The following is a 57,671-nucleotide window of genomic DNA, read 5'->3' as shown; positions in this document are numbered from 1 at the left end:
TCATCGTGTGTGGTCACCGGGGATGTATCGGCTCCAGGTTCCGCCGGCCTCGGTGACCAGGCGGGTGGCGGTCGTGTCGTGGTAGCCGAGTGATGAAGGCCGACGCCGGCCCTTGCATGGCCCGCCTCGCGAGCGAGAGCTGCAACATCACCAGCCACGCCCCCCCCCTGCCCCTCGGCGGCGGGTCCCTCAGCGCACCGGCCGCGCCTGTCGTCACGCACGGGCGTCGGGGACGACGTCCAGGTGGCCGGTGTTCGCGTCGAACCTGCCCACCCGGACGCGCCCGGCGAGGTCGGGCGCGGCCGAGGCTCCCGCTGGGCGATTGCGGAGCAGGGCGCCATCGCACCGACCGGCGGGCGGCGATCATCACCCGCCCTCCGCCCCGGGAGGGTCCGAGTCGGGCCGCACCGAGGACGATTCTGCGTAGGCGGCGGGGTGCTCGCCGATGTGACAATCAGGCGCAACCTCTGGGTTGCACCTGAAAGGCTGACGTGCAACCCTGGAGTTGCATCATTGGATCGCGGATGAAGGAGTTCCGTCATGAGCGAAGACCGGATCGAACGCGAAACCCTGATCGACGCACCCGTGGACCGGGTCTGGCCACTGGTGGCGGAGCCCGGCTTCTGGGTCGCCGACCCGGCGAGCGCGTCCGGGACCCTGGCGCGGGAGGGAGAGTCCCTCGTGGCGCGGAACGCCGAGTACGGCGACTTCCCGGTGCGCGTGGAGAAGGTCGAGCCCCAGACCTACCTGGCGTACCGCTGGGCCAGCGCGTTCCCGGGAGAGGAACTGCGCGAGGACAACAGCACCCTCGTGGAGTTCACGCTGACCGCGGAAGGCGACAAGACGAGGCTCCGCGTCATCGAGAGCGGATTCGCGGCCCTGGCCGGGCCCGAGGACCTGCGCGCCAAGGCCGTGAAGGACAACACCGGAGGCTGGCCCCAGGTGCTCGACGCCCTCAAGAAGCGCACCGAGCAGTCCTCCGCGTGACGGACGAAGACCGCGGCGAGGCGGAGGCCGTCGACGGCGTCCTCGCCGCCCTGGCCGATCCCACGCGACGGCGACTGCTCGATCTGCTCGCGACGCAGGGCGAGGCCTCCGCGACGGCGCTCGCGGACCGGCTCCCCGTCTCGCGCCAAGCCGTGGTCAAGCACCTCGCCGTGCTGGACGCCGCCGGCCTGGTGTCGGGCAGCCGGGTCGGACGCGAGGTGCGGTACGCGGTACGCCCCGCGGCGCTGGACGCGACGGCCCGCTGGATGGCCGCGCTCGCCACCGACTGGGACAGGCGCCTTGCCCGCATCAAGCGCATCGCCGAGTCGACGGACGGCCCCTGAGGCCTGCGTGTCGGGGCGGCCGGGCCGGCAGTCGCCGGGACGGCGCCTCCGTGCGGGCGTCGATGTGTCCGGGCTCGTGAACGCCCGGCCGCGCGATGGAAGACGCCCCCGCACCATTTCGCCGAGGACCGGCCAGAAGCATCACCATCCGTACGACACCTGCTGACCCACCTCACAAAGCGCTCGCCGCCGGGGGCCGGTTTTGGCGCGGAACAGCGACCACGATGCCTCAGGCCGCCCTGGCCCTCACCGAAGACCGCCGCCGCAGCACCGGCGAGTCCCACCAAGCCCTGCACGCGCTTCTCAGCGACGACGACCGGGCGCTCGCCATTCCCGCAGCACGCCACCCGGAACAGGCACAACTGGAGGCTGCGGTCTTCCTCGCCTGCTGCAAGATCGGCGGACTCTCCGAACACCCCCTGGGCATCGTCCAGGTACATCCGGAGGAGGAGCAGCTCACCCTCAGGCTCCTCGACGAGCCGTACGTCGTCCACCACTGGGCCGAGTTCCTCCTCCCCCGCCTGACAGGCGAGGAGAGCAACCACCCCCAGGACTGCGTCGCGGGAGTGGCCGGCCTCCGCTGCCGCCGCGAGAGCGGCGGCATCAGTCTCCACCGCCCCGGCACGCCAGCCCGGATTCTGCTGACCGGCTTCAACCCGCGCTGGTGGGAGCGGATCGCAGAGCGGCTCAACACCAACTACGGCCTGCTCCAGAGCGAGCCGGACTGGACACCAACGGAACGGGCCGCGTACACCGCAGCCGTGAACTCCCCCTTCGAACCGCCGTCGCTCTTCTCTCCCCTGCTGCGACGCATCCGGGCGACAGCCGGCCCCGGCCCGTTCAACGGCACCGACGCCTGGCACTCGGTCGGCGGCTCCTTCCGGCTGGAGACCACCGACGGACCGTCGTGCCCCGAACTCACCCGCCTCCTCGGAGACGGCCCCACCGGGTTGGGCTGGAAAATCGATCACAAGAGCTGCACCTGCCTGTGCGACCACACCCACTCCGGCATGGGCTGCGCCATCGACATCCTCGAACCCACCACGGGTCAGTTCGTGTACTACTCCAACCTCAAATGGGGCCGCACCCACAGCGACCGCCACCGCCAGACCATCACCGAGCTGAACCGGCTGGCCTTCGCCTGACACGCCGGCACCTGGGACGACAACCACATCAGCCTGTAGGCCGTGGGTTCACGTGGCTGTTGGAGGCGGCCACTCGAGAGCCGCCTCCTGGTCTCTGCCCGGCCGGCCCACGTCGGTGCTGGGGAGACCGCTTCCGTGGGCGCTCTCCCAGCTGTGATTCACACGGCGAGGCGCTGCTTTGCGTCGGAGGCGGTGGCGGGCTCGGCGGCGACGCCGTGCTGCTCGTCGTCGGGTCGGCTCTTCTTGGGCAGCAGGAAGGTGACCGCGAGGAAGGCCACCAGCAGGCATGCCTGGACGATCAGCGCGCGGTGGAAACCGCCGGTGAAGTCACCGGTCTTGGCCTGGGCGAAGAACACCGAACCGAAGACCGCGACGCCGATGGAACCGCCGACCGCCTGAACCGCCGACAGGACACCGGAGGCGGAACCGATCTCGTCGTCGTCGACCGCGGCCAGGATGAAGCTGAACAGGGCGGCGATCACCATGCCGGCGCCGGCGCCCGCCACCGTCACCGTCACGCCGGGAACGATGTCCCAGATCGAGAACGAGGCGGCATCGAGGCCGTCGAGCTCGAACCACAGCACGGCCGCGCCGGCCAGCTGGACCAGCGGTCCGATCTGCAGCACCTTGCGGCCGATCCTGTCCGCGAGGAACGCGCCGCTGACCGCGCCGCCGAGCGCGGTTCCCACCGCGAGGGGCAGGTTGCCCAGTCCCGCCTCGCCGGCGGTGAAGTGCCGGCCGATCTGGAGGAACAGGGTCAGTACGAGCTGGGTGCCGATGAGGCCGCCGAAGAACAAGGCGATGCCGCCGAGCCCGACGGTGAAGGCCGGCTTGCGCAGCAGGCTTGGGGTCACCAGCGGCTCGCGGCCCGCGGCGGCCGTGCGGCGCTGCTGGAGGGCGAAGAGGGCGAAACCGATCACCGAGGCGGTCATGGACAGCCACGTCCACAGCGGCCAGCCCTCCTCCTGCCCCTGGTTCAGCGGCAGCACCAGCAGGGCGCAGGAGATCACGACCAGGGCGGCGCCGGTCATGTCGACCCGTACCGTGCGGTCGCCCGCCTTCTCGGGCACGAACTTCGCGGCGACGATCAGTGCCGCGATGCCGATCGGCAGGTTGATCAGGAATACCGACCGCCAGCCCAGGCCGAAGAAGTCCCCCTCGATGAGGAACCCGCCCAGGACCGGGCCGATGATGCCGCCCAGGCCGAGGACGGGTCCGAAGATCGCGAAGACCTTGGTGAGCTCGGGGCCGGAGAAGTTCTCCCGCAGCAGACCCAGGCCCTGGGGCAGCAGCATCGCTCCCGCGGTGCCCTGCAGCAGGCGGAAGGCGATCAGCGACTCGATGTTCGGCGCGACCGCGCACAGCAGCGAGGCCGCGGTGAAGGCCGCGAGTCCCACCAGGAACATCCGGCGCCGGCCGTAGCGGTCGCCGAGCCGGCCGCCGAGCACCAGACCGGCGCCCAGGGTGAGGGCGTATCCGCCGATCACCCACTGCAGTCCGACGGAACCGGCACCGAGGGACTTCTCCAGGTCCGGGCCGGCGACGTTGACGATCGATGCGTCCAGGAGATCCATGATCTCCGCGACGATCATCACCGCCAGGATCAGCCACCGCCACCGGTAGGGCTCATGGGGCTGATAGGGCTCGGTCGTCTCGTCAGGAGTGGGGAACAGGTCGCGCACGGCAGATACCTCCATGGTGAAGTAATTCCACGGTGAAGGTAAAGTGGTGAAGGTAGGTTGTCAAAGCGGGCCGCCCACCTGGAGGCCCTGCAGGAGAGAAGAGGTGGCAGGCTCGGTGGAGGAAGCGATGGGCGACGGTGTCGCGGCGCGGCGCGAGCGACTGATGGAAGGGCTGCGTATCTACGGCGGCCACTACGCCGAGCTCAGCCGGCGCTTCGCCGCCTGGCTGGGCCTGCACTCCACCGACGCGACCGCGGTGCTGGAGATCGCCGCCGCCGAAGAACGCGGGACCCCGCTGTCACCGGCCCGGCTGAGCGAGCGCATCTCCCTGTCCACGGGCGCCACCACCGCGCTCCTGAACCGCCTCGAAGCAGCCGGGCACATCACCCGCACCCGCGAGCACTCCGACCGGCGCATCGTCACCCTGCGCGGCGGCCCGCACATCCAGGAGCGGGCGGACGAGTTCTTCGGCCCGCTCGCCGCCCGCCTCGATGCCGCGATGTCCCCCTACCCGCCACAGCTCCTGGAACAGTTCGAGCGGTTCATGACCGATCTGAACGCCACCATGGACGCCCACCTCGCCGAGCGGAGCCCGGTGACACCACGTCCCCCCGACGCCCTCGGGGACCGCCGTCGCTAACGGTCGCCTCGGGTGGGGTGGTTCCGCGCAGGCGGCAGTCGCGGAAGATCTCCTCGGTTCCTCCCTCGTCGGCGCACTCCTGGAGGGCGATCTTGTCGAGTCGAGCAGAGAATGACCACGAGGGACATCCTCAGGCGATGCCGGGACGCGCGGATCGGCACTCCGAAGGTCGTGGGACATGGCACCCGTATCGCTGCGGAGCACAGAACGAACCGGGACAAGCCAAATCCTCCAAGGCGGCGGGGCGCGGGCCGCGGACGGACCGGCACCCACCCCTGACCCGACCCCCGAGGAACTCGGGGCCGTCCGGAACACGGTGGCGCGGATGCAGGCGGCCTACCCCCTGGTCGACGCGGCCGTCGTCGAGGCGACGGTCAGGGCCGCGTACGAGGACTTCCGGCAGGCCCGGGTCAGGACCTACATCCCGATCCTGGCGGAGCGCCGGTCCCGTAGGGCGCTCGGCGCCGCCTGCCGCACCGTATCCGGACCGGAGAGTGGGTGACGGGTGATGTCGGGCGAGAGAGCCGAACGCATCGCGGAGTTCATCGAGCCGCTACGGGTACGACCGGGTTCGAAGGTCCACCTGGAGCGGGACTTCGACCCCCGCTTCAAGGCCGGCATGAAGAAGCGGGACGGGGCCGAGCTGCTGCGGACGGGGGTGTCCTTGCTCGCCGAGTACCAGCAGCGGCTGGCGGCCCAGGACACGTACGGCGTGGTGCTCTGTCTCCAGGCGCTCGACGCCGGGGGCAAGGACGGGACGATCCGGCACGTGATGAGCGGCGTCAACCCCCAGGGCGTCCGGGTCAGCAGCTTCAAGGTGCCCTCCTCCGAGGAACTGGACCACGACTACCTGTGGCGTTACGCCCGGCGGCTGCCCGAGCGCGGCGAGATCGCGATCTTCAACCGCTCGCACTACGAGGAGGTCCTCGTCGTACGGGTCCACCCCGAGGTCCTGCTGCGCCAGAAGCTGCCGGACGGCGTGCTCGGGGAGGGCATCTGGGACCGCCGCTACCGGGAGATCAACCGTTGGGAGCACTACCTCACGGACAACGGGTTCAAGGTGGTGAAGATCTTCCTGAACCTGTCCAAGGAGGAGCAGCGCACCCGCTTCCTGAAGCGGATCGACCTGCCGGAGAAGAACTGGAAGTTCTCCGCCGCCGACATCCGGGAGCGGCGCCGGTGGGACGACTACCAGGACGCGTTCTCCGAGATGCTGTCCGCCACGAGCACGCGCTGGGCGCCCTGGTACGTCGTACCGGCGGACCGGAAGTGGTTCGCGCGGATCTGCGCGGCGGCGGTCCTCGCGCACACGCTGATGGAGATCGACCCGCAGTACCCCGAGATGGCGCAGGAGGCGCGCAAGGACCTCCTCGTCATGAAACGGAGGCTGGAGCGGGAGGCCCCTGCCGGAGCCCCGGCCGATCCCTACGCCGCCCGGCACGGGAAGAAGCCGGGCAGGAAGCGCGGCTAGACACGGCCTGGCACCCGCGAAGGGAGCGCGACCGGCCAGGCCAGGCCAGGCCCAGCCCTGCCCGGCGCGGACACGTCCGCAGCCACGGATCGGAGGCACAACCATGACGGTACGGTCGGATTCCGTGGCGGAGCAGCCCCGGGCTGCCGGGAACGGCTGGTACACGCGCTCTCCCGAGGAGGTCGTGGCGGCGTTCGGTGTCGATCCCACGGCCGGTCTGTCCGCGGCGCGGGCCGCGGAGCTGCTGTCCGCGCACGGCCCGAACGCGCTGCCCGAGGAGGAGCGGACGCCGGCGTGGCGCCGGTTCCTCGCGCAGTACCGCAGTTACATGCAGATCGTCCTCGTGGCCGCGGCGATCGTCTCGATGGTCATCCAGGAGTGGACCACCGCGATCCTGCTCGTCGTGCTGACGCTGCTGAACGCGGTCGTGGGCCTGCGCCAGGAGGGCAAGGCCGAGAGCGCCATGAACGCGCTGAAGTCGATGATGAAGGCGACGGCGCGGGTGCGCAGGGACGGTACGGAGGCCGAGATGCCGGCCGAGCAGCTCGTCGACGGCGATGTCGTGCTCATCTCCGCCGGCGACCAGGTGCCGGCGGACGGACGTCTCATCGAGGCCAGCGCCCTGCAGATCGACGAGTCGGCGCTCACCGGCGAGAGCGTTCCCGCCGCGAAGGACACCGGCCCGCTGGCGGGCGACCGGCTGTCGCCGGGCGACCAGACCAATACGGCGTTCATGAACACGCCGGTCACCCATGGCAGCGGGGTCATGATCGTCACCGCGACCGGCGCGGCCACCGAGCTCGGCAAGATCTCCGGAATGCTGTCGGCCACCAAGAAGGAGGCGCCGCCGCTCACCAAAGAGCTCGATCGGCTGACGCTGTGGATCACGGCTGCCGCGGGCCTCACCATGATCGTGATGTTCGCCCTGGGGCGCCAGCGGGACCAGGCATGGGACGTCCTGTTCGTCAGCGCCGTCTCGCTGGCCATCGCCGCCATTCCCGAAGCCCTGCCGACGGTGACGCAGGCGATCCTCTCCGTCGGGAGCATGAACCTGGCGAAGCGGCACGCCATCGTGAAGGAACTGCCCTCGGTCGAGACGCTGGCGTTCACGTCGGCCATCAACTCGGACAAGACCGGCACCCTGACGCTGAACCAGATGACCGCCGTCGAAGTGCTGAGCCCCACCGACAGGTACACCGTGTCGGGTACGGGCTACGGGCTGGAGGGGAAGGTCCACCACGCAGCGGGGGCCGCCGCGGGGATCGAGGACGCGATCCTGCCCTACGTGGTGGCCAGCGACGCCAAGCTGGTGGGCGGCCAGGTGGTGGGCGACCCCACCGAGGGCGCGCTGCTGGTGCTCGCGCACAAGGCCGGGCTGGACACCGACGCCACCCGCGACGCCCTCCCCCGGCTCGCCACCCTCCCGTTCGACCCCGAGTACAAGCTGATGGCCACCTTCCACTCGGCCACCGATGCCTCCGGGCGGCAGGTCGTACGCTGCTTCGTCAAAGGAGCGGCCCCTGCGGTGATGGCGCGGGCCGCCACCGCGCTCGCGGCGGGTGAAACGGTCCCGTGGGACGCCGATCTGCTGCGCCGTGCCGAGGCGGCGAGCGAGCGGATGGGTGGCGAGGGGCGCCGGGTGATGGCCGCGGCCGGCCGTGACCTGGACCCGGACGGCTTCGATCCGGACGGCGATCTGCTCGCGTACGTCACCGATCTGCGGGTGACGAGCCTCGTCGGCATGGTCGATCCACCGCGCGAGGAGGCCAAGGCGGCGGTGGCCGAGGCCCAGGCGGCGCACATCCGGGTGCGCCTGGTGACCGGGGACGACGTCACCACCGGCGCGGCGATCGCCCGGCAGATCGGCATTCCCGGCGAGGCCGTTCTCGGCTCCGAATTCGCCGCCATGAGCGAGGACGAGCAGCTCTCCCGCATCGAGGGCATCGGCGTGGTGGGGCGGGTCGCCCCGGAACACAAGGTGCTGCTCGCGAACACGCTCAAGAAGAAGGGCGAGGTCGTGGCGATGACCGGGGACGGCGTCAACGACGCGCCGGCCATCAAGGCCGCGGACATCGGCATCGCCATGGGCAGCGGCACGGACGTGGCGAAGAACGCCGGACGCATGATCCTGTCCGACGACAACTTCGCCACCATCGTCTACGCGGTGGAGCAAGGCCGGACGATCTACGACAACCTCACCAAGTACATCCGGTTCGTGCTGCTCCTGCTGGTCACGTTCGTGCTGACGTTCCTCGGGGCGACGGTCTTCAACATCGCCGCCGGTGAGCCGTTCACGCCGCCGCAAGTGCTGTGGATCCACTTCGTCGTGAACGCCTCGTTCGGCTTCGCCCTCGGCTTCGACAGGGAGAGCGCCGGCCTCATGCGGCGCAGGCCGCGTCCGCGCGGGGAGTCCGTGCTCACGCGGCCCGTGCTGGTCACGGTCGGACTGGGCGGGCTGGCGATCACCATCCTTCTGCTCGGACTGATCCAGCTCGGCCGGGCCCGCTACGACAGCGTCGCAACGGGCCAGTCGATCGCGTTCACGGCCTTCTCGCTCTGCCTGATCGTGGCCGCCTTCGAATGCCGCAGCGAGACGGAATCGGTGCTGACGGCCTCGACGTTCGACAGCAAGCAGATGAACTGGGTCGCCCTGGCCCAGTTCGTGCTGTCCGTGCTGGTGACCCAGATGGACGGCTTCCAGCGCATCCTCGGGACGACCGAGATCGACGCGCGGCAGTTCGGCTGGGCGCTGCTGGCCGCCCTCGCGCTCCTGCTGGTGTGGGAACTGGGCAAGTTCACGGCCCGCCGGGCGAAGGCCGCCTGAGGAAGGACCGTCCGTGACCACCCGGCACGACCGCCACGGGGCGCCCTCCCGCTTCCGGTCGGTCCCCGGGATCCGCGCGGCCACGTCCTACCGGCGCGAGTGGCTGGCCAAGGACCTGGTCGCGGGTGTCGTGCTGACCACCCTGCTCGTGCCGCAGGGCATGGCGTATGCCGAGCTGGCGGGGCTGCCGGCCATCACCGGCCTGTACACGTCGATCCTCTGCCTGCTCGGATACGCGGTGTTCGGCCCGTCCCGGATCCTGGTGCTGGGCCCGGATTCCTCGCTCGGGCCGATGATCGCCGCCACCGTACTTCCCCTGGTCGCCGCGGGCGGGGATCCCACCCGGGCCGTCGCGCTGGCGTCGATGCTCGCGGTCATGGTGGCGGCCATCATGATCCTCGCCTCGGTGGCGAAACTCGGCTTCATCGCCGACCTGATCTCCAAACCGACGATGATCGGCTACATGAACGGCCTGGCCCTGATCATCCTGATCGGTCAGCTGCCCAAGCTGCTCGGCTTCAAGGTCGAGGCGGACAGCTTGATCGGCGAGTGCGCCGGCCTCGTGCGGAAGATCGCCGAGGGGGCGACGGTGCCCGCCGCCGCCGCGGTGGGCCTCGGCGGGATCGCCCTGATCCTGCTCCTGCAGCGCTTCCTGCCGAAGGTCCCCGCGGTGCTCGTGATGGTGGTCCTGGCGATCGCCGCGGCCGCCGCCTTCGACCTGGGCGGGCACGGCGTCGGCCTGGTGGGGGTACTGCCCGAGGGTTTCCCGCCGTTCACGATCCCGGACGTGCGGCTCGCGGACCTCGCGCCGCTGCTCGGCGGTGCACTGGGCATCGCCCTGGTGTCCCTGGCCGACACGATCTCCAACGCGTCCGCCTTCGCGGCCCGCACCCGGCAGGAGGTACACGGCAACCAGGAGATGGCGGGTGTCGGCGCCGCCAACCTGGCCGCCGCCCTCTTCCAGGGCTTCCCCGTCAGCACGAGCGGGTCCCGCACCGCGGTGGCGGAGCGTGCGGGGGCCAAGAGCCAGCTCACCGGAGTCGTCGGGGCGGCGCTCATCGTCCTCATGCTCGTGCTGGCTCCCGGGCTGTTCCGCAACCTCCCGCAGCCGGCGCTGGCCGCCGTGGTCATCACCGCATCACTGTCGCTGGCCGACGTACCGGGAGCCGTACGGCTGTGGCGCCAGCGCCGGACGGAGTTCCTGCTGTGCTTCGCGGCCTTCGCCGGCGTGGCCCTGCTCGGTGTGCTGGCCGGGATCGCCATCGCCGTGGGCCTGTCCGTCCTGAACGTCTTCCGGCGCGCCTGGTGGCCGTACGACACGGTGCTCGGGCGGGTGCGGGGCCTCGATGGCTATCACGACATCCGCTCCTACCCGCAGGCCGAGCAGCTGCCGGGCCTGGTCATCTACCGTTTCGACGCCCCGCTCTTCTTCGCCAACGCCAGGGCGTTCCGGGACGAGGTCAGGCGCATGGCCGGCGCGCACCCGCGGCCGAGCTGGATCGTGGTCGCGGCGGAGCCGATGACGGACGTGGACACCACCGCCGCCGACATCCTGGAAGAGCTCGACGAGGCGCTCAACGCGGACGGCGTCCACCTCGTGTTCGCCGAGCTCAAGGACCCCGTGCGGCGCAAGATCGAGCGGTACGAACTCACCCGGACCATCGACCCCGAGCACTTCTTCCCCACCGTGGAGGCCGCCGTCGACGCCTTCCGGCGGCACACCGGAGCACGGTGGCCGTGACTCGGGGACAACAGGGCCCAGCCAGCGGCCGCCGCTCAGCCGCCCCCACGGCCCGTCACGGACAGCCCGGACAACCGGTCCCGGACACCGGGCTGTCAGTGCCCTTTGGCAGCATGAACCCATGAGCAAGGTAGTGAACTACAGCATGGCGAACCGCGGCGAGGTCGTGCGCTTCGTGCCCGCCCTGGACCTGAGCGCCGACGAGTCACGGCGCCTGGACAACATGCGCGTCAGGGCGAAGGCACGTCAGGACAGCCTCGACCACCAGAGCGTGGACTGGGGGCTGTCGGTCCCGGACGCCCTGGAGGAGCTGGTCTCCGGCCGGGCCGACTCCTTGGCCGATTACGCCGGTTGTGCCTACTACGCGGCCCTCCAGATCATCATCGACCACAACGCGAGCGACAGCTCGACCCTGGCGAGCTACCGGAGCCCCGTCACCTACTTCTCCGCCCTGGACGACGCCCTCAGCTCGGCGGGCGTCCCAGCCGAACTGCTGCCCTACCAGTACGTCTTCAGCGGCCCGCCCTCGGAGATCGGGTTCCGCATACCCCATCCCCTGGAGGGCTCACCGGAGATCGGCTGCTGGCCCCTCGCGAAGGCGGGCCCCGCGGTGGAGGCCTACCGCGCGGTGCTGGACCGCGTCGACGCCGATCTCCGTTACGACCTCGGGGAGCTCATCGAGGCCCTCGACAGCTGGGCCTCGGATTGGAACGAGGGCGAGGGCGCCTGGTGGTGGGCCGAGGACGGCTCGATCTTCTTCTCGATCACCGGCTGACCCACTGAGGAAGCGGCCGCTCCCTCCGGGTCAGATCCAGCCGAGTTCGGCGGAGGGGCGGCGGGCGGCGGGACTCGCAGGGCTGGAACACGACCGAGGCCGCAGCCGTGTGCAAGGAGCGCGATTCACCCTCCGGGCGCGGCATCCAACGCGATATCCAACAGCGTCCGGGCTGCCTGCCGGGCATCGGTGAACACCTGCGCGTCGTTGCAGGAGGCTGCCAGCGCGTTGGCGCCTTCGAAGAGCACCGCGAGTTGCCTGCCGAGGGCGTCCGGGTCGACCGCACCGGCTTCTGCGGCTGTGGCCACGAGGCGATCGCGAAAGTCCTGCTTGTGCCGCTAAGACAGAGCAGGACGCCGTCGAGGACTTCGCCACCGCCATGCTGCTCGACATCCCCGACCACGACCCGGTCGTCCACCTCATCAGCTGCGGTCACCCACCACCGCTCATCCTCCGCGGACACCGGGTCATCCCGCTCGTGGCCGAGGCGAGCCACCTTCCGATCGGATTCGGCGGGGCTTTCGGCACCGCCGACTACGACGTCCAGACATTCCCGTTCGAGGTCGGCGACCTGATGCTCCTCTACACCGATGGCGTCATCGAGGCACGCAACACCGACGGACGCTTCTACCCCTTCACCGAGCGCGTGCCACAGTGGGCCACGGACGACCCCGCCGAACTCCTGCGTCATCTCCAGGCCGACCTACTGACCCACGTCCACGCACACCTCGACGACGACGCGGCCGTCGTCGCAATCCGCCGCACCGCGTCCGCCCCTCCGCCACCCGACCCGGCCCCGTGAATGAGGCTGGCGCGTCATGTGATGGAGGCGGCGCGCGCGTGCCGGCGTCCTCCCGGGCCGCTTGCGTTGGGCTTCCGCGATCGTCACGTCAGAGGCGTAACCAGATCGGGTTGGTGAGGGCGGCCGGCGGCCCGGGGAGGGGCGGTGCCTGGGGCGGATGCCGGACTTCCGCGCGGACGTAGGCGGTGCGGGCGGGTGTCGTGCGCCATTCGAGGGCCGTCGCCGCGGGCACGGTGAGGGCCAGGCCCTGGTCCGTCACCAGCCGCAGCTCGCAGCCCTCCGCACCGGTCACCGACAGCCGTACGAGGACCTCCGCGTCCGGACCGGACACGGCCAGCCCCTCCCCGATGCCCGCGTGGGCCCCCCGCGGGGTGACCGCGGTGAAGTCCACGGAGACCGCCGAGGATTCGGCGGCGTAGGCCCGTCCGGCGCGCAGCCCCGCCAGTATCGACTCGCGGGACAGGTCGTCGGCCAGGACGACGGTCTGGGGTCCCCCGACGCGGTCCGGGTCGCGGTGGTAGTCGCTGTGCGCCAGAGCGGGCAGCCAGCGGGCACCGTTCGCCCCGCACAAGGTGGCGTCCCAGGAGGCCAGGGACACCTCGTCGTCAGCCGTCCAGGGACCGTTCCACACTTCCACGGCGTCGGCCTCCCCGAGGCCGAACTTCCAGGCGCAGCCGATGCAGGTGGCGTGCGGATGGGCGGGTACGACCAGGCCGCCCGCCTGCCGGACGGCGCGGGCGAATCGCGCGAAGCGGCCGTCACGGGCCCGGTAGCGCCAGTCGATGAAGGTGCCCGGGTCCGTGCCCACGGCCAGGACGTGGCCGGTCCGTGTGGTGACCTCCTCACCGGTGAGGACGAGGAGGCCGCTGCCGGCGGCGTCGGCCCAGGCGGTGTGGGAACTGTGGGTGTTGTGCTCGGAGGTGTTGACGAAGTCCAGGCCGGCGGCGCGCGCGAGGGCGATGATCTCGGTCGGGGTGCGGCGGCCGTCGGAGTGCACGGAGTGGATGTGGCAGTCCCCGCGATACCACGCCCGGCCCCGGCCCGGGATGCGCTGGGGCGGGTAGGCCACGGGGACGGCGGGTGCCGGTGCACCATGGACGAACGTGACGGTGATCTCGTAGGGCAGGCCCTGCGGGGCCACGGTGTAGGGGCCGAGGGCTATCTGCCAGCGGCCGCGTTCCAGCGGTCCCGGCAGATAGCCGGGGGTGGCTTCGTCCGCACGGAGGAAGAACTCGCTTCGGGCACCCCCGGACCAGCCGCGGAAGCCGCGGCCGCCGAGCACGGTGCCCCGTTGGTCGAACAGGCCGATGTCGAGGGCGTTTCCCGGCGTGCCCGGCGGGGTGGGCGGCTTGTCGTAGCGGTAGGAGACGCGCAACTCCCGTACGCCGGAAGGGACGTCCAGCGGCACGTACACGAAGTCCGGTGCGCCGGGTGGGATCGTGCCGCGCAGGGTCGTGGTCGTGGTCGCTGCGGCTTCCCCACCCGCGCCGACGGCGGGCGAGGGGGCGGCGACGGCGGTGGCCGAAGCGGCTGCCTGTGCCAGTAGTGCTCGTCTACTGAGAGCCATGGAACCCAGGATCCCGAAGACAGGTGAATCTGACGTGAACACGTCGACATCCCGGGCGGACCAGCCGCAGCCGGATGGGCGCCGTGCTGGACTCGCCGGATGGACGGCCTCCTCGGGACTGTCAGTCCAGGTGGAACACTTCCGTCAGCGGTGCCATCGCCTGGTCGGCCGGCGTGCCGTCCGGGTACTGGAAGTAGCGGGACATCTCGGCCTGCCAGCGGGCGTTGACCTCGGTGGCGGACATCGCCTCGCGGGCGCGATCGAAGTCCTCGGTCTCCAGGTAGCCGACGAGCAGGCCGTCCGGGCGCAGGAACAGGGAGTAGTTGGTCCAGCCGGTGGCCCGGAGGGCATCGAGCATCTCCGGCCACACCTGGGCGTGGCGCTCGCGGTACTCGTCGCCGAGTTCGGCCTTCACCTGGAGCAGGAAGCAGATCCGGTGCTTCGTCATGAGACACCGATCCCCGCCAGCTGCATGTAGTACACGCCGAACTGGTCGGCGGTGAGCGTGGTGCCGGTGACCTTCACGTACCGGGCGGTGGTGGCGGTGAAGGCGAAGGAGAGGCCGCCGGCTCCGGGACGCGGGTACGAGCTCTTCGACACCACGGTGGTCCAGTTCGTGCCGTCGGCCGAGAGGTGGACGGTGAAGGCCGACGGGAAGCCGCGCCCGGTGTTCGGGGCGTCGTCGCGGGGGTACAACGTGACCTGGCTGATCCGTGACGGGCCGCCGAGGTCCACCCGCGCCCACTGCGTGGTGTTCGGGGAGCCGGCCCCGGCGCTGCTCCAGCCCGAGGAGTTCCACAGGTGGGTGTGACGGGTCCCGTTGGTGAGGTTGGCGGTCAGCCAGCCCTCGTTCGGGTACTCGACCGAGCTGGAGGTGGTCGCTGTGCGGCCCAGCGCCAGATCTCCGCCGACCGCCTCGATCTCCGCGAACTGCATGCGGTAACTACCGAACTGATCTGTGCTCAGGTTGGTCCCCGTCACCTTCACGTAGCGCGCGGTGACCGTCGCGAACGGGAAGGTCTGCGCCGTGGCGCCGGGACTCGCGTACCCGGTCTGGGTGCTGACCGTGGTCCAGTTCGTGCCGTTGGTGGAGGTCTGGATGGTGAAGTCGACAGGGAAGCCCTGACCCGCGTTGGCCCCGTCGCTGCGCGGGTAGAGGTCCACCCGGCTCACCGGCCGGCTCGAGCCCAGGTCCAGCCGCACCCACTCGGTGTGGTTGGTGGCGGTACTGCCGGAGCTGCTCCACCCCGCAGCGTTCGGCGCCGACGGCCGCTGTCCGTCGACCGCCGAGCGGATACCCCAGCCGTCGGCCTCGTACGAGCTGGAGGCGGTGACGGCGGCGCTCTCGGCCGGGGCGAGAGAGGTCGGCATGACCCGGGCGTTCCAGAAGTTCGCGCCGGCGCCGCCGGTGACCAGACCCACGTCGCCCGCGGTGAACGCCGCGTCGGTGACGGTCAGCACCGGCGCCTGACCGGTCCCGGAGTACACCGTCAGTGCGTTCCCGCGCGCCACTACGCGCAGGCGGGTGCGCTGCCCCGGCACGTAGCCGGGCACGGACGCCGAGCCGATCGTTGTGCCGCTGCGGTAGACGAACACCTGGCCGTTGTTCCGCTGGGCGATCAGGTAGCCGGAGTCCAGGTCCGTGCCGTTGGCCGAACGAACCATCAGACCTGCCCAGTTGGTGCTTCCGCCGGACGAGCTCACTCCGGTGATCTGCAGGTCCACGCCGACCGACACGTCGGTGTAGCCCCGGCCGCGCAGGTAGGAGACGTACCCCCAGTTCGCCGACGCGTCGGACTGCGTGTACCGGGCGCCGCTGGTGGACCAGGTCCCCCGGGTGTGGGTCCAGAAGTGGTCGCCGCCGCTGAAGTCGTCCGTGAACGGCAGCGCCAGGTCACCTGTCGCCGAGGCCAGTTCGTCGAGGAGCTGCTTGTGCCGGCCCTCGACGTTCCACCCGGAGAGGTCGTACGCCGTCGGGTTGGTGATCAGCGTCTCGGCCAGGGTGCGTGCCGCCTGCGGCTTGATCGCGGCCAGCTGCTGGAGCAGTTCGAAGTCCTGCAGGCCCGCGGTCTGAGCTTCGCTGCGGAGGCTGTCGTAGATGCCGTAGGCGGCCTTGTTCGGATAGACCAGCCAGTGATCCCCGGTCTGCCGGGTGTTGAAGGTGTCGGCGGCCGGGTACGGCTCGCTGAAGCCGTCGTGCCAGTAGTTCCAGCCCCAGTGCAGGTAGCCGTCGCCGCCGATCTTCCAGGTCAGCCAGGGGAGGAGCCTGGTCCCGCTGAGGTGGTTGCTGGTGAAGCGGTTCATGTACGGGCCCTGCGGGAGGATGCAGCTGTACAGCCACAGATCCTTCCCGCTGATTCGGTAGTTCTGGTAGAGCGCGACGTTCGCGTCGTAGTTCGACGAGAGCGGGGTCTGCGTCGACAGGTGCGCCGCATTCCCGGTGAAGGTGGTCAGCTGCGCCTCGTTGGTACGCGGGTTCGGGAAGTACTGCTCGTAGAGGGTGTAGAGCCAGTTGGCAGCCGTGGCCTGTTGCGTGGTGGTGGGCTCGTCCAGGGCGCTCATGTAGAAGTTGTTCGTCCAGCCCTTGGCATCCAGGTGCGCCTTCAGCGCCGGGAAGAACTGGTTCAACCAGTTGTTGGTGTCCGGGCAGCCGTTGGCCGGTGCGGAGTTGGGCCGGCAGAGCACGTGCTTGACCGCGCCGCTGACGCCGTTGGCCGGCACCAGGGTGTCGAGGTACGGATCGGAGGCGGGCGGCTCCAGCAGGGTCGGGGTGTAGAGGTACTGCATGGCCCCGGCGCTGACGAAGAGGTTGACGAACCGGTCGAAGGTGGACCAGCCGAAGGTGAAGTGGCCCGCGGCGTCGACGGTGGTGTCCGGGATCAGCAGGGCCACCGCGTCGGCGTAGATCACGTTGTTCCGGTGCCGCGCCATGTTCGCCGCGATGTTGGCCTCGACGGTCCACCAGTTGGCGTCGTACATCTGCACGCCGTACGCATTCGGGATCGACGCCTCAGTGCCCGCGTAGTCCCAGCCCGCCGAGGAGAACCAGTTGTTCATCTTGAACGTGGACTGCGAGGTCGGCGGGATCGTGGCGCTGTACACGGTCACCGACACCGGCACCGTGACAGCGCCCAGGCTGCTGTTCACCGTGGCGCTGCCGAGGTAGACGCCCGGCGCCTGACCGGCCGGGACGTAGACCTGGTAGTAGGCGGCGTACGTCGTGTTCGCCGCCACCGGCTGAGGACTGTTGTCCATCAGCGCGTCGTAGTAGGCGATCCCACCGTCGGGCGGGTTCTGGACGTTGCCGACCTTCTGGATGTTCGGGTGGTTGTACTCGTAGCGCGTGGTGATGTTCGCGGCGGGAATGATCGCGCCGCCGGGGCCGGTCAGTGCCCCGGAGGTGACGGACACCCCGGTCTGCGCCGAACCGGACCGCACCAGGATCTGCGCCCCCTCGTAGGCGTTGCGGGCCGCGTACAGCTCGATCCCGGTCGGCGCCCAGCCCGGCGGGATGGTCGAGGTGAAGGGCCGGTCGGTGGCGTCCAGGATCCACACGGTCGGCCCGCCGGCGGCGCCGGCCTGAGGCGCGGCGAGGACGGACAGCGGCACTGCGTACAGTACCAGTGCCAGGCACACCAGGAGGCGCAGGGATCTGCGGCGACGCGTGCACATGGAAACCCTCCGAACTCAGAGAAATGGCTTCGAATGCCGAACAGGCTTTCTTTCTGCACCTGTTCGGGCCGCTCGCAATTGTTTTGCGGCGCGACCTTCGGTCGACGCGGGGCCTCGCTGATCGGAGTCCTGGTGACGGCGTGCGGGCAGCTCACAGCGATGACAGCGAGGTCGGGGATGACACGAAGGGCGGCCGCTGGTCGCGCGATCGCATCGGGGATATGCGCACCCGGCCACCTGACGGCCAGCACGTTGCCCTTCGGTAAATGGAGTATTTCCAGAATTGCGATCCACAACCATGCGAGCTTGAGCAATATTTGACCGATCGTCACATTCTGTACGACGGGAGGTGACACCGCGTCCATGCCGTGCAGCTCCGGTCAGGCGAGCCCCACACGGGCGGCGGCGGCGTCCCACGCGCGGATGTCTCCGGCGGGCTCGTAGCGTCGCAGGCGCTGGGTGCGGGCGACCAGGCGACGCATGGCGCCGCGGTCCTCGACCAGGCCGTGGGTGCGGGCCTGGACGAGGATGTTGCCGATGGCGGTGGCCTCGGCGGGGCCGGCGATGACGGGCAGGCCGGTGGCGTCGGCGGTGAGCCGGCACAGCAGGGCGTTGCGGCTGCCGCCGCCGACCAGGTGCACGGCACGGATCGCGCGGCCGGTCAAATGAGCGGCCTGGAACAGGGTGTGACGGTGCGCCAGGGCCAGGCTCTCCAGGATGCAACGGACGACGGCGCCCTGGTCCTCGGGCAGGTGCTGGCCGGTGCGGGCGCAGTGCTCGGCGAGGCGGGCCGGCAGGTCACCGGGGGCGAGGAACTCGGGGGCGCCGGGGTCGACGAGCGCCGCGAACGGGCGGGCGGCTGCGGCGCGTTCGAGCAGCTCGGGCAGGTGGTGCCCCTCCCCACGGGCTCGCCAGGTGCGCCGGCTCTCGCTGAGCAACCACAGGCCCATGACGTTGCGCAGGTAGCGGACGGTGCCGTCGATGCCGAGTTCGTTGGTGAAGTTGGCGGCGCGGGAGGCGTCGGTGAGGACGGGCGCGTCGAGTTCGAGGCCGACGAGCGACCAGGTGCCGCAGGAGATGTAGGCGAAGTCCTCGGTGGCGGCGGGGACGGCGGCAACCGCGGAGGCGGTGTCGTGGGAGGCGACCGCGACCACGGGGGTGTCGGGGCGCAGGCCGGTGGCGGCGGCGACGTGCGAAAGGAGGGTGCCGGCGTGGTCACCGGGGCGGCGCAGTGCGGGCAGGAGGGCCGGGTCCAGGTTGAGCGCGGCGAGGACCGGGGCGGACCAGGCGCCGGTGCGGGCGTCGTACAGGCCCGTGGTGGAGGCGTTGGTGACCTCCGCGCCGACGGTGCCGGTGAGCCAGTGGGTGATCAGGTCGGGCAGCAGGAGCAGGGTGCGGGCGCGGTCGAGGTGCTTCTCGGCGGCGAGCTGGAAGATCGTGTTGAACGGCAGGTGCTGAAGGCCGGTGATCCGGTACAGCTCACGGGCCGGGAGGCGGCTCCAGACGGCCTGGACGGCGGCGGCGCCGCGCGGGTCGCGGTAGTGGAACGGGTTGCCGAGGAGCGCGCCGTCGGCGTCGAGGAGCCCGTAGTCGACGGCCCAGCTGTCGATGCCGACGGAGGCGAGGTCCCAGCGCGCGGCGGCCTCGCGGAAGCCGTCCAGGACGCCTTGGTACAGGCCGAGGGCGTTCCAGTGCAACCCGTCCGGGAGTTGGACGGGAGTGTTGTCGAAGCGGTGGGTCTCGGTGAGGTCGAGGCGGTCACGGCCGACCCGGCCGACGAGCACCCGTCCGCTGGTGGCGCCGAGGTCCGCCGCGGCGAAGGCGGCCGGGGCGTGTGGGGTGCGGGGCGTCACGGCCGCCTCAGCGCAGGAAGGCCGCGGCGACGCCGGCGTCGACGGGGATGTGGAGGCCGGTGGTGTGGGTGAGGTCGCCGCCGGTGAGGGCGAAGACGGCGGCGGCGACGTGCTCGGGCAGCACCTCGCGCTTGAGGAGGGTGCGCTGGGCGTAGAACGCGCCGAGCTGCTCCTCCGCGATGCCGTAGGTGGCGGCGCGCTGGGCGCCCCAGCCGCCGGCGAAGATGCCCGAGCCGCGGACCACGCCGTCCGGGTTGACGCCATTGACGCGGATTCCGTGTTCGCCCAACTCGGCAGCGAGTAGCCGTACTTGGTGCGCCTGGTCGGCCTTGGCGGCGGAGTACGCGATGTTGTCGGGGCCGGCGAAGACCGCGTTCTTCGAGGCGATGTAGACGAGGTCGCCGCCCAGGCCCTGCCGGATCATGGTGCGGGCGGCCTCCCGGGAGACGAGGAAGGAGCCGCGGGCCATGATGGTGTGCTGCCGGTCCCAGTCATCGGCGGTGGTCTCCAGCAGCGGCTTGGAGATGGAGATGCCCGCGTTGTTGACCACCAGGTCGACACCGCCGAAGGCGAGGACCGCGGTGCGGAACGCCTCGGTGATCTGCTCCTCGGAGGTGACGTCGACGGTGACGGCCACGGCCCGGTCCGGGCCGCCGAGTTCGTCGGCGACGGCCCGGGCGGTGGCGGTGTCGACGTCGGCGACGACGACGCAGGCGCCCTCGGCGGCCAGGCGGTGCGCGATGGCCTTGCCGATGCCGGAACCGGCGCCGGTGACCAGGGCGACGCGGGTGTCCAGCGGTTTGGGCGCGGACATCCGCCGCAGCTTCGCCTCTTCCAGCGCCCAGTACTCGATGGCGAACTTCTCGCGCTCCTCGATCGGGGCGTAGCCGGAGACCGCCTCCGCGCCGCGCATCACGTTGATCGCATTGAGGTAGAACTCGCCGGCCACGCGGGCGGTCTGCTTGTCCCTGCCGAAGGAGAACATGCCGACGCCCGGGACCAGGACGATCGCCGGGTCGGCGCCGCGCATGGGGGGCGAGTCCGCGGTGGCGTACCGCTCGTAGTAGGCCCGGTAGCCGGCCCGATAGTCGCTGTGCAGCTCCCGCAGGCGGACGATCGTCTCGTCCAGGGGCGCGGTGGCGGGCAGGTCGAGGAGCAGCGGGGCGACCTTGGTGCGCAGGAAGTGGTCGGGGCAGGAGGTGCCGAGGGCGGCCAGGCGGGGATGCTCGGCGCGGGCGAGGAAGTCCAGCACGGGCGCGGCGTCGGTGAAGTGGCCGACCTGCGGGAGGTCGGTGGAGGCCAGACCGCGGATGACGGGGGCGAGCGAGGCGGCGCGCCGGCGGCGTTCGGCCTCTGGCAGGGCTTGGTAGCCGTCAAGCTGCGGGCCGAACGGCTCGGCCTTGCCGTGGCGGGCCAGGAAGGCCTCGGCGGTGCGGATGATGTGCAGGGCGTTGGCCTCGCACTCCTCGCTGGTGGCGCCCCAGGCGGTGATGCCGTGACCGCCGAGGACGCAGCCGACGGCCTGCGGGTGGGTCCGATGGAGCTCGGCGATGTCCAGGCCGAGTTGGAAGCCGGGGCGGCGCCAGGGCAGCCACGGCACTGCGTCGCCGAAGCAGGCGGCGGTGAGCCTTTCGCCGTCGGCGGCGGTGGCGAGCGCGATGCCGGAGTCGGGGTGCAGGTGGTCGACGTGCGCGGCGTCGACCAGACCGTGCATGGCGGTGTCGATGGACGGAGCCGCGCCGCCCTTGCCGTGCAGGCAGTACTCGAACGCGGCGACCATCTCGTCCTCCCGTTCCACGCCCGGGTAGGTGTCGGCGAGGGCGCGCAGGCGGTCCAGCCGCAGCACGGCCAGGCCCGCCTCGGCGAGGGTGCCGAGGTCGCCGCCGGAGCCCTTCACCCACATCAGCTCGACGGGCTGCCCGGTGACGGGGTCGGTGGCCGCGCCCTTGGCAGAGGTGTTGCCGCCGGCGTAGTTGGTGTTGCGCGGATCCGATCCGAGCCGGTGGGAGCGGGCGAGGAGGGCGGCGACGACGGGGTGCTGGGCCATGGCGGGAGCAGCTTCCTTGTCTGGTGGCGGTGTCGCTCTCGTGGGGGTGCGCGAGGAAGGTGCGGGCCGGCTCGTGGGTACGAGGTGGTGCGGGCCGGCCCGTGGGTACGAGGTGGCGCGGGCCGGCTCGCGTGGCGGACGGGTCAAGCCCCCCATCCGGCCTGGGCGCCGCCGACCCGCTCGGCGACGATCTTCTCGGCCCAGCCGCCGGCTCGGTAGGCCGCGACCGGGTTCGGGTCCCGCCCGGCCTCGGCGCGGACCTCGGCCAGCAGCGGACGGACGTCGGTGGCGTAGGCGTCCATCAGCACCTCGTTGGCACCGAGTACATCGCCCGCGTTCTGAGCAGCCGTCAGGGCCGGACGGTCGACCAACAGGGCCTTGGCCGTGGCCTCCTGGACGTTCATCACCGAGCGGATGATCGCAGGGATCTTCGCCTCGATGTTGTGACACTGGTCGAGCATGAACGCGACGCCGGCCTCGGGGGCGAAGCCGCCGTTCCCGGCGACCTCGTGCAGGATCCGGAACAGCTGGAACGGATCGGCGGCGCCGACCATCAGGTCGTCATCCGCGTAGAAGCGGGAGTTGAAGTCGAAGCCGCCGAGCTTCCCCTCGCGCAGCAGGAACGCGACGATGAATTCGATGTTGGTGCCGGGGGCGTGGTGGCCGGTGTCGACAACGACCGCGGCCCTGGGCCCGAGCCGCAGGCAGTGTGCGTACGCGGTGCCCCAGTCCGGGACGTCCGTGGTGTAGAAAGCGGGCTCGAACAGCTTGTACTCCAGCAGGATCCGCTGGTCGTCGCCGAGCCGCCCGTACACCTCTGACAGGGCGTCGGAGAGGCGTTGCTGGCGGGCCGAAATATCGTCCTGGCCGGGGTAGTTGGTGCCGTCGGAGAACCACAGCTTGAGGTCGCGCGAGCCGGTGGCGTCCATGATGTCGACGCATTCCAGCAGGTGGTCGAGAGCCTTGCGGCGCACCCGCGGGTCCGGATGGGTGACGGAGCCGAGCTTGTAGTCCTCGTCCTGGAAGACGTTCGCGTTGATCGCGCCGATCTCCAGCCCGAGCTCGCGGGCGTGGGCGGACAGCGCTCCGTAGTCCTCGACCCGGTCCCAGGGAATGTGCAGCGAGACCTTCGGGGCGACGCCGGTGGCGGCGTGCACCTGGGCCGCGTCGGCGAGCTTCTCGAACGGGTCGCGCGGCACACCGGGTTGGGCGAAGACCTTGAAGCGGGTTCCCGAGTTCCCGTAACCCCACGAGGGCGTCTCGATGCGCTGGGCCCGAAGGGCGTCCTTCACGGCGGATCGGTCGGCCACCGGAGCACCTCCCACGATCTGAATCGTTTCATCCCGACGGTAGGCAGGACCGCGGGAAGCGTCAAGGCACCGAGCGGGGGCGGTTGGCGTGATGTCGTAACCTGACCTCCGGGCCGGCCGTCGGAGCCGGTGAAACCTTTCAATGGTGGGACATGGGCGGCGCGGCGAGGATCAAGGACGTGGCCCGGGTGGCCGGTGTGTCGGTCGGCACGGTCTCCAACGTGATCAACCGACCGGAGACGGTCGGCGAGGGGACCAGGGCCAGGGTCCGGGCCGCGATCGAACAGCTCGGCTACGTACGCGACGAGTCGGCGCGCCAGCTCCGCTCCGGCAGCAGCCGGATCATCGGTCTGCTGGTCCTCGACCTCGGCAACCCGTTCTTCGTCTCCGTGGCGCGCGGGGCCGAACAGGCGGCGCGCGCGGCGGGCCTGGGCGTGATGGTCTGCAACAGCGCTCAGCGGCTCGCCGACGAGGCGGACTACCTCGCCCTCTTCGCGGAGCAGCGGGTGCGCGGGGTGCTGTTGACCCCGGCCGACGCGGAGGGGTCGGGAGCGGCGGCGCTCCGTCGCGGCGGCGTGCCCTTCGTGCTGGTGGACCGGCTCGCCCCGGGGCTGGAAGCCTGCTCGGTGTCGGTGGACGACGTCGGGGGCGGCGCCCTGGCGGCCGGGCACCTGCTGGAGAGCGGTCACCGACGGATCGCGTTCGTGGGCGGCCGCCACCGGCTGCAGCAGGTCGCCGACCGCCGCCGCGGCGCGCTGCAGGCGCTGGCCGGTCGCGACGCCGTCCTGCTGGATCTGGAGGTGGACGGGCTGGACGTGGCGGCGGGCCGCGACGCCGGCGCCCGCCTGCTGGGGATGCTGCCGAGACCGACCGCGGTGTTCTGCGCGAACGATCTGCTGGCCCTCGGGATGCTGCAGGCCGTGTTCGCCGCGGGCCTGCGGGTACCCGAGGACCTCGCGATCGTCGGCTACGACGACATCGAGTTCGCCGCGGCGGCCGCGGTGCCGCTGACCTCGGTGCGCCAGCCCGCGGAGGCGATGGGGCGGACGGCGGCCGAGATGCTCGCCGAGGAGACCGGACCGGGCGGCGCGACCCACCGGCACCGGCAAGTCGTTTTCGAGCCGGAGCTGGTGGTGCGGCGTTCGACGCTGGTCGTGCCGCTGCCCGGCTGAGCGTGGCTTCTACGCCGCGCATTGCCGACTGCCCACCCCGCCCCGCCGGCCTGCGCGACAGAGCGCAAGCCGGCCACAGCCTCGGGCGAGAGACCACCCAGAACCGGCCGTGGCAGCCGGAGAGTCCCAGACCTCGCGCCTCGCCATAGCGTCGCCCTGCCGGACGACACCCACCGAGCTCCCGATACAGGAACCCAACCACTCGTCAGCAGAGTCACCGCACCGGACCACAAGAACCGGAACGAAAAGAGAGCAGAAGGGCAGGGCATGTGAAGTGACGATGACGCCCACACCCCAGTTCCGCTCCTGTGCCGCCGTGATCAGTTTGCCGATGTCGTCGGCGATCCCGGCGGCACCAACGACGACGTAAAGGAACGGCTTGCGCTGCGGATCCGTCACGCGCGCCCCCTTGAGCGCCGGCAGTGTATCCCCGGGTGCGGGTGTCCCATCAAATACGGGTCAGCACGATGATGTAAAGGCGGAGTTGGCCTGTCGGTTTCCGCCGCGGTTGAGGCGCCGACGCCGGGTTTTCCCTGAGGCGGCTTCGACAGGGCTGACGCCAGAGAGGGCTGCGAACGATGACTCGCTGCGGAGCCGTTTTTTAATGGCGTCGTTGGAATTCTTGATGCGGAACTCCGCATCAAACGAACGTCCCTTCCGTCGGCGGCACCACAAGACTTCACGCACAGTTCCCGACGCTCTCTCGCGAGGAAGCAAAAATAGCCGCACGCCGGGGTCCGGAAAACCCAAGGGGGGCCGTCAGCAAGCTGACGGCCCCCCTTGGCGAGAATTTCAGGCTCTCACACCCGACCCGTTCGGATCAGCAAGATGTCAAACGACCTTCTTGCGGTTCCTGAACTTTGCGGTAAAAAGCGCGCCAAGGGCTCCGATCCCGAATCCCACGGCGAGCATCACCTCACCCCTCGCTGCGAACAGTATGCAAAACGCTGCCATGATTGCGGCGGCACACAGGTCCACAATGAGGAATGCTTTCGAGCTCTTGGCCATGTTGCTGCTTTTTGCCATTAGCACCTCCGGTGCCATGCGGTGGGGGCTGCGGGCCACCAGTTGACGACATACGTGTAAATCGATACACAAGTCCTGCTTTTCGCCATTGCGGAGCCGGCGACCCACGAAATATACCAGGAATACGCCCGGAGAATTTCAAACGCCACCTTCACCCAGCCTGAGGTCCAGGGAAGGATGGCGGAGAAGAATCCTCCTGCCGCTCCCGCACCCCAGGCGACACGCTGCGTTTCATTCCTGTTGAGGTAGAGCCAAACGTGCTTATAGGGCGACCACCAGCGACTCCACGTGCTGTACGACCACTTTCCGCTCAGGTCGGTGCAATTCACCGGGTCGCCGTAGCAGTACTCGTACGCGTTGGCGTTTCCACCGAACATGGGATCCACCGACAGGAAGCGCCCCTCGCTCGGGGAGTACAGGCGCACACCCATGAGGACGGCGTCGCTCGTTGCCACCGTGGAGCGCTGTTCGGCACCCAGCCATCCGTAGCGGTCCGCGGCGGCGCTGGCCGCGCGTGCGTTTCCGTACTCGTCGGAGTCGTACGCGCGCGGTGCGAACGCGCTGTCCAGGGGAAGCTGGAGGGCTACATCGCCGTGGATTCCCGAGAGGTTCAGCACGATACCTCCGGTTCTCCCGGTGGTGGCTGCCATCGAGCCCGACAGCGACTTCACGTTGCGCGTGATGACGGATGCCGAGGCGTCCTCTTCGATCCAGCCGGGGTTGTCCGACTCGTCGCTGTAGTGATTCTTCTTGGCCTCCGTCTGGGACCAGGTGCCGGCGTTCTGGGTCTCCACCGTCCAGGACCGGAAGCGCAGGCTGGGATCGATATCCCAGGTCTGACGCTTGTTGCCGACGGTCTGCCGGCGGACCAGGTCGTTGGCGAAGTACTCGATGCTGCTGATGCCGGGCTTGGCGGTGGTGCGCCCGAAGGCGTCGTATGTGTATCCCGCGTCCACAAGCCGGTCGGCGCTGTCGTAGGCGGTGTTCACGGTCGTGCCGCCGCCCGGGCAGTCCGCGCCGGGCGTACCGGCAGCGGTGGTCTTGGACGTCCGGTTGGTCCGGCTGTCGAAGCCGTAGGTACGGCGGGTGCACACGGTCTCGGAGGTGTCCTCGACCTCGGTGAGCCGACCGGTCTTGTCGTACTGGTACTTCTGGTTGGACCAGCCGCTGTGGCTGGATGCCTGGCCCTGAATCGACCGGGTCATGGTGTCGGCATACACCTGGGTGCCGTCGCTGTCCCGGGTGTAGGTGCGCTGGGTGGCGGCTCCGGAGGGGTCGACGGTGGTATTCAGGGTGTAACCACCGGGCAGTCGCTCGTTGGTGACCGTCCCCTCCGCGTTGTAGGTGGCCTGGAACGTACCGGCCACGGAGTCCGTGGTTGCGGTGGGCAGGCCTCGCGGTTCAGTCGTGTGGTTGTAGGTGTAGGTCGTTGTCGACGGGGCGTTGTCGGCGGTCTTGACCGGCCGATCAAGCAGGTCGTACTCCGTGGTGGTGACGCCCCCATCGGCGTCCGTGTAGGAGATCTGGCGACCGAGCTTGTCGAAGGCCTTGGTGACGGACCCGCCGGCGGTCGTCGTCTTGGTCGCCCGGCCGGTGACGCTGTCGTACTCGATCGTCGTCTCAGGGACGGCTTGGCCGGTGGCTCCGCTGATCGTGATCTTCGTGGGTCGAGGAGCGTCGTCGTAGGTGGTCGTGGTGGTGCGAGTCACACCGTTGGCGCTCTCGGTCACCTTGGCGACGCTGCCCCACCAGTTGTACTCCGAGGTGGTGACCGGAACCTGGTTCGGGTTGCTGCCTCCCCCGGTAATGGTCCCTCCGGGACCGGTCGAGCAGAGCAGACCTGCCCATTCCGGGCGCCCCTTGCATGCTCCCGTACCCGTGGCCGCCCAGTAGGTGGTGACGCGCGTGGAAGCCGAGGAAGCTGTTCCTCCGGGCTGGATCTGACGGACCATCCGCCCCTCCGAGTCGTACTCGGTGGTGGTGGTGAGTGCCAGGCCGCCCGGGTCCTTGATGGACTGGGTCTTCACACCCTTGACCCAGTCGTACACGCTCTGGACTGCCAGGGTCTCGCCCTGGGCCGTGGGGTGTTCGCGGACCTGCGCGCTGCTGAGCGTCTTGGTGACGACGCCCTTGATCGTGGCGGTTCCGTCGGTCGGGCGACCTGCGTCGTACTCGTGGACCGTCCGCGGCCGGGCCGTGACGGAGGTGCCGGCGGGGACCAGGACGGTGGAGCCGGACATGAGGGCCGCTGTCAGATCCACGCGGCGCAACGGGTCGAGGGCTTCCACCAGGCGGACGCCGTCCTGGCTGTACACAGAGGTGCTGGACAGCAGGGTTGCACGCTCGGCACTGGGCAGAGCGGCGATGCCGAGGTCTGCCTGAGTTGCGGTGTCAGTCGACGTCAAGCCGAGGGCGACGGCCCGGTTGGAGGCGGACAGCGATCGGACGGTGTTGCCGAACCTGTCGTACTCGGTAGTGGTGATGTGTCCACCGGGAGCGGCCGTGTTGCTGCTGCGGCCCGAAGCGCCCAAGTAGTTGATCTGGGCCCGCTTGTAGTCGGCCGCGGTGAGCGAGGCACCGTCGTTGGCCGACGGCACGGAGTCCGCAGGGAACAGCGCCGTCGCGTCGGTGGGGGCCGTGATCTGGCCCCAGGCCTTCACTTCCTGCGCGCCCAGCTTGTAGGGAGCCTTCGTACCGGTGGTCGGTACGTTGTACACGATGGTGGTCGCTGCGGTTCCCTCCGCGACGTCCGCAGTGCCCTGCTGAAGGCCGGAGCGGGAGGCCTTGAGGAGCATGCCGTCGCCGGCGGCGGAGCCGCCACCAGCGTTGCCGTACGTGAAGGACCAGGGCAGCTCGCCCGGGGTGGTGAGCTTGGTGACCCGGCCCGCGCTGTCGTACTCGTACAGGGTCTTCAGAGCCGGTGAGATCTGCGGGTTCCACGACTGGCGCAGGCGCCCGGCGTCGTCGTAGCCGAAGGACTGCACCACCTTGCTGGTCGCGGCGGCGGCACCGGGCTCGGTCGCCCAGAGGCGCATCTCCTTGACCTGACCGCTGATGTCGCCGAGAACGAACGACGTGGCGGTGGTCGTGGTCGCGTAGACGTACTCCAGTACCCGGCAGCCCTTGGTCGAAGGCGAGGCGGCGCAGGTCGTGGAGGGGACCGCGGACGTGGGGGCGATGACCAGCTTGGGGCGGGCCAGCGTCTTCCCGTTGGCCGTCACGGTCTCGCTCACCACCGTGGTGGTGGAGTTGACGGCGCCCGCACGCAGGGTGGTCGTCGTCTGCCAGGTCGTGGCGGCAGCATCAGGCTTGGCGAACGCGGTGACGGTGCCGGCCGTGTCCGAGAGCGTGAATCCCGAGCTGAACCCGCCCGCAAGGGTGAGCCCGTCGGAGCCCGGCTCGGGAAGCCACCCGTTCTGCGCCGTGTTCGCGGTGAAGTGGATGCTCGAACCCGTATTGGTGACCACGGCCAGTGCGGTGTCCGACACCTTGCGGATGTGCGTGTAGTCGGAAGCCGTCACCTGGTCGGTGATTCCCGCGGTCCACTCCTTGCCGAAGACCGGGGACTGGCCCTCCTGCGCTCCCCTGGACGGCTGACGGGACGATGCGCTGCGCATCGCGGCCAGGCCGAAGGCGTCGACATCGCTGCCCTGCAGGGCGAAGTCGCCGGTGAGCAGGTTGAGCGTGCCGGGACCGATCTCCTGGGTGGCAGCTCCTTCGGCGTTGCGGTCGACGACCGCGGAGAGGGGTTCCGTGGAACCAGTGGCCCCGGGGCCCGTGAAGTCGGCCTTGATCTGGACAGTTCCGTCCGGATCCACGGTGTCGGTGGCGTTCCAGACCAGCGGCGCGCTCTTGCCCGCGGTGAGCGGAACCGGCCAGGTGGTCAGCGGAGTGCCGCCGGCGGTGACGTGCCCGGCCGGAATCGCCGTCCAGGCATCAGCCTCGGAACGGCGCCACGAGAAGGACACCTTGTCGTACTTGTTGCCGTCAGCCTCCGCTTCGAGCGGCAGCCGACGGGCGGTCCTCTCGCCGGCAGACGGCTGGACGAATCCGCCAGGGCCTGCGTGGAAGGTGTATGCGACGGCTTCGGACTTGTTGTCGGCCTTGTCCACGCTGCGGACCTGCAGCGTGTGGGTGCCGTCCTTGGGCGGTGCGACGGAGAGCGTCTTCACGCCTGCGGCGCCACCCGTCTCCACCTTGGTCCAAGTGGTCCCGTCCAGGGTCCATTCCAACCACTGGTGGTCACCGGCGGGCGGAGTGACGGTGAAGTTGCCGGCCTGTCCGGCGCCCTTGACCCAGCCGTTTGACGGGTAGTCCGTCGAGGTCAGGCCGGTGGGGGCAGAGGGGGCAGCGGTATCGACCGTAAAGGTCTTCCACGCCGACCAGCCGAGGTTGTAGTGGCTGCCGTCGTAGGGGGAGGTGCGGAACTTGTACGTCTTGCCGTTCGTCAGAAGACCGGCGGGGACGGCTACCGATGCGACCTGCCCGGACGACACCCATGGGGAGACCAGGACGTTCCCGACCTGCGTGTCGGTCGAGGAGTCGAATATCTGGAAGCTTCCGTTGACCTTGTCACCGTTGGCGTCGACGAAGGTGTCCCGCAGTACCGGCGTGGTCGAGTTGACGACGTAGGCGCCACCGTAGGAGAAGAACGGCGCGCCGGCCTCCTGCTTCGTACCGGTACGGGGCCGGTAGTTGTAGGTGACGGTCAGCTTCGGCGGGTTCGAGGCCGCGTTGGCGGAGTTGACCCGCTTCCACTGCTTGGTGTTGTTCTCGTCCGTGGCCCGCAGGCCCATGCTGGAGAACGTCCACTTGTTGTTGGCCCAGTGCTGGACCAGGCTCGTTACGTCCGCGTTGATCCAGCCGTCGGGCTGGGAGGCGCAGCCGGGGTTGCCCTTGGTCTCGGTGGAGGTGGTCATCTTGGTGACCATCGCCGGCTGGTTCGTCCAACGGGAGCTGGTGGTGGGCCCGTTGGAGGTCCACACCTCCCAGGGCTGGGCGGAGCAGTCGGTGTTGCCGGAGTGGAAGTTCCACAGCGACAGCTTCGCGTCCGAGATCAGCGCGTCGGCGACCGGGGCGGTGTTCCAGGTGACGAAGGAACGGGCGGTGCGCCAGGTGCCGTCGCCGTTCTTGGTGCCCGGATTGCCGAAGTCGAGCTCGGTGTCGTTGGACCAGTCGACGGTCTCACCCTGCTGGACGTACGTGTCGAACAGGTTGCCCAGGGAAGAGGTCGACGGGTCGACGGTGACCGGGTACTTCGTCGCCGCGTCCGCGAGGAATCCCGCGTCCGGCGTGACGACCAGGTCGACTCCGTCCTTCGTCTTGACGACCTTCATGCCGACCTTCGCCCGCCGGGTGTGCTCACCGGAAGCGGCATCGACGGTCGCGTCCCACATGACCGGGGCCGGCATCGTCGCGGTCTTCTTCGACTTCTTGTCGGTGAACAGCACACTGCCGTCCGCCTGCTGCTCGACCTTCAACCCCTTGGTCTTCAGCGGCAGCGTGTACGAGAACCCGGCGGCCGGCTTCGCCTTCACCTCGACGAACTGCTCGAAACCGGTACGCGTGGCCTCCACGACCACATCCGCGCCCGGCACCGCATCCGGATACGTCGCCCGGGTGCCGTCCAGAACCGGAGCGGGCAGACCACCACGCCACTGCAGGGTGATGGCCTCGTCGCCCTGCCCCAGCGTCACGAGGTCTGTGGCGGCTGCAGACTGGGCTGCCGCCAGCGACTGGGCCTTCGTACCCTTCTTGCCCGACAGCCGCAGTCCCTGCGGGTGGGCCTTGGACGTCACCGAACCGTCAGCGGCGCTGGTGAGGTTCACATCCACATCGCGCCATTGGCCTTGGGCGTCCTTGAAACGGATGGGGCCTGCGGACACCTCAGAGGTGAGCGACCCGTCCTTGTTGGCCCATGTCGTCGACGTCTCAGTCCGTTCGGACAGAGCCTCGACCCGCTTGCCCGACAGACGGGCGGCCACTCGCGCGGAAGGTATGTCGGCGGCGGTAGTCGCCGCAGGGGCTCCAGCCTTGCCCTGCGGTTCAGGCTGAGCCGCGGCCAGCGCCGGATCCGCACCCTGAAGTGCAGAAACAGACATCACCACGGCCAGCCCCGCCGCGATCACCCCGAGCCTGCCCGGAGTGCCTGTCACCGATCTGGATCGTCTCCATGACGTCCCAGATCTGCTTCGCAAATACACAATCCCCCCATGGGGTGTTCTCGTGAGCGCTTGAAGTTGATCAAGCGCAGGGAGAACATAGCGGCCCTACAACTACCCCAAACGGGCAAAGCGTTAGACATCCGACATGTGGCTGACTAAGCGTTACCTAAAGGTAAGCACGCCAGCAGAACCGTCCTGCGTGCTGAGATGGCACCCGGTCCTTGCGGCAGCCCCTACGGCGCGTTCTGGCGCGGGCCGGGCTTGCAGCTCACGTGGCCAGCCGGGGAAGAGAGGCAGGGCCCCGCCCCGAGGCCATGCGCCAGAACCTCTGAAAGTCACGCTCCGCGCAGGCTGTCACGTCGGCCGTGTGCGCCCAGCCCACACCTTCTCCACGACCGCCGCAGGACACCGACTTTCCTGACGCACCCTCACCAAGTGAACACCGGGCCGGCATTGGCCCTGGCAAAGCCGACCCCAGCTGGTCATGGCCGGGAAACGTCGAGGGTCCGGAGAGGCCCTCCCGGAGCCCCCCGCCGCTTGCCCGGACGGAACGTTGTCCGCACAGGATGCGGCCCCCTCGACTGAACGGGTGCCCTCCATCCAGTCCTGGCGGAACTGGACGATCTCCTCGTTGCTGCGGCCGATCCAGTTCCAGCACGTAACACGAGATATCCGTCTTCGTGCAGGTCAGGAACGTGGTGGACCCTCCTGCGTCAGCAAAAGGTCAGCATTGGCGCCCGAGGAGTCCCGCACCGCATGGCAACGAAGTCCCTGCCCCACGGCATGGGCACCTTCTACAAGGACTGCGAGCACTCGCAGTCCCGCTGGTCGAAGTGCCCGCACGAATACACGCTCCGTTACCGCAACGCGGCCGGGTACACCGCGGAGTGGAAGGCCGGCCAGCGCGACCTCGCCGAGTCCTCGCTCCGCACCCTGGAGTCCGTGCTCGAGCACCGCATCCTCCGCCCCGGCGTTGGCCTTCGCCACGTTCCCGGGCGACATGGGAGCGCCGTACGGACGCATGTACTGCGTCCACAATCACTGACCCCAGCCCACCGCCGAGCCCGCCGTCCTTCGCCACGCCAGGGCAGCGGGCTCACCGGAAGGCGACGACCCTCCCTCAGGAGCCCGGGAGCCGTCATCCGCGTTGTTCGACAGGCGCTCTTCGAGCTGCTGGGCGCGTGTGGCCTGGCGGGCGCCGCGGGCGGCCGCGTCGGGCCAGGTCGGCTTGCAGTGAGGCCCGACTGACAACGGGCCCCCTCCCGGACTGCATGGCGGGTTCGTGGGCGGCGGAGTGGAGCGCGTCGAGGAGATCGCGGTGGCGGTAGAGGAAGGTGCGGTCGACACGGGCGGCGCGAGCAACAGCCGCAGCGGTCAGCGGATTTCGTAGTTCACGAGGGTCCCACCACGAGGAGACACCATGCCTACGTCGCCCCTCATCACCCCCTCCCGCCGCAGACCGACGTTCTGGTCGTCAGCGCCGGCCCCGTGGCACTGGCCCTGGCAGCGAGCCTGCGGCAGCCGTGCGGGGCCCTGTCTCAGTCGGCGTCGGAGGCCGGATCGTCGAGTTCGTGCAGCCCCGCCGGGTCCTCGTCGGTCAGCAGCTCCCCGGTCACGGTGATGAAGCGCTGGGCGTGGCCCCGGTGGACGCAGAGGAGTTGGTCGCGGGTGCCGGATCGGTCCCGGTACACGGCCAGCGCCGGACCGTACTTGCTGCTGTGCCCCGGCATCGCGGTGTCCGTACTCCACCCCGCGCCGTCGAAGGCGGACCACCACAGCTGCTGGCGGGCGGGGTCCCGGTGGACACACATCAGCTTGCCGTCGAAGACGGCGAGGCCGATGTTGCTCCGGGTGCGGTGGCCGGGCAGCGCGCCCTCGGAGGTCCAGGTGGTGCCGCTCAGCCTGGTCCAGTGGATCGCTCCGTCCTTGGGGTTGCCGTACAGCAGGTGCAGGTTGCCGTCGTACACGGCGAGCGCCGGGGACCTCGTGGTGGCACAGCCGGGGACGGGTTCGGGCGTTGTCCAGCTGCGGCCGTCCCGGCTGGTGGTGACCATGATCCGCTGGGCGGCGTCGGCGTAGGCGAGGTGGAGTGCGTCGCGGAAGACGGCCAGCGCCGGGCCGTAGACGCTCTCGGCGTCCGGGACCGGCCGGTCCGGCGTCCAGGCATCACCGTCGTACGAGGTCAGCGCCATGCCCCAGTTGCCCGAGCCGCCGCGGTGCGCGCAGTACAGCCGGTCCTGGAACACGGCCAGGGCCGGGCTGCCCAGGGTGTGGTGACCGGGGAACGGCTGGTCCTCGGACCAGCTGCCGTCCGCGCGGTGCGCGGTCCACCACAGGTCGGGGTCATCGCCCCGGCCTTCGTAGACGCAGTACAGGTCATCGCGGAAGACGGCCAGGGCCGGTGTTTCGGAGGCGTAGCGTGCCGTGAACTGAATGTCGGCTCCCCAGCCTTGGCGCGGTTCGAACACGCTGAACCACAGGCCGGTCTCGCGCGGCGGCGAGTTGAGGGCCACGGTGGCGAGGAGGGTGGGCGCGGCCCATGGCGAGACCAGCTCGCACCCGGTGCCCCGGGCGGCCGCCCCGATCTGTTCGGCGCGGCCGGCCAGCCCCGCGCCGACGGTTTCGGCGAGAGTCTCGGGCAGGGAGCCGGCGAGCACTTCCTCCACCAGGCGGGGGAAGCCGCTGTCGGGCCCAGTGCTGTTGGGGGGTGCGAGGCGGTCGGCGGCGCGCTGGTCGAGGCGGAGGGCGAAGCCCCACTCCAGTAGGCGGACGGAGACGGCGGCCCCCGCCGCGGCGAGCTCCGCGCCCGCCCGTTCCGCGCGCTCCACGGCCTTGGATGACGGAGCGTCCGCTCCGAACTCCGGTACCTTGCCGCTCTGCCGCCCGGGGGCGGCGCCTTCGATCGCCATACTGTCCTCCTGTCTGCTGGGCCACGGGCCGGAAGGCCGCATTCCGCGCAGCGCGCGGGCCAACCGTTCCGATCCGCGGATTGACATGGGCGTCGGGTCCGGATCCGGCCGGGTCTGCGCCGGCTCGGCGGCGCCCGGGACGCCGGCGTACGGGGTCCTCGATTCGGTGATGGCGTGCCGGTGTTCGGGCACGTCGTATTGGGCATCCGTGCCGTCCTCAGGGAAGGTCGGACGGAACGGGGGGCACGAGCTGCCGCGCGCCGTGCGGCAGCGGGAGGATCTGGTCGCCCACTCGGATCGTCCCGCCGCGGACCACCTCGGCCCGCAGGCCGCCGCGGTGCAGCAGGCCGCGGATCAGGCCCGGGCGGACCAGCTGTTCGAGGCGGGCGCAGGGTTCGCTGAGTTTGAGGCCGCGCAAGAGCACCGTGCCGATCTGGAACTCCTGGTCCACCAGCGGGTTGAGCCGGATCTCGCGGCAGACGAGGTTGCGGCGGCTCTCGGCGGGGGTGAGCGCGATGTCGTGTTCGCGTGCCAGGGCTTCCAGTGCCTCGGCCTCGATGAGGGTGACGTCGCAGACCCCGGACGCCCGGCCGGTGCCCCGGCGCCGGGGCCTCGGGCCCTCGCCCGCCCAGTAGTTGCGGTCCCCCGCCAGCCCGCGGCCGGTCACTGCGCGGGCCTCTGCTACGCGGAAGGTGGGCTCCCCGGCGCGCGCGGCGAGGTGCAGGGAGGTGACCCGGCCGGTTCCGACTAGCGGTGGGGCCTGTGCCATGGGCGGTTCACCCCTTCAGGAAGTGGTCCGTGAGGGACCGAAGGGTGCGGAACTGGTTCACGTCGATCTGGTCGAGCTGTAGTTCGCGGCCGATCAGGTCCTCCAACAGCAGGATGAATTCCATGAAGCCGAGGGAGTCGATCAGCCGGTTCTCGATCAGGTCGAGGTCCTCCGGGATCTCTTCGACGGTGGGGTTGCGTTCGCGCAGCCAGTCCACGACCGGCTTGATCACGTCGTCCATGATCACTTCTCCTGGATCCGGTGCAGTTGTCGGGAGTCCGTCGGGGGCCGGCGCGCGCTCTCGTACTCCAGGCGGACCCGGGCAACGGTGACGGCGGCCGGGTGCAGGGCGGTGACGCGGCTGCAGGACCGGCCGCAGTACATGGCCATCTCCTCGATGCGGCCGGTGGTGGCCTCGCTCGGAGCCGCCGCACTGTAGCGCGGTACCGGGTGCTCCCGGCCGTCCACCCGGGTGGTGGCCATGAAGGTGGCCGGGGCGCGGTCCGATGCGTTGGTGAGGGCATTGCGCAGGACCCGGTGCGGGCGGTTCGGCCAGCCGATGTCGAAGAGGGAGGTGATGAGGGTGTCGTCGGCCACGGCCTCGACCACCCGGCGTTTGAACTCCGGGTGCGCGGTGGATTCTGCGGCCGGGACGAACAGGGTTCCGGCCATCGCCCCGTCCGCGCCGCGCGCCACGGCCTCCGAGAGGTCCTTCCCGGTGGCGATCCCGCCCGCGACGGCCAGGACCGCGTGCGGGTGGCGGGCCCGGACGGCGGCCAGCAGAAGGTCCGCGGGCAGTCCGCCGAGCAGGTGGCCGCCGGCTTCGGTGCCCTGGAGGACCAGGACCGCCGCGCCCTGTCCGAGGGCCGTGTCGGCGTCCGCGAGGGTGCCGACCTGGACCACCAGCGGGTGTCCGGCCGCCCGCACGGCCTGGGCCGCGTCGGCGTCGGGCAGCCCGAAAGAGGTGACGAAGCAGCCCACGGGCAGTTCGGGCAGGACGGCCCGGAGCTGTTCCAGACAGCCGGCCGGCCCGATGACCTCGGGGACCACGTTCACCCCGAACGGGCGGCTGGTGACGGCCGCCACCTCCCGGACCAGCCGGGCGGCCCGCGCGGGCGTTTCCTTGTACAGCGCGAGGGTCCCGCCCGCTCCGGCCCGGGACACCTCGGCGCACAGGGCGGGGCCGGCGACGGCGCCCATCCCGGCTTGGAGCAGCGGCAGTTCGAGCCCGAGCCGAGCGCTCAGCCGGGTCACGAGACTTCCCCCGCCTGCCGTACCGCGCGGTGCGCGGCGGCCAGGTCCCCTTCGAAGAGGTCGCCCAGGGCGTGCACCCAGCGTTCCAGGCCGAAGGCGACGCAGCCGGTGAAGGCCGGGCGGCCCGCGTGGCCGATGGCGCGACGCTCGCCGAAGAAGTTGCGGTGGTTGTTGGTGGACGCGACGGCGGTGCCGTCGGTGTGCAGGTACTCCTCCTTGACCGGGGCGAGCAGCTGCATGACGGAGCGGGCGCCGTCCTTCTCGAAGAACGGGTCGGTGGCGGGCTGCCGGTCCAGGGTGAGGCCGAGGGCCGCGCCGAAGGCGAGGATCCGCTCCTGGTGCCGGTCGAGGTGGGTCCGTACGACGTCGGCGGAGCCGATGCACACGATCTCCCGCATGGTGAACCCCCTGAGCCTGCGCAGCCCGTCGTAGTGGTCCTCGTTGCGGAAGCACTGCGCGACGGTGGTGATCCGGACGGGGGTGTCGGCACTGGTGCCGGTGAGGTGCAGGAAGCAGCCGTAGCAGGCTGCGGAGGGCAGCAGGTGGGTGGCGTCGGCCAGCTCGGATGCAGGCAGCGCGGTGGTGGCCCCGGGCGGGTCCGCGGCGAGGGCGGCCAGCCGATCGGGGCGGATCCGGGTGACCGGGCTGCCCAGGTGCGGGAAGTTGCGGAAGTAGTCGAGGGACCGCAGGTCTTCGGCCCGCAGCAGCGGCGGGTAGCTCTGCTGCCGGGCTCCGGCCTCCGCGCCCCAGCGGGTGAACACCGCGTCGAGTGCGTTCCTCAGCAGGACGGCGGGTTCGTCGAGGGTGGCGAGTCCGTCCCGGACCGACCAGGTGGTCCCGGTGGCCGTGGGGTCAGTGACGGGCATCGAACACCCCGATCCGGTGGAGGAAGTCGGTGGTCTTGTGCAGGACCTTGGCGTGGGCGGCCTGCCGGGCGGGGTGGGCGAGCAGCCGTCCGCGCAGCGCGAAGCCGTTCGCCAGGCCCGCGTCCCGGTAGACGGCCGGGTTGTAGAAGGACTCCATGCTGGTGGTGATGTAGCGGCCGAGATAGCTGCGCAGTTCGAGCCGGGCCGCCTCGTCCAGGCCGCTGTCGAGGAGCCGCTCCCACAGCAGTTGCACCAGGCGGCGGCCGAAGGCGATGTGCCGGGACTCGTCCTGGTGGTGCAGCCGGTTGATGTGCCGGATGGTCGCGTGCAGTCGGCGGTCGGCGGCGAGCTGGACGTTGTAGTGGTCGACGATCTGCTCGAAGATCAGGATCCGGGCGAAGACGAGGAAGTTCTCGATGTCCGGGTCGCGCGGGGCCTCGGGCAGCTTGACCGACTTGTCGGGGTAGATCTTGTCGGCGTACTTGAGGCAGAAGGTGGCGAAGAACCACATGTGGTCGTTCTCCTCGCCGATGAAGTGATGGAAGAACTCGGAGGGGAGCTCGAAGCCGGGCGTGTGGATGCGCCGGGTGACCTCGATGAGCAGCTCGCGGATGCCGTGCACGTTGAGGCTGTAGAAGTTGACGCTCTCCCACCGGCTCAGGGCCTGGCACTGGGCGGGGCTCAGTTCGTCCATCAGCTCGGTTCCGTGGACGGAGAGCAGTTCGGGGGACATCCAGAGCCCGTCGGTGGGGATCGTGGGCGGCCAGTCGAAGGTGGTGAACGGGTTGTAGTAGTCCGCGGTGGCCTTGTCGGAGAGCCGGTCGAGCAGGGCCCTGAACTCGGTGTCGTCGGCGGTCGCGGTGCCGGCCGATCCGGCGGGCGGGGTGTTCCGGGGGTGCATGGGCGTCACTCCTTCCATCGGACGGCCGACAGCAGGGCCCGGTGGAGTTCGGGGGTGGACGCCGCCACGCAGGACCGCTGGTTGTCGATGCCCAGGTCGGTCAGGACGGTGTCGCCGAGCGGCTGTCCGTAGCCGTCGGTGATGACCGCGCCGGCCCGCTCGGCGAGGAAGACGGCCGCCGCGATGTCGTACGGGAACAGGTGCAGGACCCGGCCGTTGCCGACGCGTTCGAACTCGGGCAGCAGCGCCGGATCGTCGCGCAGCAACCGGTTGCCGATGTCCACGTACGCGTCGAGCTGGCCCGTGAGCAGCCGGGAGATGGACCAGGTGGCGCTGTTGAAGACGAAGACCCCGCCGGTGTTGGCCGAGCGGTCGATGAGGTGGCCGTAGGCCTCGGTCATCAGGCGGGCCGGGTGGCCGTTGAACTCCAGCGACCAGAACATCCGCGCGGGGTCGGTGGTGCGGGTCAGGGCCGGGACGGGGTGGTCGTAGCCGTGCGCCGTGATGCCGGGCGTCGCCAGGTCCCCGTAGAGGTAGGCGCCCGTACGCAGTTCCATAAGCAGCGCGTGCTCGACGTCGGCGATGCGCGGGCGCTGCGACATACGGGCGACGGCGACCGAGACGGTGGCCGACTCCAGGCCGGCGACGGCGGGCCGGGTGCCGTCGATGGGGTCGACGACCAGCAGGTGGGCCGGGTCCGTGCCGTGGTACTGCAGGCCGCGGTCCTCGGAGTAGACGGCGACGGGCAGGTCGTGACCGACGACGTACTTCCAGACGGCGGCCTCCGCGACCTCGTCGAGGCCGAACTGGGCGTCCCCGCCTGGCGAGTGGCCCCGGACCAGGCGGCTGCCGGCCCGGTGCTGGGCGGCCAGCACGGCCTCGCGGACGGCACTGGCAAGGCCGGTCACGTACTGCCGCAGCGCCGCGGCCCCCGGCTGGCTGCCGTGCGCGGTGCCCGTCATGCGGCGGCCTCGGTGGCGAAGAGGGCTTCGAGCCGGTCGCAGAGCAGATCGGCCTCGGCGCGGGTGAGGATCAGCGGCGGGCGGATCTTGATCACGTTCCCCCGCCCGTAGCGTGAGGTGCGCAGGATCAGGCCATGGTCCATGCCGCGCCGGGCCAGGGTCTGGGCGCGTTCGCTGTGCGGGCGGCCCGCTTCGTCGCCGATCTCGATCCCGATCATCAGGCCGAGGCCTCGCACGTCCACGACGGCGGGGTGCAATGCGGCCAGGGCGTGCAACCGTTCCATGATGTGGGCGCCGACCTCCCGGACGTTCTCCAGGAAGCCGGGGCGGCCTATCACCTCGAGGGTGGTGGCCGCGGCGGCAGCGGCGAGTACGTTGCCGCCGTAGGTGAAGGAGTGGTGGTCGGCGCTCAGCCCGGACATCCGTTCGTCGGCGACGATGGCCGCGATCTGGGCGCCGGAGCCGCCGAGGCCCTTCGCGGTGGTCAGGATGTCGGGCCGGACCCCGTAGTGCTCTGCGGCGAACATCCGGCCGACCCGGCCTATGCCGGTCTGGATCTCGTCGAAGACGAGCGCGATGCCCCGTTCGTCACATAAGGCGCGCAGGGCGGGCAGGTAGCCGTCGGGGGGCACGATGTTGCCGCCGCTGCCCGAGACCGGTTCGACGACCACGCAGGCGACACTGCCGGAACTGGCATGGTCGAGGAAGTCGTTGATGCGCTCGACGCAGAGCATGCCGCAGCTGTCGGGGCCCGCCTGGCGGTAGAAGCAACGCAGGCAGTAGGGGTCGGGGACCTGGAGCACGCCGGGCATCAGGTGCGGGAACGGGGCCTTGCGGAAGGACTCGCCCGACATGGTCGTCGTCATCATGGTCTGGCCGTGGTGGCTGCGGAACAGGGTGACGACGTCGCGGCGGCCGGTGGCGAGTTGCGCCATCTTGACCGCGCCCTCGTTGGCGGTGGAGCCTCCCGACACCTTGAGGTGCACCTTGGTCAGGTTCGGCGGGGTGACCTCGACCAGCCGCCGGACCAACTCGTTGACGGGGGCGGTCTGGAAGGTCGAGGTGGTGTGCACCAGCCGTTCGGCCTGGTCGCGCATGGCCTTGACCACTTCGGGGTGCCCGTAGCCGAGGCTCAGGTTGAAGGTGCCGGACGCGCAGTCCAGGTACTCGTTGCCGTCGGTGTCGTACAGGTGGACGCCTTCGCCGTGGTCCATCTCGTACGCGCTGACCGGGTAGTACAGGTGGTTCTGCGCGTAGCTCAGGGCATCGCCGCGGACGTCGCTACGGGCACCGATTCGCGCGTGACTCCTGGCATCGCTCTGCGTATCGCGTTGGGCGCGTATGAGATCGGCCATGTGTCTCCTGTCGACTTCCGTCCCGCGGACACGACGGACGGCGGATATCGATATCTCCGGGCATCGGACTGGAATGTTCCCTACGAGAGCCGGTGGCCGGATTTCATATGTCCAGAACGAAGGTGAACGCAGCGTCCCAACCGTCGGACGTTTCCCGCACATCCATCAGGCATTCTGGCCGGAAATACTTGTCAAGGTGGTTTCGGCGTTCCCCGGGGAAATACAGCATCGTGGTCAGTACGGCTCCGCCGGGCGGCTGCACCTTCACGTGCACGTGCCGCGTCCGCCCCGGGTACACGGCGGGCAGCACCGTCTCCAGCCGCCACCGCCCCTCGGCGTCGGCGAACTGGTGGCCTCGCAGCCGAAAACCGTCGTCGTCGTAGATCCCTATGTCCCCGACCTGCCAGAAGTCGAGCAGGGTGCCGCCGATCGCCTTGCCCTCGGGGGTGCGCACGGCGCCGTGCAGCAGCATCGGAACGCCTCCTGCCACATCGCCCCGGAAGCTGGTCCTGCAGGGGGTGTCGGGCTTGTAGTACGGCCCTTCGCGCAGGGCGGGCGTGGGCGGCGTCCCGTTGCAGCGAACGGTCGGCGTGAGCGTCTTCAGGACATCTTCGGGGCTTCCGTTCTCCACGGTGGAATTCTCCCTTGGTCAAGGATCTTCGCTTCCGTTCAGGCAGACTAACCGGCATTCCCGATGTTGAGAAGAAGGCCCTGTGTCACCTCTTCGCCATTTATTGGACGCCTATTGCCAGGGCTTCCGTCATTCGCAAGGACAGCAGTCTTCTCCTGGGAAAGGAGCGGCGCACGGGCCGGTTGGGACAGGGGGACAATCGGTGGGCCGTGCTCGTCCCGTCCGCACTCAGTGCCGGTCGGCGGCGGACCGGCACAGCGCGGCGCGGGCGCGGGCGAAGTAGGCCGGGTCGGGTGGTGCGGTGAGGATGTCGGCGAGCGCGAAGAGGTCCAGCGTCCGGCTGAGCCGCAGCCAGTCCGCCGGCAGCCGGCCGTTCCCGTCCCGGAAGCCCTCGACGAAGCCCGCGGTAAAGGCCGGCGGGTACTCGTGGGCGAAGCGCAGCATGTTCCCGACGTCGAAGAGCGGGGAGCCGCTGAAGGCGAGCTCCCAGTCGAGCACGGCGGCCACCGCCCACTGCCCGCCGCGCCGTTGGACCAGGACGTTCTTCGGGTTGAAGTCGCAGTGCACCAGGCTGCGTTCACCCGCCACGGCAGCCAGTGCCCGGGGCCCCCGGCGGGCCAGGGCACGCAGTGCGGCCGCATCCGTCCCGCTCAGCGGCCCGTCCGCGGCCGAGGTCGACAGACAGCGGTCGACGAAACCGGGCAGGTCACCCAGAGGGACCGCGCCGTCCGGGGCCGGGACCAGCGAAGAGTCGCCGAAGGCGCCCGGGCGGGGCAGCCTGACCCGGCCGATCCGCGCCAGCACGGCGCCGACGGCCCGGCCCAGGGCCCGCGCTTCGCCACGCACCGGGCCGTCGGCGAGTACCTGGCTGAGCGGGGTCCCGTCCACGAACCGGTAGAGCAGGGTGGGGCGACCGGTGGCCCGGCCGTGCGGATCGGCTGCGACCACCGTGGTCACCGGGACGGTACTGGCTGCCGCCCGGCCGAGGACGGCGACCTCCACCGCACAGGTGTTGCGTGGGACCCGACTGCCACTGGGCCGGTAGCGACGCAGCACGTAGCGCTCCGCTCCCGGTGCGTCGGCGTGCTGGGCCGTGAGCAGGGCCATGTCGTTGGTGAACCCGCCGGGCAGCGAGTCCACCTCGTGCAGCCGGGCGCCGGGCAGGGCGTGCCGGGTCAGCCAGGCGCGGGTGGCGGGGTCGAGGAGGCCCACCGGATCGGGGCGCGTCACATCGGCCAGCCTGCCCGGCCCGGGGCCGTCCTCATGCCTCCGTTCCCCCCGATGGCCCAGGGCCGGACCACGGCCGCTGCCGCGCGGCGGCGGCCGCCCCGGCCGCCAGGACCAGTCCGCCCGCCGGTCCGGCGAGGCGGCCGAGCCGGGCCGGGACCACGAATTCCTCGGCCGCGTGCTCGGGCAGCCCGGGGTATCCCGCCAGTGCCGCGGCCAGTTCGGCGCGGAGCAGCGGGAACAGCCCGGCGAGTTCCGCGACGCCGCCTCCGATCACGATCCGCTGGGGCGCCGTCGTGTAGACGATGTTGCGCAGCCCCGCGGCCAGGTAGGACGCCTCCAGACGCAGCGCCTCGCGCAGGGTTTCGCCGGTCAGTTCTTCGGCCGGTTTTCCCCAGCGGGCACCCATCGCCTCGCCGCCCGCCAGCCCCTCCCAGCAGTCGCCGTGGAAGGGGCAGGAGCCGGGGAAGGCGTCGCCCGGGATCCGGGGCACCGCGAGGTGGCCCATCTCGGTGTGGACCAGGCCGCTGACCACCTTGCCGCCGATCACCGCGCCGCCGCCGATACCGGTGCCGACGGTGAGGTAGACGTAGGTGTCCAGACCGCGCGCCGCACCCCAGCGGCCCTCGCCGAGGGCCGCGCCGTTGACGTCGGTATCAATGCCCACCGGCACGCCGAGCGCGGCGGCGACCGGACCGGCGACGTCCACCCCGGACCAGCCGGGTTTGGGAGTGGCGGCGAGATGGCCGAACTTGGCATGGTCCGGGCGCAGTTCGAGGGGCCCGAAGGAGGCGATCCCGATCGCCTCCAGCGGTCCGGTCTCGGCCGCCGTCTCCTGGAAGAAGGCGATGGCCCGGGCCAGGGTGGGGCCCGGTTCGCCGGTCGGGAACCGGATCTCGGCCTCGATCCGGTCGGGGGCCGAGCCGACCAGGCAGACGAACTTGGTGCCACCGGACTCGATCGACCCGAGCCGCGGCGCGCTCACTCCCCCACCGGCCAGCCGTCGGCGCCGACCGGGCCGGAGTGCGAGCGGATGACGACCTTGAGCGCGTCGTAGCGCGGTGGCCGTCCGGTGCCGGCGTCCCCGCCGCCCCGGGTGAGACCGCCGAGCGCGGCGAAGGCCTCTGCGTGACGTTCGAGCGGGAACTCGTGCGTCACCAGCCGCTCCAGGACCGGTACGGTGCCGGCGCCGGGCCGTTGTGAGCCGCCCAGCTCGGCGGCCAGACCCACAGCGACGGGGAAGATGTCGGCCCGGTAGTCCCCGGCGCCGATCAGCCGGATGCCTCGATTGGTGAGCTGAAGCGGGCGCAGCGGCACGGTGTAGGTGTCGTCGAAGCCCATCACCACGACCCGGCCGCCGTCGTCGATCAGCCGGAGCCCCGAGTCGAGGCCGGTGCCGGTGGTGTCGAAGACGATGGAGGGACGCTCGCCGCCCGAGGCCTTCACCACGGCTTCGGCCGGGTCCGTTTCGGCCACGTCCACGACGTTCGTGAACTGTTCGCGGGCATGCTCCAGCCGGTAGCCGTCCGGTTCGGCGATGGTGACCCGGCGCGCCTGGCGGGCGGCGACGAGTGCGGTCAGCATCCCGATCGGGCCTGCGCCGAGCACCACCACAGTGTCGTCGAAGGTTAAGGACGCTGCCTTGATGTTGTTCAGGACGCAGGCGAGCGGCTCGATCAGGATCGCGCTGCGGAAGGGCAGTCCGGCGGGAACGCGTTCGACGAATCGTTCCGGCAGAGTCACGGCCTCCGCGTATGTGCCGTCCCGGTCGACGCCGACCTCGGTCCCGGCCTTGTGACGGCAGAAGTTGGTCGCTCCCCGACGACACGGGACGCACCAACCGCAGTACAGCGTGGGGTTGACCACCACCCGGTCCCCCACCCCGACCGAACGCACCTGCGGCCCCGTCTCCCGCACCACACCCACCGACTCGTGCCCGAGCACCACGCCCGGCCGGGCCGGGAACCGCCCGAGCAGGATCTTGCGGTCCGTACCGCAGACCCCCGTACCGACGATCTCCACCACGACGTCATCACCGGTTGCGAGTTGGGCGGTGGGCCGGTCCTGCAGTTCGGCGGAGCCGGGACCCAGATACACGAGAGCGCGCACGAGACCTCCCCATCGGTGTTCGGGAGGGCGACGCTAGCGCAGCCGGACGCGGCTGGACACGGCGCCTCTGAGCCACTCCGCGGCCTCGGATGGCCCGGGCCCCCACAAATTCCGGGATGGCCGACACCGGCGAGGAAGGCGCCCCGACACTCAGGGGTCAAGCGGGAGCCGGGGCGGGAGCACCCCGGCACGCGGGCGGCGGCCACCAGCGGCCAGGCCGGCACAGTCACAGATACGCAAGGCCGTCAGGTCGAGGGTGATCCGCAATCGGCCTCCGTGCCCACAGCCGACGCAACATCCTGGATGCGCTGCGGCACTCCGGAGGGCAATACCGGCTCGACCCTGATCGAAGATCATGTCGTCCCCAACGGGTCGCCCTCGTCTCAGGTCACTGCCCGCGCGGCGGGCGGGGGCGGGCCGCGCCAGGGTCATGCCCGGCCCGCCGACGATACCGAAAGGCCGGTACAGCAGCTTGCCCGTGGGTCAGGCCACCTGCCCACAAACCCAGCCAACCGGCAACCGCCGCGGTCGACGCCGCGCACCATGCCCGGCCGACGTCCCACACAGGCGGGACGCGGACCACCACCGGAGCCCCACCGCAAGATCAATGTCGATGAGTTCGGGGTTCTGGCACAGATCTTGGGGACCACCGCTTCGCCGCACGGCGAGCCGCCTGACTCCAAGGAGCGGCCGCTGGCATCGTGGCCGTGTGTTCTCAGCAGCCCGGCGCGGGCCGACTGAGCGTGGCCCCGGAACCTCCTGCCCGGGGCTGCGCCATGCCGGACGCTGGTCGGGGACTGTGCCGCGTCGGCGGGGATGCTCGTGGCCGGGCCTAGGCCGTTTCCTGCGGATCATCTTCACCAGGCTGGTGCCGGCGTAGGTACGGTGGCGGCATGGCGACGATCCTGCGACACCCTCGACCTGGATTCACGTGGGACTGGTGGGCCGTCGACACCGAGGGCTTCCTCGTGCAGTTCAGCGGCGGGCCCGCCCCCGAGTACCTGCTGGCGCATGTGAACCACGTCGACGCCGCAGCCGCGTGGGCGGAGGAACATCGCCCCGCATGGTTCAACCCCGACCCCCTGCCGCTCCACGCCTTCAGCTGTAACGGCGAGTTGCCGACCTACACCCGGAACGGTGTCCCGGACTCCCCGCTGCGCCTGTCCGACGCACCAGCAGTCATCACGGACGTTGCGGCCATGGTCGAACTGAAGAAGGCAGTGAGAGAAACCTGGACGATCTACCTCGACGACGGGTGGGTCTAGCCAGCTGGTTTCGCGTCACCTCGCCGACCAGATGAGGATGGCGGCGAGGTGGAGTCCGGCCAGGTAGACGGTAGCGTTCTTGTCATAGCGAGTGGCAAGGCCGCGCCACTGTTTTAGCTGGTTGATGCAGCGTTCGACCGTGTTTCGGCGCTTGTATGCCTCGCGGTCGAAGGCCGGGGGTCTGCCGCCCCGGGTGCCCAACCGCTTGCGGTTCGCAGCCTGGTCGGCCGGCTGCGGGATCACCGCTCGGATGCCGCGACGCCGCAAGTAGTGGCGGATTGCGCGGGATGAGTAGGCCTTGTCGGCCAGGACCGCGTCCGGCGTGGTTCTGGGCCGCCCGGTCTGCCGCGGCACCCGGATCTGATCCATGACGTGCTCGAATGCGGGAGCGTCCCCGGCCTGACCGGGCGTGACGACGAAGGCCAGGGGTCGGCAGTGGCCGTCTGCTGCGAGGTGTGAATCTTCGTGGTCAACCCGCCGCGGGACCGTCCGAGGGCATGATCGTGCGGCTCGCCAGCCGGAGCCCCCTTTGACGGGCCCCTGCGGCGTGCTGATGGGCACGCACGATCGTGGAGTCGACTGAGACCACCCAGTCCAGATCCCCCTCGATGTCCGCCTGAGCGAGGAGAGCGGTGAACACCTTCTCCCAGGTGCCGTCGGCGGCCCATGTCCGCAGCCGGTTGTGGACGCCCTTCCACGACCCGAACCGTCCGGGCAGGTCCATCCAAGGCGTTCCGGTGCGGTACTTGAACGCGATCGCGTCGATCACCTGCCGGTGATCCCGCCACCGCCCACCCCGCCGAGGTGTCCGATCCGGCAACAACGGCTCGATACGTTCCCACTGGGCATCGGTCAACGACACACATCAACTAACGATCAGATGATCCACAGGAAACGCCCTAGGCGGATGCGTCGCCCGGTCGGCCTGGTGCGCCGCATACACGGCCGGTACGGGGCCTCAGAGGCTGCCGGTCCGGCGGGCTGCGGTGCGGGGCCGCATTTGGTCGCTTCGGCTGTCTCCAGGGGCACCCGATGCGCACCCCATTTCCGGGGGGCCAAGGGGGCAGGGCCACTGTACGCCCGTCAGTGAGCGGACGCTCCGAACTCCGCGTGCTGCGGGTGAAAAGCGTACTCGGCATCGTCGTCTGAGAGCGGAGGGGGAAAGGAGATCCGATGCGCATCCGCCCGTGCTTGCGCCATGAGATCTTCGAACTCTTCGTCGGTCACGGGTCCCACCTCGCAGAAATTCTCCTCATGGGTGATTCGCGACATGACCGCGGCCGGATTGGCCCTGCGCATGCGTGAGGGCATCTCCTGGTGGTGCGGCAGGACCGAGACCGTGTCGTCGGTCGGCGGACGGGGACCGTAAGGAGACCGAAGCCGAGACGGCCGTTCGGGGCCTGTCGCGCGCTCTGCGGCCAGCCACACCAGCACATCCGTTCCGCTGCGGGCACGCTGATTCCATGCGGCAGGATGTCCACGCCTCCTTCCGCCGTCGGGCTGTGATCACGGTTGACGCCTCTTCTGCGGGTCACAGCCCGGCCACCCCTCCGCCGCAGTGACGTCCGGGTGACGCGTCTCGCCACCAGGCGGGGTCCGGCGTCAGCACGCGGCGGATGCACCAGCCCTGACCGATCCTGCGGCAGCCTGGATTGACGGGTGCTGGGCTCGAGAGCCCGCCAGAGGCGTTCTCGGCTGCTCGTGTCCCACTCGGCGGGCGAACGCTTCCGGCGGGTTTCTGCGCGTCAAGGCAGCCAGTGCCGTCCGACACTGCGCCGTTGGGGTGGTCTCCCCGGTCCGGGAGCATCCGTAAGCACGGCGCCTCCGAAGTAGCGCTGGGCCTGCCACCACCCTGGTCGGGCCATCAGCCATGCGAAAGGTGAACATGCGTACTCGCAGCACTGTCATCGCCCTCTCCGCCGTCCTCGCGGCGGTCTGCACGACCCCTGCCCTCGCCTCGGTCTCCGACATCGACCCCCCGGCGCAGACCCTGCCGGCCATGGACCACAGGGGTCTGACCGCGATCGGACTGACCTCCGACCAGCGCCTGGTGGAATTCGACGTCGACCAGCCGTCCAAGACCCAGGCGCTGGGCAGGGTGTCGGGCCTGCAGGGTGACACCAAGCTCGTTGGCATCGACTTCCGTGTGCAGAACGAGCAGCTTTACGGCGTCGGCGACCGTGGCGGCATCTACACCCTCAATACCAACAACGCCAGGGCCACGAAGGTGTCCCAGCTCACCGTCCCCCTGTCGGGTGGGCAGTTCGGCGTCGACTTCAATCCCGCCGCCAACCGGCTGCGCGTCATCTCCGACACCGGCCAGAACCTGCGCCACAACATCGACGACGCCGCGGCCCTTCTGGGCACCACTGTCGACGGCGCCCTGACCAACCCCACCACCCCGCCCTCCACCGCCATGGGAGTCACCGGCGCCGCCTACACCAACAACGACCTGAACCCGGCAACCGCGACGACCCTCTTCGACGTCGACACGATGGCCAACCGGATCTCCCTGCAGTCCCCGGCCAACGCCGGCACCCTCGCCCCCACCGGCAACCTTGGTGTGGACGCCGCCCTGGACGCCGGCTTCGACATCTACTACAACGCCAAGACCGGCACGAACAAGGGCTTCGCCACCCTCGGCACGGGCAGCTCCTACAGCCTGTATGAGATCAACATCCTCAACGGCAAGGCCACCAGCCGGGGCACGTTCCCGAGCCGGCAGCAAGTCACCGACATCGCTCTGCCCCTGAACCAGGGGCGCTAGCCGCCACACACCTCGGGCGCGGCCGTTTGGGGGCGGCCGCGCCCGAGCTCCGGATGGCCAGGACAAGGCGGTACCTGGGGCTGAGTACGTCGCGGCGGCACGCAAGCCTCTTCTCCGTCCCGTGCCCGCACCAGCCGGTCCGACCGACCTGCGACAGCGTGAACCTGCGCGTGCACATGGCCTGTTCACCGCGGACAGGGACAAGGCCGTGAGCCGGACCCCGGGGGGGGAGATCCGGCCCACGAAGCGCGTTCGGGGCGAAGACCGTGATGTTCTTGGCGTTGTTGAGGGTGTCGACCAGGCCGGCCTGGTCGACGGCGGCGACGAGGGTGGAAAGGGCCGGGTTGTTTGAGGCGGCGGTGGCGACCGGGGCCTTGGCCATGCCGTCGAAGGAGCCCGCGCCCTCAGCGGGAACCCCGGCGCAGGCCGGGCCGAACGGCTTGTCCATCGCCATCGAAGCGTCCGACGTCGCGGGCCGGGAGGCGTCGGGAGCATCGCTGCTCTTGTCTGCGGCGGATCCGGAGGAAGAGTCGCTGCCGGAGTCGGAGCAGGCAGCGAGGGCGAATGGCAGGACGGCGGCCGCGGCGGCGGCGAGGCGGTGCGGCGGTGCGGCGGTGCGGCGGAAACGGAGCGTGCTGGACATGAGGATCTGCGACCGCCGGGATTGGCATTCCAGGGGAAGGACCACTGGCGCCAGGTGTCGACGGTGGCCTGGGGGGCAAGGTCCGCGTCTTGCCAGGGTCCGTCGTCGATGCGGACCTCCACGCGCTGGATGCCGCGGTGCCGGGCCGATGCGAAGCCGGCGATCGTCACGGTTCCGGCTGCGGGCCGGCCGAAGGGCCGGGGGGTGTCGATACGGGCCTGGGTCTTGATCGGTGCCTTGCGGGCCCACTTGCGTTTGACCCAGTACGGGTCGTAGGAGTCGAAGGTGCTGAGCTCGATCTCCTCGATCCACTTGCAGGCCGACACGTATCCGTTCAGGCCGGGGACGAGCATGCGTACGGGAAAGCCGTGGTCGACTTTCCACCGCTGGACGGCGGCTTGACGCCGCACTCCCGGAGCAGGTCGACCAAGCGCACGCCGAGCCAGCATGCGTGGCCGATCCAGGGGCCGCCAACCTCGTTGGAGACACAGGTCAAGGTGATGTCGCGCTCGATGGGCGGCCGGTCCAGCAGTTCCCGGAACGTGTAGGTGCGGGGGCGGGTGACACCCTTCCCGCGGATGCGCGGCCGCCGGGGGCCCGCGCGTCCACCTTGGGGACGACCAGCGCGGTGTCGACGCGGTAGAAGTCCTTGTTCCGGGTGGTGAAGGAGCTGATGCCCACCGCTTTCAGCTGGACTCCTTTGGGGAGCGGCTGGGCCGGGGATGCCGGTGCGGGTAGCTCGACCGCGGCCCGGGAGGCCACTGCGCCCTGGCCGCGTCGGCCTGTCAGTGCCCGTCCCGGGGACGACGCCGAGGAGCCCGAGGACGGCGAGGCTGCCGAGCTGCAGGACGAGCTTGTCGTTCTCGCCGAAGGTGCGGATCGCGAAGTCCTTGACCGCGGCCGGTGTTCGGTCGATGGCGGCACCGCCCACGACGGTCACAGGTCCGGCCTGCGGCCGCACCAGCGAGGCCACCAGCTCGGCCACCGCCAGCGCCGCGTATCCGGCCGGCAGACCGGACACGGCGCCCAGCGCGCCGCGGGTGAAGGGCGTGCGGGAGGTGCTCACATTTGCCATTCGCTTGGCTCCGTCCGGCGGATTGGTCATCCTCCGGCGAAGGCGTTTGTCCTGTCCGAAGCGGGCGGGTACTGCGGGTGGCGGTGCCGACCGCCACCCGCAGCGGATCCCCCTCAACCGCGCTCACCCGTCAGGGCGCGGAGTACGACTGGCACTCCCGAGCGCGTCGAGCGGGGATCGTCCGGCCCGTGACTCCCCGTTGCAGGCAACGGGCCGGAGTGGGTGGGGGCTCAGGCGTTGACGCAGGTGTTGCCGAAGGTGGGGTTCAGCAGCCCGATGACACTGATGGAGTTGCCGCAGGCGTTGACCGGGATGTGGATCGGGATCTGGATCAGGTTGCCCGAGCCGACGCCCGGCGAGTAGGCGGCCACACCCTGAGCGCCGGCGTCGGCGGAAGCCGCTGATCCGGCACCGAGCACGGCGGCCGCGGTGGTGAGGGCCAGCACAACACACTTGAGAACACGGGACATGACTGCCTCCAAAGGTCAGGAAGGGAACCCGAAGCCCGTCTCGGGCTCCGGAGAGGCACTGCCATCGGGCCTCAGCGCTGGTTTCGGTGCCGCGGGCGCAGCGGCTCGGTCGGAGCGGCTGGTTTCGCTCGATCGGATGACTACGGGGGTGCGGTGTTGCCTGCAGCAGAGCAATCCGCACGTGCCCGCTACGAAAAGGCGTGCAGGACCAGCACGAACACGGCCGGCTCCAGGGATGCGCGGGGCGTCCTTCTCTCCGCGAACGGTTGACCGTTGCCCAGCGGGGTGTCGAGCAACAGCACTCGGCAATGACGGGTACGGCGACGCCACACAGGTGTCAGGTGCCGGTGCGCGAGCGGGGCTTCGCTCACCGACCGCGAACGGCCCCTCGGCCACGGCCACCCCCGACTCCGAACACAGGCACCATGCGGGCGTCTGTCCAGGACCGAAGCCGTTCCCGCGCCATGGCCAGGTCCGTGGTCGTTGGGCACAGCGTCCACGGGGTTGTGAGTGCACGTCCGGAGACCAGGTTCTCCAGCAGGACGCGGCGGTCCCGGTAGGGCACCCAGGCCGCGGCCGAACGGCCCGCTACCGTCGAACCGAGGGCTCGCCTGCATACCTACCGGGTCCGGGAAGGCGTCGGCGCCAACTCACGGCGGCCTCTGGCTGACAATTACGCCGCTGTCCTTCTTGGGTCCTTTCCCCACGCCTCGGCAGACGCCTGCTCGTACACGGCGTTCAACGGAACGCACGTCTGCCTATGACGTCGCCCCTTGAGTTCCAGGTGGCGTGGTTGCCGGCTCCATTCACTACCTTCGTTCTGAGGGTCTGCCCTCCCAGCGACAACGGCGAAAGAAGTCGGGGCAAGGACTTCCCCTGCGATCAGCGTGGGCCGACATGCCACGCATGGCGCAATGAGCCGCTCCGGCGGCTCCCCAGGTCACTTTGTGTGCAGGCGGTGACCGGCGTGGCTGGGTGTTAAATGAGGTGGCGGGGCAGGTCATGGACGAAGAGAGAGTGGACCGGTCGGAGGGTTTCGGTGAGCGGCTGCTCGGCCTGTTGCTGGACCGGGCGCCGCATCTGCCGCCGCAGCTGATCGCTCCGTTGATCGCGGAGGAGGTGGGCAGGGTCGGAGGGCGTGATGTCTCCATCCTGCTCCAGGACTATGCGCAGGAGTTGCTGGTGCCGCTGCCGGGCAGGAAGCTGCACGTCAGTCAGCCCCAGCCGGTGATCGACTCCCCGGCTGGCCGGGCTTTTCTGCGTGGGAAGGCCGTCGAGGTGCCGCTGGCCCGCGGCGGCGTCCGGATGTACCTGCCGCTGCTGGACGGCAGCGACACGGTGGGCGTCATGGCCCTCACCCTGGACGACGTCGGCGAGGACGACCGGCGCCTGCTGCGCCGGCTCGCGGGCCTGGTCGCCGACCTGCTGGTCACCAAGAACGCCTACACCGACCAGTTCTTCCTGGCCCGGCGCCGGGAGCCGATGAGCGTGTCCGCGGAGATCCAGTGGGGCCTGCTGCCGCCGCTGACGATGACCGTGCCGCAGGTCGCGGTGGCCGGCATGCTGGAGCCCGCCTACCGCGTCGCCGGAGACAGCTTCGACTACGCCCTCAACGACAACATCCTCCACGTGGCCGTGATCGACGCGATGGGCCACGGCCTGAACGCCGCCGTGATGGCGACCGTGGCCATCGGCGCCTACCGGCATGCCCGGCGCGTGTTCGTCAGCCTGGCCGAGAAGTACACGTACATGGACGACGCCATCTCCCGGCAGTTCGGTCCCGACCACTTCGTCACCGCCCAGCTGATGCACCTGAACATCGCCACCGGTGAGCTGGAGCTGGTCAACGCGGGCCACCCCGCGCCGCTGCTGATCCGCGACGGCAAGGTCCTGCGGCAGCTGGACAGCGCGACGACGCTGCCCGTCGGCTTCGGCGGCGAGGAGCCCCGGATCAGAGAGCACACACTCCGGCAAGGCGACCGCGTGCTCTGCTACACCGACGGCATCATCGAAGAACACGTCACCGGCGGGGAGCAGTTCGGCGAGGAACGCCTCATCCGCTGCGTCAACCTCCTCGGGGAAAAGCCGTCGGAGGGGATGCGGGCAGACCTGCGCCGGCTCTCCCACACGCTGAAGAGCGAACGAGGCGGGCACACCAGCGACGACGCCACCCTCTTCATGATCGAATGGCGCGGGGGCGCCGCCGACCACCTCGCGGTCCTCGACTGAACGCCCCCACGTCAACCCAGCCTGACCCGAACGGGACAGCACCGCCCACGCAGACGGTCAGCGGGGACCAACTGACCGCTTCGACCCGTCTGCAGGCTGCGGCCCGTAGCCCAGACGGCTGCCTGCGAGAGGCCCGGAAGTGATCACCTTCGTGCTACTGGCTGTGGTCGGGGACGTGGCGTCCGGCGGCCAGGCGTCTGGAGTGCCCGGCCGGTCTCGCCAGCTGCTCTTCAGTACTCCCAGGTCAACGACCTGGCCCTACTCAGGTTCGGGTGTGGTGGCGATGACGATCTGAGCGGCCTCGGTGATGTTGTCGGCGCGGACTGCGCGGGCCATCGCTTCACGGGCGGCGTCGGCGGTGGTGTCCGGAGGAACCACCAGCAGGGCGAAGTGGTCGTTGTGGCCGCGGGTGATGAGGACGGTGTCGTCGCCGACCGGGTCGGCGTCGAGGTGCACGACCTGGCCGTCGATGACCATGCGGGTCGGGAGGCCGTTCCAAGCCGACGCGTCCACGCCCACGCGGGTGATCGGCCCGAGATGCCCGGTCAACACGCTGATCAGCGCAGGCAGCTCGGCCTCGATGTCGCGGGTGCGGGGCCACCACGCACCGTCCAGGAGCCCCTCCCGAGACCGCGTGGTCTCCAGCCGCAGCAGGGCCGTGCCAGGTTTGACCGCCTGGTGGATCGCGTCCGGCAGGAGCAGTGATGGCCTGTCGGGAATGCCGGAGTCAGCCATCTGGATCCGCCCGTCCACGGAGTGCGGCCGCGCCTCATGGCAGGTCAGCACCGATGCCGACCTGCGACGTACGCGAGCCCGCCGTCGTTCCACGGTACTACCGCCGCCCGCACCGTCGCTCTCCACAGCGCCTCCGCCGAAAAATACCTGGTCAAACCGGTCATTGCCCATCGAGCAGGCGTACAGTTGAAGCACCGGAAGTACTTCGAGCACCGGCTTCACGCGGGTGTCATTTCCGGCGATCGCCTAAAAACCGGGCTGCCGACGGGCAGTCCGGGGGCAGGTCCGCATCATGACCACCACCCTCGACCGGACCGCGCCCCGCGACCTCGCCGCAGAGCTCCCGGCACGCTTGTCCCTCACGCCGAAGACCACCCTCGCAGGTCAGCTGGACGGTGCCTGGTGGCCGTACTCGCGTGACCTCGAAGCCGAGCTCCCGGCGCTGGCCGCCGCTCTGGAGGAGCCCTGGGGGCGCATCACGCGCGTCAGTGTGAACCCCGGCCGCTGGCCGGTCGTCCCGCGTACGGTTGCCGTGGCCGGGCGTGTGCTGCATGTGGGCTGGTTCACCGAGCAGGACCCCGACAAGCTGATCCTGCTCTCCTACACCGTCGGCCGCTGGGATCTCCTGGTGATCCCGCCGGAGACCGAGCCGGCGGCTGCGGCCCGGCTGCTGGCCGCCGCCGCGATCCCGGGCAGTGTCCTGGCCGCGGGGGTCCTGATGGCCAACGAAGTCGTCATCGGGCGCGGCATCCGCGACGCCCGCCGCCGGGAAGCCACCTGGGAGGACGAGGGCGGGGCCTGCATGTCCACCTTCGGGGAGCCGTTCGGACGAAGCGCCCTCCCACTGTCCGCGAACGGCTGGAGGTGAGCTTCGTGGAGACGATCGTCCTCATCGTGGTGATCATCCTCATGATCGGCGTCGGAATGCGCTGGATCCACCTGTTGAACGCGCAGCACGATGCGCGGATCGAGGCCTACCGCTTCAGTGACCCCCTGCCGAGGCCTCCCGGCCTGCCGGACGACACCGGTCGTCGAGCCCACCACACGGGTGCCGACCGGTGAGGAACAGACCTTCCTCCGACCGGGGGCAGCGGTCGGGGCGCCTCGGCGCCCCGACCCGCCGGCCTCCTCACCCGCCCACGACGGCCGTGCCCGCCTCCGCGTAGGACCCCGGCCGGCACCGGCGCACACTCCGACGAGATCTGAGAATCCCCGACCGGCCCCGGAGCCCACTCCACCCCCCTCACGAAAGGAAGCGGTCATGGCCACACTGCGCGAACGCAAGACCTACCGCGACCAGGTGCTCCGGGTCCTGTACGAAGCCGTCGAAGGCAACCGCCTCCTCGGCATCACCGGAGCACAGCTGCGGCGCGACCTCCACGTACCGGAACAGGACCTGGCCGCCGCCTGCACCTACCTGGCGGGCGAAGGACTGATCACCGTCGACTGGGAACCCGGCAACACCCCCGCGATGGTCACCCTCACCCACCAGGGAATCCGGCACATGGAATCCGAGGAGGAAGAACACGGCTGAATCCCCTCACACACGTGAAGGGCCTGGCAGGTGGGCAGCCAGCGCTTCAGTCGCGTTTCCGAGTCCTCAAGAGCAAGATCAAGTGCTTAGCGCTACCGGCTGCTTCGCTGCTCCACACGCCCGGAGACGGAGCACTCGGCGATCTGCCGATCGAGGTACTGGGCCGACTCCGCTCGGACCGGGTCCCGGTTGACCCGCCGGGTTGCGTGGATCGACCACGAGGGACCGTTGCCGTTCATCGAGGGCACCGTGCTCTGTCCGGCGGTCGAGAAGCTGCGCAGCGGCGGGGTGAACAAGCCCGTCTGACTGTGGTGTTCGGGTACCGACGGAGTGCGTGCTCGGGGAAGACCCGGCGGCCGAGGTCAAGAGCGGCGCTCACCTGCGGTGACGTTCGCCGTGATCAGGCGGAGCAGGTATCTGGCGGTGGCGTCCTGTTCCGGAGTCAGGTTCATCGCATCGCCGATGGCGAGCGGGACGGTCCGGGCCTTGCCCTGAAGGGCCGCACCAGCCTCGGTGAGGCGCACGGCGACCGAGCGCTCGTCGTCCACGCGCCGCTCGCGCAGGACCAGGCCGTTTGCTTCAAGGCGCTTGAGCAGCGGGGAGAGCGTGCTGGACTCCAGCTGGAGCGCGGCGCCCAGGTCCCGTACGGAGAGGGAGTCCCGCTCCCAGAGGGCGAGCATCACCAGATACTGCGGGTAGGTCAGTCCCAGTTCGTCCAGCAGGGGCCGATAGCTCGCCGTGACCGCACGTGAGGCGGCGTAGAGGGCGAAGCAGAGCTGGTCCTCCAGCCTGAGCGAGTCGCCTTCCGCCTGCACTGTCGCCGCCTTCGCCATGTCGCCGTTTCCCTCTGCTTCCGCCTGGTCCGCTGCTGCCATCGGCTCGGATCCCCGGCTTCTCATCCTACTATTCGAAGCGCGCGCGACCATAGCGTGCTCGATTAAGTTGTGCACGACTTAATCGTGCATTACCTTCCTGGTGTGCCTGCCAGGCGGCGGGCACGACGACCGCCGAGGGTCACCAGCCCTCGATGCCCTACGCCTTGGAGAGTCCGACATGACTGAGAAGAGTGCTCGTCCGGTCCTGGAACCCGCCGCGGCCGCATTCGCGGAGGCCACTGCGAAGCCGCCGTTCCTGTTCCAGATCCCGCCGGCCGAGGGCCGCAAGGCCGTCGACGAAGTCCAGTCCGGTGACATCGCCGAACCCGCCGTCGACGAGGAGTGGGTGACCGTCCCCGGCGGCCCCACCGGCTCGGTCCGCGCGCGAATCGTCCGCCCGACGGGGGCATCCGAGCCGCTCCCGGTGATCGTCTACATCCACGGAGCCGGCTGGGTGTTCGGCAACGCCCATACCCACGACCGCCTCGTACGCGAACTCGCCGTGGGAACCGGCGCGGCCATAGTCTTCCCCGAGTACGGCCTCTCCCCGGAGCACCGCTACCCGGTCGCCATCGAGCAGAACTGGACGGTGGCCCGCTGGGTCGTCACCGACGGCGCCGGCCACGGCCTGGACGCCACCCGGATCGCGGTCGCCGGGGACTCCGTCGGCGGCAACATGAGCATCGCCCTCACCCTCATGGCCAAGGAGCGCGGCGGCCTGGACCTGCGCCAGCAGGTCCTCTTCTACCCCGTCACCGACGCCGCCTTCGACACCGGCTCCTACCACCAGTTCGCCGAGGGCTACTTCCTGCGCCGCGACGGGATGCAGTGGTTCTGGGACCAGTACACGACGGACGAGGCACAGCGGGCGGAGATCACCGCCTCCCCGCTGCGCGCCACCACCGACCAGCTCACCGGCCTGCCCCCGGCGCTGGTGATCACCGCGGAGGCGGACGTCCTGCGGGACGAGGGCGAGGCGTACGCGAACAAGCTGCGTGCCGCGGGCGTGCCCGTCACGGCAGTGCGCTACCAGGGCATCATCCACGACTTCGTCATGCTGGACGCACTGCGCGGAACCCGGGCGGCAGCGTCCGCAATCGAGCTCGCCGTCCGCGTCCTGGAGCGGGCGCTGGCCGATGGCTGAGCCCGAACCGGCGCCCGCCACGGTGCCGGAGCACGGCCCGGCCGACGGGGGGAGGCACCTGGAACCCGGCCTGCGCCGGATGACGCGCGTCAATCTGCGGCCCATCGCCTCGCCCATGCCACTGGGCTTCTACTCCGTGGCCATCGCCTCGGTGATCGTCGGCTGTTTCCAGATCGGGCTCTTCGAGGAGGGCGCGCACCGCGCCGTCGGTCTGGCCATCTTGCCGGCCTTCGTCCTGCAACTGCTGGTGAGTGACTTGGCGTTCGGCGCGCGTGATGTGCTGGCGGCGACGCTCATGGCCTCCACCGCGTCCAGCTCGGCGGTTCGCGCCTCGGCCGGCAACGCGGCGTGCACCTCCTCCGGCCGCAGAAGCACCGCGAACCGCTGCTTGGCGATGACGAACACCCGCATCGCCTGACGGTAGAGAGCCGCGTTCTGGACGGTGAGGTGGGCGAAGGGGCTGTAGCCGTCCGGTCGCGGTTCCGGGGCGGTGGTGGTGACGGTCATCGCCAGCCGTTGTCCCGCAGCGCACAGGCGCGCAGACGGGGACGAAAGCACTTGGCTGATTCACACCTGTCCGGCGCGAGTGCCGGCCCGGCCTGGAATCCGGGGATCCGGATTCCAGGCCGGGCCGTCGCTCCCGTTCGTTTCGTTCAGCGCAGGGACACCCATTTGGCCGCGCTCGGTACCCCCTTCTCGTCCAGCAGGAAGAGCATGTAGTGGCCGGGC

The 57,671-nt window shown here is 70.2% G+C and carries 45 protein-coding genes and 5 pseudogenes; 18 read left to right on the top strand and 32 right to left on the bottom strand.

All coding sequences use genetic code 11. The features are described from left to right. The first annotated feature begins 540 nt into the window (after positions 1-540). The 3 genes from ACFYZ4_RS39335 (at position 541) to ACFYZ4_RS39325 (ending at position 2,476) form a co-directional block, all read left to right on the top strand. Positions 541-987: an SRPBCC domain-containing protein gene (locus ACFYZ4_RS39335; protein ID WP_351295960.1), complete on the top strand. Its 447-nt coding sequence runs from the start codon at positions 541-543 to the stop codon at positions 985-987. Then, the gene (locus ACFYZ4_RS39330; RefSeq protein WP_390786268.1) at positions 984-1,331 is read left to right on the top strand and encodes an ArsR/SmtB family transcription factor; all 348 of its coding nucleotides are present in this window, start codon (positions 984-986) and stop codon (positions 1,329-1,331) included. Before ACFYZ4_RS39335 ends, ACFYZ4_RS39330 begins: the two co-directional genes overlap by 4 nt. 224 nt (positions 1,332-1,555) lie before the next feature. Beyond that, complete coding sequence (locus ACFYZ4_RS39325) at positions 1,556-2,476, top strand: hypothetical protein (protein ID WP_390786267.1); 921 nt, start codon at positions 1,556-1,558, stop codon at positions 2,474-2,476. Positions 2,477-2,634: 158 nt separating this feature from the next. Here the strand turns inward: ACFYZ4_RS39325 and ACFYZ4_RS39320 are convergent, their stop codons facing one another. Then, positions 2,635-4,173 (bottom strand): MFS transporter, encoded by a 1,539-nt coding sequence (locus ACFYZ4_RS39320; protein WP_390786266.1) that lies wholly within the window; start codon positions 4,171-4,173, stop codon positions 2,635-2,637. A gap of 112 nt (positions 4,174-4,285) precedes the next feature. On the opposite strand from ACFYZ4_RS39320, the gene ACFYZ4_RS39315 reads away from it, so the two are divergent. From ACFYZ4_RS39315 to ACFYZ4_RS39290, 6 genes are all read left to right on the top strand, one after another. After that, entirely contained in the window at positions 4,286-4,798 is a 513-nt protein-coding gene (locus ACFYZ4_RS39315; RefSeq protein ID WP_390786276.1) for a MarR family winged helix-turn-helix transcriptional regulator, read from the top strand. A 178-nt stretch (positions 4,799-4,976) separates the two neighbouring features. Further along, positions 4,977-5,300, top strand: coding sequence for a three-helix bundle dimerization domain-containing protein (locus tag ACFYZ4_RS39310; protein WP_390786265.1), 324 nt, complete (start codon positions 4,977-4,979; stop codon positions 5,298-5,300). A gap of 6 nt (positions 5,301-5,306) precedes the next feature. Beyond that, positions 5,307-6,269: a polyphosphate kinase 2 family protein gene (locus tag ACFYZ4_RS39305; protein WP_390786264.1), complete on the top strand. Its 963-nt coding sequence runs from the start codon at positions 5,307-5,309 to the stop codon at positions 6,267-6,269. Positions 6,270-6,393: 124 nt separating this feature from the next. Beyond that, positions 6,394-9,093, top strand: coding sequence for a cation-translocating P-type ATPase (locus ACFYZ4_RS39300; protein ID WP_390786263.1), 2,700 nt, complete (start codon positions 6,394-6,396; stop codon positions 9,091-9,093). A gap of 13 nt (positions 9,094-9,106) precedes the next feature. Continuing rightward, a complete protein-coding gene (locus ACFYZ4_RS39295; RefSeq protein WP_390786262.1) occupies positions 9,107-10,834 on the top strand; it encodes a SulP family inorganic anion transporter in 1,728 nt (575 codons plus the stop codon). Between the two features lie 121 nt (positions 10,835-10,955). Beyond that, positions 10,956-11,609, top strand: coding sequence for a hypothetical protein (locus ACFYZ4_RS39290; protein ID WP_390786261.1), 654 nt, complete (start codon positions 10,956-10,958; stop codon positions 11,607-11,609). A gap of 125 nt (positions 11,610-11,734) precedes the next feature. Here ACFYZ4_RS39290 and ACFYZ4_RS39285 read toward each other — a convergent pair whose 3' ends face one another. Then, positions 11,735-11,917, bottom strand: a complete 183-nt coding sequence (locus tag ACFYZ4_RS39285; protein WP_351295994.1) for a hypothetical protein — start codon at positions 11,915-11,917, stop codon at positions 11,735-11,737. On the opposite strand from ACFYZ4_RS39285, the gene ACFYZ4_RS39280 reads away from it, so the two are divergent. Beyond that, a complete protein-coding gene (locus ACFYZ4_RS39280) occupies positions 11,902-12,411 on the top strand; it encodes a PP2C family protein-serine/threonine phosphatase (protein WP_390786275.1) in 510 nt (169 codons plus the stop codon). The two genes, ACFYZ4_RS39285 and ACFYZ4_RS39280, sit on opposite strands and share 16 nt — an antisense overlap. Before the next feature lie 88 nt (positions 12,412-12,499). Here the strand turns inward: ACFYZ4_RS39280 and ACFYZ4_RS39275 are convergent, their stop codons facing one another. The 6 genes from ACFYZ4_RS39275 to rhaI form a co-directional block, all read right to left on the bottom strand. Next, on the bottom strand, positions 12,500-13,978 hold the full coding sequence (locus ACFYZ4_RS39275) for a CehA/McbA family metallohydrolase (RefSeq protein ID WP_390786260.1): 1,479 nt from the start codon (positions 13,976-13,978) through the stop codon (positions 12,500-12,502). A 121-nt stretch (positions 13,979-14,099) separates the two neighbouring features. Then, complete coding sequence (locus ACFYZ4_RS39270; RefSeq protein ID WP_390786259.1) at positions 14,100-14,426, bottom strand: L-rhamnose mutarotase; 327 nt, start codon at positions 14,424-14,426, stop codon at positions 14,100-14,102. Next, a complete protein-coding gene (locus ACFYZ4_RS39265; RefSeq protein WP_390786258.1) occupies positions 14,423-17,650 on the bottom strand; it encodes a discoidin domain-containing protein in 3,228 nt (1,075 codons plus the stop codon). The genes ACFYZ4_RS39270 and ACFYZ4_RS39265 overlap by 4 nt, the downstream gene beginning before the upstream one ends. A 380-nt stretch (positions 17,651-18,030) precedes the next feature. Next, positions 18,031-19,503 carry a rhamnulokinase family protein gene (locus ACFYZ4_RS39260; protein ID WP_390786257.1) on the bottom strand — a complete coding sequence of 491 codons (1,473 nt, stop codon included), beginning with the start codon at positions 19,501-19,503 and terminating at the stop codon, positions 18,031-18,033. Positions 19,504-19,510: 7 nt separating this feature from the next. After that, entirely contained in the window at positions 19,511-21,550 is a 2,040-nt protein-coding gene (locus ACFYZ4_RS39255; protein WP_390786256.1) for a bifunctional aldolase/short-chain dehydrogenase, read from the bottom strand. Positions 21,551-21,693: 143 nt separating this feature from the next. Beyond that, positions 21,694-22,860, bottom strand: a complete 1,167-nt coding sequence (rhaI, locus tag ACFYZ4_RS39250) for an L-rhamnose isomerase (RefSeq protein ID WP_351297394.1) — start codon at positions 22,858-22,860, stop codon at positions 21,694-21,696. A gap of 152 nt (positions 22,861-23,012) precedes the next feature. On the opposite strand from rhaI, the gene ACFYZ4_RS39245 reads away from it, so the two are divergent. Then, complete coding sequence (locus tag ACFYZ4_RS39245; RefSeq protein WP_390786255.1) at positions 23,013-24,032, top strand: LacI family DNA-binding transcriptional regulator; 1,020 nt, start codon at positions 23,013-23,015, stop codon at positions 24,030-24,032. A gap of 255 nt (positions 24,033-24,287) precedes the next feature. Here the strand turns inward: ACFYZ4_RS39245 and ACFYZ4_RS39240 are convergent. The 15 genes and pseudogenes from ACFYZ4_RS39240 to ACFYZ4_RS39170 all read right to left on the bottom strand — a co-directional run. Further along, positions 24,288-24,431: pseudogene (locus tag ACFYZ4_RS39240) on the bottom strand (flavoprotein); the annotation flags it as partial. Positions 24,432-24,509: 78 nt separating this feature from the next. Further along, positions 24,510-24,632 (bottom strand): annotated as a pseudogene (locus ACFYZ4_RS39235) (transposase); the annotation flags it as partial. A 425-nt stretch (positions 24,633-25,057) separates the two neighbouring features. After that, complete coding sequence (locus tag ACFYZ4_RS39230; protein ID WP_390786274.1) at positions 25,058-31,159, bottom strand: DNRLRE domain-containing protein; 6,102 nt, start codon at positions 31,157-31,159, stop codon at positions 25,058-25,060. A gap of 1,601 nt (positions 31,160-32,760) precedes the next feature. Then, positions 32,761-34,131, bottom strand: a complete 1,371-nt coding sequence (locus tag ACFYZ4_RS39225; protein WP_390786254.1) for a hypothetical protein — start codon at positions 34,129-34,131, stop codon at positions 32,761-32,763. 217 nt (positions 34,132-34,348) lie between these two features. Continuing rightward, a complete protein-coding gene (locus ACFYZ4_RS39220) occupies positions 34,349-34,900 on the bottom strand; it encodes an MOSC domain-containing protein (RefSeq protein ID WP_390786253.1) in 552 nt (183 codons plus the stop codon). Positions 34,901-34,907: 7 nt separating this feature from the next. After that, on the bottom strand, positions 34,908-35,141 hold the full coding sequence (locus ACFYZ4_RS39215; protein WP_327733592.1) for an acyl carrier protein: 234 nt from the start codon (positions 35,139-35,141) through the stop codon (positions 34,908-34,910). Between the two features lie 2 nt (positions 35,142-35,143). Further along, on the bottom strand, positions 35,144-36,154 hold the full coding sequence (locus ACFYZ4_RS39210) for an NAD(P)H-dependent flavin oxidoreductase (RefSeq protein WP_390786252.1): 1,011 nt from the start codon (positions 36,152-36,154) through the stop codon (positions 35,144-35,146). Beyond that, complete coding sequence (locus ACFYZ4_RS39205; protein ID WP_390786251.1) at positions 36,151-37,020, bottom strand: hypothetical protein; 870 nt, start codon at positions 37,018-37,020, stop codon at positions 36,151-36,153. Before ACFYZ4_RS39205 ends, ACFYZ4_RS39210 begins: the two co-directional genes overlap by 4 nt. After that, on the bottom strand, positions 37,007-37,921 hold the full coding sequence (locus ACFYZ4_RS39200) for a diiron oxygenase (protein WP_390786250.1): 915 nt from the start codon (positions 37,919-37,921) through the stop codon (positions 37,007-37,009). Before ACFYZ4_RS39200 ends, ACFYZ4_RS39205 begins: the two co-directional genes overlap by 14 nt. A 5-nt stretch (positions 37,922-37,926) precedes the next feature. After that, complete coding sequence (locus tag ACFYZ4_RS39195) at positions 37,927-38,883, bottom strand: inositol monophosphatase family protein (RefSeq protein WP_351297419.1); 957 nt, start codon at positions 38,881-38,883, stop codon at positions 37,927-37,929. After that, positions 38,880-40,238, bottom strand: coding sequence for an aspartate aminotransferase family protein (locus tag ACFYZ4_RS39190; protein ID WP_390786249.1), 1,359 nt, complete (start codon positions 40,236-40,238; stop codon positions 38,880-38,882). Before ACFYZ4_RS39190 ends, ACFYZ4_RS39195 begins: the two co-directional genes overlap by 4 nt. A 103-nt stretch (positions 40,239-40,341) precedes the next feature. Further along, entirely contained in the window at positions 40,342-40,869 is a 528-nt protein-coding gene (locus ACFYZ4_RS39185; protein WP_390786248.1) for a hypothetical protein, read from the bottom strand. 228 nt (positions 40,870-41,097) lie between these two features. After that, positions 41,098-42,099: a phosphotransferase gene (locus tag ACFYZ4_RS39180; RefSeq protein WP_390786247.1), complete on the bottom strand. Its 1,002-nt coding sequence runs from the start codon at positions 42,097-42,099 to the stop codon at positions 41,098-41,100. Between the two features lie 31 nt (positions 42,100-42,130). Further along, positions 42,131-43,081, bottom strand: a complete 951-nt coding sequence (locus ACFYZ4_RS39175) for an ROK family protein (protein WP_390786246.1) — start codon at positions 43,079-43,081, stop codon at positions 42,131-42,133. Then, positions 43,078-44,205 (bottom strand): alcohol dehydrogenase catalytic domain-containing protein, encoded by a 1,128-nt coding sequence (locus ACFYZ4_RS39170; RefSeq protein WP_351297434.1) that lies wholly within the window; start codon positions 44,203-44,205, stop codon positions 43,078-43,080. Before ACFYZ4_RS39170 ends, ACFYZ4_RS39175 begins: the two co-directional genes overlap by 4 nt. An 893-nt stretch (positions 44,206-45,098) precedes the next feature. Here ACFYZ4_RS39170 and ACFYZ4_RS39165 point away from each other — a divergent pair. Continuing rightward, on the top strand, positions 45,099-45,470 hold the full coding sequence (locus ACFYZ4_RS39165; RefSeq protein ID WP_390786245.1) for a hypothetical protein: 372 nt from the start codon (positions 45,099-45,101) through the stop codon (positions 45,468-45,470). A 15-nt stretch (positions 45,471-45,485) separates the two neighbouring features. Here the strand turns inward: ACFYZ4_RS39165 and ACFYZ4_RS39160 are convergent. After that, positions 45,486-46,332, bottom strand: a pseudogene (locus ACFYZ4_RS39160) (IS5 family transposase). 221 nt (positions 46,333-46,553) lie between these two features. Next, on the bottom strand, positions 46,554-46,697 hold the full coding sequence (locus tag ACFYZ4_RS39155) for a hypothetical protein (RefSeq protein ID WP_351297437.1): 144 nt from the start codon (positions 46,695-46,697) through the stop codon (positions 46,554-46,556). Between the two features lie 658 nt (positions 46,698-47,355). Between ACFYZ4_RS39155 and ACFYZ4_RS39150 the strand changes: the two genes are divergently transcribed. After that, complete coding sequence (locus tag ACFYZ4_RS39150; protein ID WP_390786244.1) at positions 47,356-48,237, top strand: DUF4394 domain-containing protein; 882 nt, start codon at positions 47,356-47,358, stop codon at positions 48,235-48,237. Between the two features lie 142 nt (positions 48,238-48,379). Here ACFYZ4_RS39150 and ACFYZ4_RS39145 read toward each other — a convergent pair. From ACFYZ4_RS39145 to ACFYZ4_RS39135, 3 genes and pseudogenes are all read right to left on the bottom strand, one after another. Further along, positions 48,380-48,880: pseudogene (locus tag ACFYZ4_RS39145) on the bottom strand (fasciclin domain-containing protein); the annotation flags it as partial. Further along, positions 48,799-49,955 (bottom strand): annotated as a pseudogene (locus tag ACFYZ4_RS39140) (molybdopterin-dependent oxidoreductase); the annotation flags it as partial. The pseudogenes ACFYZ4_RS39140 and ACFYZ4_RS39145, both read right to left, overlap by 82 nt. A 230-nt stretch (positions 49,956-50,185) precedes the next feature. After that, complete coding sequence (locus ACFYZ4_RS39135) at positions 50,186-50,425, bottom strand: chaplin (protein WP_351304414.1); 240 nt, start codon at positions 50,423-50,425, stop codon at positions 50,186-50,188. A 1,002-nt stretch (positions 50,426-51,427) separates the two neighbouring features. Between ACFYZ4_RS39135 and ACFYZ4_RS39130 the strand changes: the two genes are divergently transcribed. Then, positions 51,428-52,654, top strand: a complete 1,227-nt coding sequence (locus tag ACFYZ4_RS39130; RefSeq protein WP_351304417.1) for a PP2C family protein-serine/threonine phosphatase — start codon at positions 51,428-51,430, stop codon at positions 52,652-52,654. A gap of 258 nt (positions 52,655-52,912) precedes the next feature. On the opposite strand, the gene ACFYZ4_RS39125 is transcribed toward ACFYZ4_RS39130, so the two are convergent. Continuing rightward, positions 52,913-53,389, bottom strand: coding sequence for a DUF5994 family protein (locus tag ACFYZ4_RS39125; protein ID WP_351304420.1), 477 nt, complete (start codon positions 53,387-53,389; stop codon positions 52,913-52,915). A gap of 292 nt (positions 53,390-53,681) precedes the next feature. On the opposite strand from ACFYZ4_RS39125, the gene ACFYZ4_RS39120 reads away from it, so the two are divergent. The 3 genes from ACFYZ4_RS39120 (at position 53,682) to ACFYZ4_RS39110 (ending at position 54,923) form a co-directional block, all read left to right on the top strand. Further along, positions 53,682-54,257 (top strand): DUF5994 family protein, encoded by a 576-nt coding sequence (locus tag ACFYZ4_RS39120; RefSeq protein ID WP_390786243.1) that lies wholly within the window; start codon positions 53,682-53,684, stop codon positions 54,255-54,257. A gap of 5 nt (positions 54,258-54,262) precedes the next feature. Further along, the gene (locus tag ACFYZ4_RS39115; RefSeq protein WP_390786242.1) at positions 54,263-54,451 is read left to right on the top strand and encodes a hypothetical protein; all 189 of its coding nucleotides are present in this window, start codon (positions 54,263-54,265) and stop codon (positions 54,449-54,451) included. Between the two features lie 199 nt (positions 54,452-54,650). Beyond that, positions 54,651-54,923 (top strand): hypothetical protein, encoded by a 273-nt coding sequence (locus ACFYZ4_RS39110; RefSeq protein WP_351304383.1) that lies wholly within the window; start codon positions 54,651-54,653, stop codon positions 54,921-54,923. 362 nt (positions 54,924-55,285) lie between these two features. Here the strand turns inward: ACFYZ4_RS39110 and ACFYZ4_RS39105 are convergent, their stop codons facing one another. Continuing rightward, positions 55,286-55,756, bottom strand: coding sequence for a MarR family winged helix-turn-helix transcriptional regulator (locus ACFYZ4_RS39105; RefSeq protein WP_390786273.1), 471 nt, complete (start codon positions 55,754-55,756; stop codon positions 55,286-55,288). 220 nt (positions 55,757-55,976) lie between these two features. Here ACFYZ4_RS39105 and ACFYZ4_RS39100 point away from each other — a divergent pair, with 220 nt between their 5' ends. Further along, positions 55,977-56,942, top strand: coding sequence for an alpha/beta hydrolase (locus tag ACFYZ4_RS39100; RefSeq protein ID WP_351304378.1), 966 nt, complete (start codon positions 55,977-55,979; stop codon positions 56,940-56,942). Positions 56,943-57,071: 129 nt separating this feature from the next. Here the strand turns inward: ACFYZ4_RS39100 and ACFYZ4_RS39095 are convergent, their stop codons facing one another. Together ACFYZ4_RS39095 and ACFYZ4_RS39090 are read right to left on the bottom strand one after the other, a co-directional pair. Then, positions 57,072-57,449, bottom strand: a complete 378-nt coding sequence (locus tag ACFYZ4_RS39095; RefSeq protein WP_390786241.1) for a DUF2397 family protein — start codon at positions 57,447-57,449, stop codon at positions 57,072-57,074. A gap of 146 nt (positions 57,450-57,595) precedes the next feature. Continuing rightward, on the bottom strand, positions 57,596-57,671 hold a 76-nt coding region (locus tag ACFYZ4_RS39090), incomplete at its 5' end, for a galactose oxidase-like domain-containing protein (RefSeq protein ID WP_390786126.1).

The organism is Streptomyces sp. NPDC001513, assembly GCF_042894695.1.
Lineage (GTDB): Bacteria > Actinomycetota > Actinomycetes > Streptomycetales > Streptomycetaceae > Streptomyces.
This window is presented reverse-complemented; position numbering and strand designations above follow the sequence as displayed.

Excerpts from the sequence above, each read along its gene's own strand:
- ACFYZ4_RS39205 (WP_390786251.1), bottom strand. The coding sequence starts at position 37,020 with ATGCCCGTCACTGACCCCACGGCCACCGGGACCACCTGGTCGGTCCGG.
- ACFYZ4_RS39335 (WP_351295960.1), top strand. The coding sequence starts at position 541 with ATGAGCGAAGACCGGATCGAACGCGAAACCCTGATCGACGCACCCGTG.
- ACFYZ4_RS39195 (WP_351297419.1), bottom strand. The coding sequence starts at position 38,883 with ATGACGGGCACCGCGCACGGCAGCCAGCCGGGGGCCGCGGCGCTGCGG.
- ACFYZ4_RS39095 (WP_390786241.1), bottom strand. The coding sequence starts at position 57,449 with ATGACCGTCACCACCACCGCCCCGGAACCGCGACCGGACGGCTACAGC.
- ACFYZ4_RS39325 (WP_390786267.1), top strand. The coding sequence starts at position 1,556 with ATGCCTCAGGCCGCCCTGGCCCTCACCGAAGACCGCCGCCGCAGCACC.
- ACFYZ4_RS39320 (WP_390786266.1), bottom strand. The coding sequence starts at position 4,173 with ATGGAGGTATCTGCCGTGCGCGACCTGTTCCCCACTCCTGACGAGACG.
- ACFYZ4_RS39220 (WP_390786253.1), bottom strand. The coding sequence starts at position 34,900 with ATGGCACAGGCCCCACCGCTAGTCGGAACCGGCCGGGTCACCTCCCTG.
- ACFYZ4_RS39150 (WP_390786244.1), top strand. The coding sequence starts at position 47,356 with ATGCGTACTCGCAGCACTGTCATCGCCCTCTCCGCCGTCCTCGCGGCG.
- ACFYZ4_RS39110 (WP_351304383.1), top strand. The coding sequence starts at position 54,651 with ATGGCCACACTGCGCGAACGCAAGACCTACCGCGACCAGGTGCTCCGG.
- ACFYZ4_RS39270 (WP_390786259.1), bottom strand. The coding sequence starts at position 14,426 with ATGACGAAGCACCGGATCTGCTTCCTGCTCCAGGTGAAGGCCGAACTC.
- ACFYZ4_RS39230 (WP_390786274.1), bottom strand. The coding sequence starts at position 31,159 with ATGTCTGTTTCTGCACTTCAGGGTGCGGATCCGGCGCTGGCCGCGGCT.
- ACFYZ4_RS39215 (WP_327733592.1), bottom strand. The coding sequence starts at position 35,141 with ATGGACGACGTGATCAAGCCGGTCGTGGACTGGCTGCGCGAACGCAAC.
- ACFYZ4_RS39315 (WP_390786276.1), top strand. The coding sequence starts at position 4,286 with ATGGGCGACGGTGTCGCGGCGCGGCGCGAGCGACTGATGGAAGGGCTG.
- ACFYZ4_RS39265 (WP_390786258.1), bottom strand. The coding sequence starts at position 17,650 with ATGTGCACGCGTCGCCGCAGATCCCTGCGCCTCCTGGTGTGCCTGGCA.
- ACFYZ4_RS39190 (WP_390786249.1), bottom strand. The coding sequence starts at position 40,238 with ATGGCCGATCTCATACGCGCCCAACGCGATACGCAGAGCGATGCCAGG.
- ACFYZ4_RS39290 (WP_390786261.1), top strand. The coding sequence starts at position 10,956 with ATGAGCAAGGTAGTGAACTACAGCATGGCGAACCGCGGCGAGGTCGTG.
- ACFYZ4_RS39100 (WP_351304378.1), top strand. The coding sequence starts at position 55,977 with ATGACTGAGAAGAGTGCTCGTCCGGTCCTGGAACCCGCCGCGGCCGCA.
- ACFYZ4_RS39245 (WP_390786255.1), top strand. The coding sequence starts at position 23,013 with ATGGGCGGCGCGGCGAGGATCAAGGACGTGGCCCGGGTGGCCGGTGTG.
- ACFYZ4_RS39165 (WP_390786245.1), top strand. The coding sequence starts at position 45,099 with ATGGCGACGATCCTGCGACACCCTCGACCTGGATTCACGTGGGACTGG.
- ACFYZ4_RS39135 (WP_351304414.1), bottom strand. The coding sequence starts at position 50,425 with ATGTCCCGTGTTCTCAAGTGTGTTGTGCTGGCCCTCACCACCGCGGCC.
- ACFYZ4_RS39255 (WP_390786256.1), bottom strand. The coding sequence starts at position 21,550 with ATGGCCCAGCACCCCGTCGTCGCCGCCCTCCTCGCCCGCTCCCACCGG.
- ACFYZ4_RS39105 (WP_390786273.1), bottom strand. The coding sequence starts at position 55,756 with ATGGCGAAGGCGGCGACAGTGCAGGCGGAAGGCGACTCGCTCAGGCTG.
- ACFYZ4_RS39130 (WP_351304417.1), top strand. The coding sequence starts at position 51,428 with ATGGACGAAGAGAGAGTGGACCGGTCGGAGGGTTTCGGTGAGCGGCTG.
- ACFYZ4_RS39275 (WP_390786260.1), bottom strand. The coding sequence starts at position 13,978 with ATGGCTCTCAGTAGACGAGCACTACTGGCACAGGCAGCCGCTTCGGCC.
- ACFYZ4_RS39225 (WP_390786254.1), bottom strand. The coding sequence starts at position 34,131 with ATGGCGATCGAAGGCGCCGCCCCCGGGCGGCAGAGCGGCAAGGTACCG.
- ACFYZ4_RS39125 (WP_351304420.1), bottom strand. The coding sequence starts at position 53,389 with ATGGCTGACTCCGGCATTCCCGACAGGCCATCACTGCTCCTGCCGGAC.
- ACFYZ4_RS39200 (WP_390786250.1), bottom strand. The coding sequence starts at position 37,921 with ATGCACCCCCGGAACACCCCGCCCGCCGGATCGGCCGGCACCGCGACC.
- ACFYZ4_RS39310 (WP_390786265.1), top strand. The coding sequence starts at position 4,977 with ATGGCACCCGTATCGCTGCGGAGCACAGAACGAACCGGGACAAGCCAA.
- ACFYZ4_RS39305 (WP_390786264.1), top strand. The coding sequence starts at position 5,307 with ATGTCGGGCGAGAGAGCCGAACGCATCGCGGAGTTCATCGAGCCGCTA.
- ACFYZ4_RS39120 (WP_390786243.1), top strand. The coding sequence starts at position 53,682 with ATGACCACCACCCTCGACCGGACCGCGCCCCGCGACCTCGCCGCAGAG.